34 protein-coding genes and 3 pseudogenes are annotated in these 47,931 nt (G+C 66.1%); 25 read left to right on the top strand and 12 right to left on the bottom strand.

Annotation, left to right across the window (positions count from 1 at the left end; translation table 11 throughout):
• Positions 1-70 precede the first annotated feature (70 nt).
• From sphst_RS14830 to sphst_RS14860, 7 genes are all read left to right on the top strand, one after another.
• Positions 71-1,861 (top strand): IlvD/Edd family dehydratase, encoded by a 1,791-nt coding sequence (locus tag sphst_RS14830; RefSeq protein ID WP_107045766.1) that lies wholly within the window; start codon positions 71-73, stop codon positions 1,859-1,861.
• Positions 1,862-1,974: 113 nt separating this feature from the next.
• A complete protein-coding gene (locus sphst_RS14835; protein WP_031396199.1) occupies positions 1,975-2,427 on the top strand; it encodes a MarR family winged helix-turn-helix transcriptional regulator in 453 nt (150 codons plus the stop codon).
• A complete protein-coding gene (locus sphst_RS14840; protein WP_107045767.1) occupies positions 2,424-4,478 on the top strand; it encodes an FUSC family protein in 2,055 nt (684 codons plus the stop codon). Before sphst_RS14835 ends, sphst_RS14840 begins: the two co-directional genes overlap by 4 nt.
• Positions 4,475-4,681 (top strand): DUF1656 domain-containing protein, encoded by a 207-nt coding sequence (locus tag sphst_RS14845; protein ID WP_031394920.1) that lies wholly within the window; start codon positions 4,475-4,477, stop codon positions 4,679-4,681. The genes sphst_RS14840 and sphst_RS14845 overlap by 4 nt, the downstream gene beginning before the upstream one ends.
• A complete protein-coding gene (locus sphst_RS14850) occupies positions 4,678-5,580 on the top strand; it encodes an efflux RND transporter periplasmic adaptor subunit (RefSeq protein WP_031394919.1) in 903 nt (300 codons plus the stop codon). Before sphst_RS14845 ends, sphst_RS14850 begins: the two co-directional genes overlap by 4 nt.
• Positions 5,577-7,046: an efflux transporter outer membrane subunit gene (locus sphst_RS14855; protein WP_234387683.1), complete on the top strand. Its 1,470-nt coding sequence runs from the start codon at positions 5,577-5,579 to the stop codon at positions 7,044-7,046. Before sphst_RS14850 ends, sphst_RS14855 begins: the two co-directional genes overlap by 4 nt.
• Entirely contained in the window at positions 7,043-8,575 is a 1,533-nt protein-coding gene (locus sphst_RS14860; RefSeq protein ID WP_199849001.1) for an MFS transporter, read from the top strand. Before sphst_RS14855 ends, sphst_RS14860 begins: the two co-directional genes overlap by 4 nt.
• Positions 8,576-8,601: 26 nt before the next feature.
• On the opposite strand, the gene sphst_RS14865 is transcribed toward sphst_RS14860, so the two are convergent.
• Complete coding sequence (locus tag sphst_RS14865) at positions 8,602-9,492, bottom strand: LysR family transcriptional regulator (RefSeq protein WP_107045769.1); 891 nt, start codon at positions 9,490-9,492, stop codon at positions 8,602-8,604.
• 119 nt (positions 9,493-9,611) lie between these two features.
• On the opposite strand from sphst_RS14865, the pseudogene sphst_RS14870 reads away from it, so the two are divergent.
• Positions 9,612-10,646: pseudogene (locus sphst_RS14870) on the top strand (aldo/keto reductase).
• Between the two features lie 27 nt (positions 10,647-10,673).
• Complete coding sequence (locus sphst_RS14875) at positions 10,674-11,882, top strand: MFS transporter (RefSeq protein WP_051916426.1); 1,209 nt, start codon at positions 10,674-10,676, stop codon at positions 11,880-11,882.
• Here the strand turns inward: sphst_RS14875 and sphst_RS14880 are convergent.
• The 4 genes from sphst_RS14880 to sphst_RS14895 form a co-directional block, all read right to left on the bottom strand.
• Positions 11,836-14,145: a glycoside hydrolase family 3 C-terminal domain-containing protein gene (locus sphst_RS14880; protein ID WP_199849002.1), complete on the bottom strand. Its 2,310-nt coding sequence runs from the start codon at positions 14,143-14,145 to the stop codon at positions 11,836-11,838. The two genes, sphst_RS14875 and sphst_RS14880, sit on opposite strands and share 47 nt — an antisense overlap.
• 165 nt (positions 14,146-14,310) lie before the next feature.
• Positions 14,311-17,199: a glycoside hydrolase family 31 protein gene (locus sphst_RS14885; RefSeq protein ID WP_107045771.1), complete on the bottom strand. Its 2,889-nt coding sequence runs from the start codon at positions 17,197-17,199 to the stop codon at positions 14,311-14,313.
• A 52-nt stretch (positions 17,200-17,251) separates the two neighbouring features.
• Positions 17,252-18,874 (bottom strand): DUF5597 domain-containing protein, encoded by a 1,623-nt coding sequence (locus sphst_RS14890; protein ID WP_051916427.1) that lies wholly within the window; start codon positions 18,872-18,874, stop codon positions 17,252-17,254.
• A 10-nt stretch (positions 18,875-18,884) separates the two neighbouring features.
• On the bottom strand, positions 18,885-21,095 hold the full coding sequence (locus sphst_RS14895) for a WD40/YVTN/BNR-like repeat-containing protein (RefSeq protein WP_107045778.1): 2,211 nt from the start codon (positions 21,093-21,095) through the stop codon (positions 18,885-18,887).
• Positions 21,096-21,301: 206 nt separating this feature from the next.
• Here sphst_RS14895 and sphst_RS14900 point away from each other — a divergent pair, with 206 nt between their 5' ends.
• The gene (locus tag sphst_RS14900; protein ID WP_234387686.1) at positions 21,302-22,072 is read left to right on the top strand and encodes an SGNH/GDSL hydrolase family protein; all 771 of its coding nucleotides are present in this window, start codon (positions 21,302-21,304) and stop codon (positions 22,070-22,072) included.
• 174 nt (positions 22,073-22,246) lie between these two features.
• Here sphst_RS14900 and sphst_RS14905 read toward each other — a convergent pair whose 3' ends face one another.
• Complete coding sequence (locus tag sphst_RS14905; protein WP_031394708.1) at positions 22,247-22,813, bottom strand: hypothetical protein; 567 nt, start codon at positions 22,811-22,813, stop codon at positions 22,247-22,249.
• Positions 22,814-23,435: 622 nt separating this feature from the next.
• Here sphst_RS14905 and sphst_RS14910 point away from each other — a divergent pair.
• Positions 23,436-23,816 carry a hypothetical protein gene (locus tag sphst_RS14910; protein ID WP_031394709.1) on the top strand — a complete coding sequence of 127 codons (381 nt, stop codon included), beginning with the start codon at positions 23,436-23,438 and terminating at the stop codon, positions 23,814-23,816.
• A 228-nt stretch (positions 23,817-24,044) separates the two neighbouring features.
• Here the strand turns inward: sphst_RS14910 and sphst_RS14915 are convergent, their stop codons facing one another.
• Complete coding sequence (locus tag sphst_RS14915; RefSeq protein WP_234387684.1) at positions 24,045-24,341, bottom strand: winged helix-turn-helix transcriptional regulator; 297 nt, start codon at positions 24,339-24,341, stop codon at positions 24,045-24,047.
• A gap of 181 nt (positions 24,342-24,522) precedes the next feature.
• Here sphst_RS14915 and sphst_RS20710 point away from each other — a divergent pair, with 181 nt between their 5' ends.
• Positions 24,523-24,849, top strand: coding sequence for a putative quinol monooxygenase (locus sphst_RS20710; protein WP_051916439.1), 327 nt, complete (start codon positions 24,523-24,525; stop codon positions 24,847-24,849).
• A 270-nt stretch (positions 24,850-25,119) separates the two neighbouring features.
• Here sphst_RS20710 and sphst_RS14925 read toward each other — a convergent pair whose 3' ends face one another.
• Positions 25,120-27,870 carry a TonB-dependent receptor gene (locus sphst_RS14925; RefSeq protein ID WP_031394712.1) on the bottom strand — a complete coding sequence of 917 codons (2,751 nt, stop codon included), beginning with the start codon at positions 27,868-27,870 and terminating at the stop codon, positions 25,120-25,122.
• An 832-nt stretch (positions 27,871-28,702) separates the two neighbouring features.
• Positions 28,703-30,415: a methyl-accepting chemotaxis protein gene (locus sphst_RS14935; RefSeq protein WP_031394714.1), complete on the bottom strand. Its 1,713-nt coding sequence runs from the start codon at positions 30,413-30,415 to the stop codon at positions 28,703-28,705.
• 76 nt (positions 30,416-30,491) lie between these two features.
• On the opposite strand from sphst_RS14935, the pseudogene sphst_RS21340 reads away from it, so the two are divergent.
• Positions 30,492-30,662 (top strand): annotated as a pseudogene (locus tag sphst_RS21340) (IS3 family transposase); the annotation flags it as partial.
• Here sphst_RS21340 and sphst_RS21515 read toward each other — a convergent pair.
• From sphst_RS21515 to sphst_RS14950, 3 genes and pseudogenes are all read right to left on the bottom strand, one after another.
• Complete coding sequence (locus sphst_RS21515; protein ID WP_159043664.1) at positions 30,644-30,958, bottom strand: IS3 family transposase; 315 nt, start codon at positions 30,956-30,958, stop codon at positions 30,644-30,646. The pseudogene sphst_RS21340 and the gene sphst_RS21515 overlap by 19 nt on opposite strands.
• The gene (locus sphst_RS14945; RefSeq protein WP_159043665.1) at positions 30,958-31,179 is read right to left on the bottom strand and encodes a transposase; all 222 of its coding nucleotides are present in this window, start codon (positions 31,177-31,179) and stop codon (positions 30,958-30,960) included. The genes sphst_RS21515 and sphst_RS14945 overlap by 1 nt, the downstream gene beginning before the upstream one ends.
• Before the next feature lie 174 nt (positions 31,180-31,353).
• Positions 31,354-31,845: pseudogene (locus tag sphst_RS14950) on the bottom strand (transposase); the annotation flags it as partial.
• A gap of 388 nt (positions 31,846-32,233) precedes the next feature.
• Here sphst_RS14950 and sphst_RS14955 point away from each other — a divergent pair.
• From sphst_RS14955 to sphst_RS15005, 12 genes are all read left to right on the top strand, one after another.
• Positions 32,234-32,824 carry an RNA polymerase sigma factor gene (locus tag sphst_RS14955; protein WP_234387685.1) on the top strand — a complete coding sequence of 197 codons (591 nt, stop codon included), beginning with the start codon at positions 32,234-32,236 and terminating at the stop codon, positions 32,822-32,824.
• A 9-nt stretch (positions 32,825-32,833) separates the two neighbouring features.
• Entirely contained in the window at positions 32,834-33,511 is a 678-nt protein-coding gene (locus sphst_RS14960) for a zf-HC2 domain-containing protein (RefSeq protein ID WP_051916612.1), read from the top strand.
• On the top strand, positions 33,508-34,752 hold the full coding sequence (locus tag sphst_RS14965; RefSeq protein WP_043158147.1) for a S8 family peptidase: 1,245 nt from the start codon (positions 33,508-33,510) through the stop codon (positions 34,750-34,752). Before sphst_RS14960 ends, sphst_RS14965 begins: the two co-directional genes overlap by 4 nt.
• A 67-nt stretch (positions 34,753-34,819) precedes the next feature.
• Positions 34,820-35,446: a TorF family putative porin gene (locus sphst_RS14970; RefSeq protein ID WP_031395882.1), complete on the top strand. Its 627-nt coding sequence runs from the start codon at positions 34,820-34,822 to the stop codon at positions 35,444-35,446.
• Positions 35,447-35,757: 311 nt separating this feature from the next.
• Entirely contained in the window at positions 35,758-37,197 is a 1,440-nt protein-coding gene (locus sphst_RS14975) for an efflux transporter outer membrane subunit (RefSeq protein WP_159043666.1), read from the top strand.
• 7 nt (positions 37,198-37,204) lie between these two features.
• Complete coding sequence (locus sphst_RS14980) at positions 37,205-38,353, top strand: HlyD family secretion protein (RefSeq protein WP_159043667.1); 1,149 nt, start codon at positions 37,205-37,207, stop codon at positions 38,351-38,353.
• Positions 38,350-40,956, top strand: a complete 2,607-nt coding sequence (locus tag sphst_RS14985; protein ID WP_107045776.1) for a cysteine peptidase family C39 domain-containing protein — start codon at positions 38,350-38,352, stop codon at positions 40,954-40,956. The genes sphst_RS14980 and sphst_RS14985 overlap by 4 nt, the downstream gene beginning before the upstream one ends.
• A complete protein-coding gene (locus tag sphst_RS14990) occupies positions 40,953-43,064 on the top strand; it encodes an ATP-binding cassette domain-containing protein (RefSeq protein WP_107045777.1) in 2,112 nt (703 codons plus the stop codon). Before sphst_RS14985 ends, sphst_RS14990 begins: the two co-directional genes overlap by 4 nt.
• Before the next feature lie 396 nt (positions 43,065-43,460).
• Positions 43,461-44,276, top strand: a complete 816-nt coding sequence (locus sphst_RS14995) for a universal stress protein (RefSeq protein ID WP_043156518.1) — start codon at positions 43,461-43,463, stop codon at positions 44,274-44,276.
• The gene (locus sphst_RS15000; RefSeq protein WP_031393423.1) at positions 44,277-46,862 is read left to right on the top strand and encodes a cation-translocating P-type ATPase; all 2,586 of its coding nucleotides are present in this window, start codon (positions 44,277-44,279) and stop codon (positions 46,860-46,862) included.
• Positions 46,863-47,551: 689 nt separating this feature from the next.
• Entirely contained in the window at positions 47,552-47,692 is a 141-nt protein-coding gene (locus sphst_RS20715) for a hypothetical protein (RefSeq protein WP_159043668.1), read from the top strand.
• Entirely contained in the window at positions 47,671-47,913 is a 243-nt protein-coding gene (locus sphst_RS15005; protein WP_031393424.1) for a hypothetical protein, read from the top strand. Before sphst_RS20715 ends, sphst_RS15005 begins: the two co-directional genes overlap by 22 nt.
• Positions 47,914-47,931: the final 18 nt, after the last annotated feature.

Raw genomic sequence — 47,931 nt, forward strand, 5'->3', positions numbered from 1 at the left:
CATCACGCCATGATCTACCGCGTCTCCGTCGCTCGCTGATATTCGACCTGCTTACCCCGGAAAGCCTCTCATGACCGACTTGCCCAAACTCCGCAGCCGCGCGTGGTTCGACAATCCCGAGAATATCGACATGACCGCGCTTTATCTGGAGCGCTATCTGAACTTCGGGTTGAGCCTTGAGGAACTGCGTTCGGGCAAGCCGATCATCGGCATCGCGCAGACCGGCAGCGACCTCAGCCCCTGCAACCGCCATCACCTCGTGCTCGCCGAACGGCTGCGCGAAGGCATTCGCGAGGCGGGCGGGATCGCGCTCGAATTCCCGGTCCATCCGATCCAGGAGACCGGCAAGCGACCGACCGCGGGGCTCGACCGCAACCTCGCCTATCTGGCGCTGGTCGAGGTGCTCTACGGCTATCCGCTCGACGGCGTCGTGCTGACGATCGGCTGCGACAAGACCACGCCCGCCTGCCTGATGGCGGCGGCGACGGTCAACATTCCCGCCATCGCGCTCTCCGTGGGCCCGATGCTCAACGGCTGGCACAAGGGCGAGCGGACCGGCTCGGGCACGATCGTGTGGAAAGCGCGCGAGCTGCTCGCGACCGGTGCGATCGACGATGAGGGCTTCATCAAGCTCGTTGCCTCGTCCGCGCCGTCGACCGGCTATTGCAACACGATGGGCACCGCGACGACGATGAACAGCCTGGCCGAGGCGCTCGGCATGCAGCTGCCCGGCTCGGCCGCGATCCCCGCGCCCTACCGCGACCGCCAGGAAGTCGCGTACAAGACCGGCAAGCGCATCGTCGACATGGTCGCCGAGGATCTGAAGCCCAGCGACATCCTGACCAAGGAGGCGTTCCACAACGCGATCGTCGTCAATTCGGCGATCGGCGGATCGACCAACGCGCCGATCCACCTCGCCGCGATCGCGCGCCACATCGGCGTCGATCTGCCGATCGACGACTGGCAGACGCACGGTCACAAGGTCCCGCTGATGGTCAACCTTCAGCCCGCCGGCGAGTATCTCGGTGAGGATTATTACCATGCCGGGGGCGTGCCCGCCGTCGTCGCCGAGCTGATGAAGCAGGGACTGATCCACGAAGACGCGATGACCGCCAACGGCAAGAGCATCGGCGACAATTGCCGCACCGCGACGATCGAGGACGAGCGCGTCATCCGCCCGTTCGCGACCCCGCTGCTGCAGGATGCCGGCTTCATCGTCCTGCGCGGCAATTTGTTCGACAGCGCGATCATGAAGACGAGCGTCATCTCGCCGGAATTCCGCGAACGCTATCTCAGCAATCCTGACGATCCCGAAGCGTTCGAAGGCCCCGCGGTCGTGTTCGACGGCCCCGAGGACTATCATCACCGGATTGACGATCCGTCGCTCGGCATCACCACCGATACGCTGCTCTTCATGCGCGGTGCCGGCCCGATCGGCTATCCCGGTGCCGCCGAAGTCGTCAACATGCGTCCGCCCGCCTATCTGATCCGCGAAGGCGTTCACGCGCTTCCCTGCATCGGCGACGGTCGCCAGTCGGGCACGTCGGGCTCGCCGTCGATTCTCAATGCCAGCCCCGAGGCGGCGGCAATGGGCGGCCTCGCGCTGATCCGCACCGGCGACCGCGTTCGCATCGATCTTGGCAAGGGCAGCGCCGATGTCCTGATCTCCAATGAGGAACTGGCCGAGCGGCGCCGCACGCTGACCGCGGCGGGCGGCTATGCCTTCCCGCGCTCGCAGACGCCGTGGCAGGAAATACAGCGCGCCACCGTCGGCCAGATGGAAACGGGTGCCATCCTCGAAGGTGCGGAGAAATACCAGCGCATCGCGCAGACGATGGGCCTGCCGCGCGACAATCACTAGGTCTGAGCCGCCGGGTCGCGCACGTCGCGCGGCCCGGCGGGCGCGAACAAATTCCTCGCATGGCTCGCTATTTTGCATTGCAGCATGGGCTGACATGATTACTTAGCACGCTAATGACCTCCCCCCGCGCCGTGCTCGAATCTTCCTATGCCCGAACCCTCCTGCCGCTCGCGCGCAGCTGGCGGCAGGCGGCCGACCATGCGCTCCGCGACATGGGGGTGTCGGCATCGACCGGCTGGGCGCTCGTTCAGGTCGGACGGCTGGGCGACGATGTGCGGCAGATCGATCTCGCCTGTGAACTCGACGTGACACAGGCATCGCTGGTGCGCTCGATCGACCAGATGACCGCCGCCGGACTTGTCGAGCGCCACCGCGATCCCGCCGATGCGCGGGTCAGCCGAATCCGCCTGACGCCGCACGGGCGAAAGCTCGTCACCACGATCGAGGCGAAGTTCGCGGCGCTGCGCCATGCGATGCTCGAGGGTGTGCCGGACGACGATCTCGCCACCGCGCTACGCGTCGCGGAACGGCTTGGTGCGCGGTTTGTGGCAGATCGCGGACGATGACGCTGTCCCGGTTCGGGGGGAAGGAGGCGCTCTTCTCGGTCAAATGCTTCGTCGCCGCGATCCTCGCTTACTACATCGCGCTGCGGATCGGTCTGACGCGGCCCTATTGGGCGGTGACGACGTCCTATATCGTCGCGCAGCCGCTGGCCGGCGCGGTGTTGTCCAAGGCGGTGTTCCGGGTCGCGGGGACGGTGCTCGGCGCGATTGCCGCGGTCGTGCTCGTGCCGAACCTCGTCAACGCGCCCGAACTCCTGTCGCTCGGCCTCGCGCTGTGGCTCGGCCTGTGCCTCTACATCTCGCTGCTCGACCGGACGCCGCGCGCCTATGTGTTCCTGCTCGCGGGCTATACCGCCAGCATCATCGGCTTTCCATCGGTCGCGGCGCCGGGCGCGGTCTTCACCATCGCTGCGCTGCGGGTGCAGGAGATCACGATCGGTATCCTGTGCGGCAGTCTGATCCACGGCCTCGTCTTCCCGCAGACCGTCACCGCCGTGCTGCTCGGCCGGATCGACGCGATCCTCGCCGATGCGGAACGCTGGTCGCGCGATTCGCTTGCGGGGGAAAGCGATGCCGCGCTCGATCGCGACCGGCGGCGGCTGGCGCTCGATATCAACGAGTTGCACCAGCTTTCCATTCACTTGCCATTCGACACCGCCCGGCTCCTGCCGCGTGTCCGGACGCTTCGCGCGCTCCAGGCGGAGCTGTCGATGCTGTTGCCGCTCGCGAGCGCGATCGACGACCGGATTGTCGAACTCAAGCGGGGCGCCGACGTGCCGCGCCCCGAGGCACTCGCGCTGATCGAGGACGTTCGCGAATGGCTGCGTGATCCCTCTTCGGCATTGGAGCGCGGCGCGCACGCCGATGAGCTGATCGCCCGGGCCCGCGCGCTCGAACCCGCGCCCGGCAGCGCCCTGATCTGGCGTGACGCGTTGCGGCTGAGCCTGGTGGCGCGGCTCGGGGAGCTGGTCGACGCGCATCGCAATGTACGCGACCTGCGCGATCAGATGCGATCGCCGTCGCGCGCGCCCGTCACCCCCGCCGTTGCGCGACTGCTCGCACGCTCCGCCCGCAGACCGCTCCACCGCGATCGCGGCATCGCACTGCGCGCGGCCGCGGGCACGGTGATGACGATCCTGCTGGGCTGCGCCTTCTGGATCGGAACCGCATGGACCGACGGTGCGGGCGCGGTGCTGATCGCGGGGGTGTGCTGCGCCCTGTTCGGCAACAGCGACAACCCGGCGCCGGCGATCAAGGCGTTCTTCTATGGCACGATTCTCGGCCTGGTCGTGTCGGCCGTCTATGCGTTTGCGATCCTGCCGCGCGTGACCGACTTCGTGACGCTGGCCGCGGTGCTCGCGCCACCGATGCTGATCGGGGGGATGTTCCTCGCGCGGCCGGCAACCTTGCTCGTCACGCTCGGTGCACTGCTTGGCGGACTCAACACGGTCGGGCTGAACGACCGGTTCGGCGGCGGCTTCGATCAGTTTATGAACGGCGCGATCGCGCAATTGATCGGGACCTTGTTCGCGGTCGTCACGGTCGGCCTGTTCCAGACGATCGGGGCGCAGACCAGCGCGCGGCGGTTGCTCCGTGCCGGCTGGCGCGAACTGGCGACGCGCGCGGATTCGACCGGCCGGCCCGATACGGCGGGCTGGATCGCGCGGATGCTCGACCGGATCGGCCTGCTCGCACCGCGGCTTGCGCTGCAGGGCGAGGATCCCGGCAAGCCGCTGCTCGATGCACTGACCGACTTGCGCGTCGGTGTGGCGGTCGGCGAACTCCGCCAGCTCCGAATCGACGGTCCGGTCGACGAGGCGGCGATGATCACGCCGGTGCTGCGCGGGGTCGGCACGCATTACCGCGCCCTACGCCCCAACCAGCCAGCGCCCCCCGAACCCGATCTGCTCGCGGGGATCGACCGGGCGCTGGCTGGCTTCGCGTCGAGCATGCCCGAGCGCCACCGCACCAGCGTGCTCGCGCTCACCTCGCTGCGCCGCAACCTCTTTCCCTCGGCCCCCGCCTATGCGGGCTCACCGGAGATGCCCGCATGACCGGCGAGATCTCGATCGGCGGTGTCTATCTGCCGACCCTCCTCCTGCTTGCGGTCGCCGCGGTCGTGCTCACGGGCGTCGCCACCCGCCTGCTCGCCTTTGCCGGGGTGTACCGCGCGGTGACCTACCGTCCGCTGGTCGACCTGGCGCTGTTCATCCTCATCCTCGGGCTGCTCGCCCTGCTCACCGGACCCTCCGCATGACCTCGCCCCGTCTCAAGTCCCTGCTGGCCCCGCTCGGCCGTTCCGCCGTCACCTTGGTCATCGTCGCGCTCGCGGTGGTCGTCGCGCTGTGGCTGTGGAAGCGCTATGAGAGCGATCCGTGGACGCGCGACGGGCATATCCGGGCCGACATCGTTCGCGTCACGCCGGATGTCGCGGGTCTTGTCACGCGCGTCGCGGTGCGGGACAACCAGAGGGTCAAGCCCGGCGACGTGCTGTTCGTGGTCGATCGGCCGCGTTTCGAACTGACGCTTGCGCAATCTGACGCCTCAATCGCGAGCGCGCGCGCGACGCTGCTGCAGGCGCGGCGCGAGGCCCAGCGTGACCTCGCACTGGGTGATCTGGTCGCCAAGGAAACCCACGAACAGAATGTCGCGCGCGTCGCCACCGCCTCGGCAACGCTCGCGCAGGCCCGGAGCGCGCGATCGACCGCGGCGCTGAACCTCGCGCGGACGACGGTGCGGGCGACCGTGCACGGCATCGTCACAAACCTCGACCTGCACCCCGGCGACTATATTGCCGCGGGCGCGCAGGCGATGGCGCTGATCGACACGGACTCGCTTCGGGTCGAGGGGTATTTTGAGGAAACCAAGCTCGGTAGCATACATCTCGGCGACCCGGTGACCGTGCATCTGATGGGCGAAGCGCAGGCGCTGCACGGCCGCGTCGACAGCATCGCCGCGGGCATCAACGACAGCGAACGGACGAACACGACCAACCTGCTGCCCAATGTGAACCCGACGTTCAACTGGGTCCGCCTCGCACAGCGCATCCCGGTGCGCGTGAAGCTGATGCAGGTGCCGAAGGGTGTCCCGCTGATCGTCGGGCGTACGGCGACGGTGACGGTGGAGCCCAAACTTCAGTCGGGAGCGCCGGCGTGATGCGCACGCGTCTCTCGCAGATCGCCCCTTCTCCTGGACGGGGCGGGATCGCCGCCTCCCCCACCCGCCGGGGTCTTGCCGCGAGTATCCTCGCGCTCGGCCTCGCCGCCTGCGCCACCGCCGGCCCGGACTATGCGCGTCCCGATCGCGCCGTCGCCGCGATGCCAGCCGCGCAAGGCGCGTTCGACAGCGGTCACGAGGCCGCGTTCGTCGATGCCCCCCTCCCCGATCGCTGGTGGCAGCTCTATGGCGATCCTCGGCTCGACGCGTTCGTCGCCGAGGCGCTGGCGGCGAACACCGATCTGCGCGCGGCCGATGCCAATCTCCGCCGCGCCGACGCGGTCGTTGCGGAGGTTGCCGCCGGGCGGACGCTGTCGACCACGATCGGCGGCGGTACGTCGATCGACCGGCCCTATGCGAGCCGCGGCAACCTGCCCGGAACGCTTGACGCCAATCTCGGCATCACCCTCGCCTACCCGCTCGACCTGTCGGGGCGCATTCGGCGCGCGATCGAAGCCGCGCAGGGCGATGCGCAGGCGGTTGCCGCCGCGCGCGACGACGTCCGCGTGACCGTCGCTGCCGAAACCGCGCGCAGCTATGCCGCGGTGTGCACGGCAAACATGGTGCTCGCCGCGAACAGTCGCGTCCTGGCCCTGCAACGCCAGACGCTCGACGTCACGCGCCGCTTGCAGCGCGGCGGGCGCGGCACGGCGTTCGACGTCACGCGCGCAAGGACTGCGGTCGATCAGAGCGAGGCGTTGATCCCGTCACAGGTCGCGACGCGCACCGCCGCGCTCTACCGGCTGGCGACGCTGATGGGGCGCGCCCCCGCCGCCTATCCCGCCGAGATCGCGACCTGCGCAAAGCCCCCCGCACTCACCCGGCCACTGCCGATCGGCGACGGCGCCGCGCTGATCCGCCGCCGGCCCGATATCCGTCAGGCCGAACGCGCACTGGCCGCAGCGACCGCGCGGATCGGCGTCGCCACCGCTGACCTGTATCCGCAGGTCAGCCTGGGGGGATCCGCCGGGTTCACAGGGCCGGTCTCGACGCTCGGATCCACTAGCGCGTTTCACCTGGGGCTCGGCCCGCTCATCAGCTGGAGCTTTCCGAACCGCCCGGTCGTCCGTGCACGGATAGCGCAGGCCGGCGCTGCGGCGGATCAGGCACTGGCGCAGTTCAACTCGACGACGCTGGAGGCCTTGCGCGAGACCGAGACCGCGCTGTCCGCCTATGCGCGTGAAGGCGACCGCAACGCCGCGCTGTCGCGGGCGCAGGCGAGCGCTGCGACCGCCGCCGGCCAGGCGGGCACGCTTTATCGCTTTGGCCGAACCGATTTCCTGTCGCTGCTGACCGCGCAGGCGGCCCTGACCACGGCCCAGGCCAACCTCGCCGCGTCCGACGCGTTGTTGATCGATCGTCAGGTCGACGTCTTCAGGGCCTTGGGCGGCGGGTGGCAGGCATGAGACTTCGCCGGCGCGGGCTCGCCGCGATCAACAGCGAAGTCCGCGACGGCATCGTCCCGGCCGCCGACACGATCGCCCGGGTCCCGCGCGACGCCGGCGAGCAACCGCACACGCCGAGCAACTACCGTGTCACCGCGCTGATCATCGCCTGTGCGCTGTTCATGGAGCAGATGGATTCCACCGTGCTCGCGACGGCGTTGCCGACCATGGCGCGCGATTTCGGCGTGCCCGCGACGAGCATGGGATCGGCACTTACCTCCTATCTGCTGGCGCTGGCGATCTTCATCCCGGCGAGCGGGCGGCTTGCCGACCGGTTCGGATCGCGCACCGTGTTCCGGGCCGCGATCCTGATCTTCGTCGGCGGTTCGATCCTGTGCGGTCAGGCGACCAGCCTGGGTTTCATGATGGGCGCGCGGTTCCTGCAGGGTCTGGGCGGTGCGATGATGATCCCGATCGGGCGTCTCGTCCTGCTTCGCAGCGTGGCCAAGGAAGACATGGTGCAGGCCATGTCGTGGCTGATCATGCCCGCGCTGATCGGTCCGATCCTCGGGCCGCCGGTCGGTGGCGCGATCGTCACCTATCTGGACTGGCGCTGGATCTTCTACCTCAACATCCCGATCGGCATGGTCGGCGTGGTGCTCGTCACCCGCTATATCGGTGATGTGCGCGAGGATCGGCCGGCACGGTTCGATGTCCCCGGCTTCATCCTGTCAGGCGTGTCGCTCGGCTGCCTGTTGTTCGGGTTCGAGATGACCAGCCGCACGGGCGAATTGACGCAGGCCATCGGGCTCATTGCAATCGGCCTGGTCGCAGGCGTCGCCTATATCCGCCACGCCAGACGCCGCAGCGATCCGATCCTCGACCTGTCGCTGATGCGGATCCCGACCTTCCGCCTGTCGGTGATCGGCGGATCGCTGACGCGGATCACGCAAGGCGCGCAACCGTTCCTGTTGCCGATGATGCTCCAGCTCGGGTTCGGCATGACCGCGGCGGCAAGCGGTGCGATCACGATTGCCGGGGCGATCGGTTCGCTGATGATGAAGAGCCTCGCCCCCCGCGTGCTGCGACGGTTCGGATTCCGCAACAGCCTGATCGTCGGCGGCCTGTGTTCGAGCGGCGGCTACGCGGTGTGCGGGCTGTTCCGCCCCGACTGGCCCATCCCCGTCATCTTTGGCGTCCTGATGCTCTCGGGCTTTTTCATGTCGTTCCAGTTCTCCGCCTACAACACGATCGCCTATGACGAGATTCCATCGTCACGGATGAGCAGCGCGACCAGTTTCTACGCAACGTTCCAGCAGCTCATGCTCTCGCTCGGCATCTGCGTCGGCGCGGCCGCGTTGCATGTCGGCATGCTCGGATCGGGCACGACACGCCCGGTGCTCGCCGATTTCACCCTCGCATTCCTCGTCGTGACGGCGGTGTCGGCGGCCGCCACGATCTGGAACCGCCGTTTTGCCGTCGATGCCGGATCCGATCTCAGCGGACACCGCCAAGTGCCTGCGCGACCCGGGATGGCCGCGGGTCGATAACCCCTCCCGGCACACCGGCGCGGCGATCAGCCCCGGAGGCGTTCCGCGAGAAAGTCGACGAACACCCGGACACGCGCCGGCGTGTTGCTACCGCCGACGAAGAGCGCGTGGATGTGTTCGACGTCGCCCGGATTATATGCCTCGAAGAGCGGGACGAGACGGCCCGCGGCGATATCGTCGACGACGCTGAACGCACCGACGCGCGCGATCCCGACGCCCGCGGCGGCCAGCTGCCCCAATGTTTCGCCGTTATTGGCTTCGATATTGCCGGTCACGACGAGCGCCATGTCTACTTCATCGACACGGAACGGCCAGACGGGTTCGACCCGACGAAAGTTGAAATTCAGGCAGTTGTGCCGGTGCAAGTCCTCGGGCTTGGTCGGGGTACCACGCCGCGCCAGATAGTCGGGTGCCGCGACGATCACCCGCCGGCTCTCGCCGAGCTTCCGGGCGGTCAACAGGCTGTCGACCAGCGGACCGAAGCGGATCGCGACGTCCGCCTGCCCCGCCGCGACGTCGACGATCGTGTCGGTCAATGCGATATCGACGAGGATATGCGGATAGGCCTCGGCAAAATCGCCGAGCAGCGGGACGACGCACAACCGCCCATGCGACAGCGCGGCACTGATCCGCAGCCGTCCCCGGGGCGCGCCCTGATCGGCGATCTGCTGCTCTGCATCGTCGAGGTCGGCGAGGATCCGGCGCGCCGTCTGAAGATAGGCCTGCCCCTCGGCCGTCGGGGTCAGCGCACGGGTCGACCGCAGGAGCAGCCGGACGCCGAGCCGGGCCTCGATCCGGTCGATCGCCCGCGCCACCGCGGACGGCGTCAGTCCGAGCACGCGTCCCGCCCCCGAGAAGCTTCCCTCGCGCATGACCACGGCGAAGACCTCAAGCGCGCGGGCCCGATCCGCCCCCATTCCCGTCTGTGCGTTCAAGTCAAAGGTCCTTCGTGGCGATACAGCTCAATCGGCCCGTGCACTTCGACCTATCTATGCGTCTAAATCGCAGCCGGGTACACCGCGATCGGGATCAAGATATGGACTATCGCCAATTGGGATCGTCGGGCCTGCGGGTGCCGGCATTGAGCTTCGGAACCGGCACCTTTGGCGGAACGGGTCCGCTGTTCGGCGCCTGGGGATGCAGCGACGCCGTCGAAGCCCGACGACTGGTCGACCTGTGCATCGATGCCGGGACCACCCTGTTCGACACCGCCGATGTCTATTCGCACGGCGCGTCCGAGACGGTGCTCGGCAGCGCCATCAAGGGGCGGCGTGATCAGGTGCTGATCTCGACCAAGACCGGCCTGCCGATGGGGGACGGGCCACAGGACTGAGGCACGTCGCGCGCCCGGCTGATCCGTGCGGTCGAGGAGTCGCTGCAACGTCTCGGCACCGACCATATCGACCTGTTGCAGCTTCACGCCTTCGACGCATCGACCCCGACCGAGGAAGTGATGGCGACGCTCGACCAGCTGATCGCGGCGGGCAAGGTTCGTTATGCCGGGATATCCAATTATCCCGGGTGGCAGGTGATGAAGGCGCAGAACTTGGCCGACCGCCATGGCTGGTCCCGGCTCGTCGCGCATCAGGTCTATTATTCGCTCGTCGGTCGTGCGTACGAAGCAGACCTCATGCCGGTCGGTGCCGACCAGGGCATCGGCGCGCTCGTCTGGAGCCCGCTCGGCTGGGGCAGGCTGACGGGCAAGATCGGCCGGGATCGACCGGTGCCCGCTGGCAGCCGGCTTCACGACACGGAGCAATTCGCGCCGCCCGTCGACGCCGAGCTGCTCTACCGCGTGGTCGATGCACTCGAGGTGATCGCGGCCGAAACGGGCAAGAGAGTGCCGCAGATCGCGATCAACTGGCTGCTCCGTCGGCCGACCGTCGCGTCGGTCATCATCGGCGCACGTACCGAGGCGCAGCTGCGCGACAATATCGGTGCGGTCGGCTGGGCCTTGTCGGTCGAACAGGTCGCCGCGCTCGATGCCGCCAGCGCGGTTCTGCCGCCCTATCCGCACACCCCCTATCGTCAGCAGGAGGGTTTCGCCCGGCTGAACCCGGCGATGGTCTGACCCGCCCACGTCATCAGGAATACAGCGATGAAATTGAACCCCGGGCTTCTGGCCCTGTCCGTCGGCGCGTTCGGCATCGGCGTGACCGAATTCGCCCCCATGGGCCTGCTCCCCGTCATCGCCGGCGATCTTGGCGTTTCGATCCCGACCGCGGGCCTGCTCATCAGTGCCTATGCGCTGGGCGTGGTCATCGGCGCACCGCTGATGACACTGACGACCGGGCGCGTGCCGCGCCGGACGCTGCTGATCAAGCTCGCGGGCATCTTCACGATCGGCAACCTGCTCGCCGCAATGTCGACGGGGTACGGCATGCTGATGGCCGCGCGGATCCTGACGTCGTTCAACCACGGCGCGTTCTTTGGGGTCGGGGCGATCGTCGCCGCCAGCCTTGTCCCGCCCGAACGCCGGGCCGGCGCGGTCGCGGCGATGTTCATGGGGCTGACCATCGCCAATGTCGTCGGCGTTCCGCTCGCGACATGGGCGGGCGATCACCTCGGCTGGCGCGCGTCGTTCTGGGGTATTTCGGTGCTGGGCTTAGCGACGATGGCGGCGCTGCGGCTGACGCTTCCCGTGCTGCCCGCGCCGACCGGCACGGACCCGAAGGCCGAACTGCGCGTCCTCACGCGCGGGCCCGTGCTGGGTGCGCTTGGCCTGACGGTCGTCGGCGCCAGCGCGATGTTCACCGTCTTCACCTATATCACGCCGATCCTGCGCGAGGTGACGCAGGCGTCGCTCGGCTATGTCACCGCGATGCTGGTGACCTACGGCGTCGGCCTGACGGTCGGCAACTGGCTCGGCGGGCGGTTCGCCGATCGCTCGGTCGACCGGACGCTGATCGTGACGCTTGCGCTGCTCACCGCGATCCTGGTCGGCTTCGCCGTGCTGATGCCGTTCAAGGTCCCGACCGCGATCCTCATCTTCCTGTGGGGCGTCGCCAGCTTCGCGCTCGTCCCCCCGCTTCAGGTCCGTGTCATGCACGCCGCCGCGGACGCGCCGAACCTCGCCTCGGCGATGAACATCGGTGCGTTCAACCTGGGCAACGCGATCGGCGCGGCGGTTGGCGGCGGCGTCATCGCGGCAGGCCTCGGCTATCCGATGGTCGCGCTTGCGGGTGCCGGGGCGTCAGCGCTGGGGCTGGTCGCGGTCCTGATCAGCGTCCGGCGCCGCGCGAGAGCCCCCGCGCCGTCGACTATTTCCCCCGGCTGTCGAGCGTCTGCGCCGGCAGATGCACGGTGACCGTCTGCGCGATGCTCGCCGCCGAGTCGGCCAGCATGACCTGATAGTCGCCCTCCGCGATCTTCCACGTCGCGGTCGCCGTGTCGAAGGTCGCGAGCAGGCGCGGGTCGATCATCGTCGCCACCGACTGGCTCGCCCCCGGTGACAGATCGACCTTCTGGAACGCGCCGAGCCGTTTGGGCGCTTCCCAGCCCGGCGCCGCGACATAGACCTGGGCGACGGTCTTGCCTGCGACAGACCCGGTATTGCGGACCGCGAACGTCGCGGCGATGCCCTTGCCCTTCGCTTCAGCCTTCAGACCGTCGAGCGCGAACCGGGTATAGGACAGGCCGTAGCCGAACGGGAACAACGGCTTGCGGCCGGTCTTATCGAACCACTTGTAACCGATGGCGGCGCCTTCGATGTCGTAATTGCCCATCGGATGCGCGTCGCGGTCGAGCTTCGGGTCGCCTTCCAGAACCGGGCGCGGCAGTTGCGACAGCGATGCGGGGAAGGTCGCAGGAAGGTGACCTGACGGATTGACCTCGCCGGTGAGGATGCGCGCAATCGCCTCGCCGCCTGCCGTGCCCGGATACCAGGCCTCGATCACCGCGCCGACCTTCGACAGCCACGGCATGACGACCGGCCCGCCCGTCTCGAGCACCACGACGGTCTTGCGGTTGGCGCGGGCGACCGCGTCGATCAGGGCATTCTGCGCATCGGGCAACGCCAGATCGGGGACGTCGATCGACTCACCGGTCCACTGTTCGCCAAAGACTATCACGATATCGGCCTTGCGCGCCGCCGCTGCGGCCGCGCGCGGATCCTTGCCGTCGAGATAGGTGACGCGGGCACCGGTGCGGGCCTGCAGCGCGGTCATGGGCGACGATGCGTGATAGGTCTTGGGGCCGGGAAAGCCCTTGTTGAACTCGTCCGGCACGATCAGGCCGCTGGTCGGCGCGTTGGGCGAATAGACCTGTGACGATCCGCCGCCCGACAAAACGCCGACATCGGCATGCGCACCAATGAGCAGGATCGACTTCGCCGTTTTCGCCAGGGGCAGCAGATTAGCGTCGTTCTTCAGCAGGACGATACCCTCCTCGGCATCGCTGCGCGTGACCGCCGCGTGTGCGGCATAGTCGATCGTCGCCGCGCGATCGCCGCGGACCGGCGTGTCGAATGCGCCCACCGAGAACATCCCCCACAGCACGCGCCGGGCCATGTCATCGGCACGCGCCGTGCTGACATGGCCGTTATTGACCGCCTCGCGCAGCGCTTCGGAGAAATAGGGCGACCGGTCGAACGCCCAGCCCGACTGCTGGTCGAGCCCGGCATTGGCGGCTTCCGTCGTCGAATGGGCGGCCCCCCAGTCCGACATCACATAGCCCTTGAAGCCCCAGTCCTTCTTCAGCACCGTGTTCAGCAGCCAGTCGTTCTCGCACGCATAGTGACCGTTGACGCGGTTGTACGAGCACATCACCGAACCCGGCTGGCCGATCTCGTTGGCGATCTGGAACGCCAGCAGATCCGACTGGCGCGCCGCCTGTTCGCCGATGCGGTGATCGATCGTGAAGCGGTTGGTTTCCTGCCCGTTGAACGCGTAATGCTTCATCGTCGAGACGACGTGCTCGGACTGGATTCCCTTGATAGCATGCCCCGTCATGACGCCCGCGAGCAGCGGATCCTCGCCGCCATATTCGAAATTGCGGCCGTTACGGGGTTCGCGCAGCAGATTCATGCCGCCCGCCAGCTGCACGTTGAAGCCCGACAGGAACGCCTCGTTGCCGATCATCGCGCCACCGGCTTCGGCGAGCGCCGGGTTCCACGTCGCCGCCGTCAATATTCCCGATGGCAGCGACGTCCGCAGCCGCGGGGTGGCGCTGCGCTGGCTGGCGACACCGACGCCCGCATCCGTCTGCCACTGGCTCGGGATACCCAGCCGCGCGATGCCCGGAACGATCCCCGCGGATCCCGGCAAGCCGTCCTTCGGGAACTCCCAGTTCTTGGTCGGCGTCTTGAGCCAGGCGGCATCGGTCGAGAAATAGCCGAAGGTCAGCTGCAGCTTCTCGTCGAGCGTCATCTCCTTGAGGATGAGATCGGCGCGGGCGGACGGATCGAGGCTCGCATCCATCCACGGCCGCGCGACCGGCGCATCGATCTTCGCCGCTGCAGCCGCGGGCGCGTTGTTCGTCGTTTGCGCCAGCGCGGGCGAAACCCCGATTACACCGACCAGCACCGCGCTGCGCAGCAAGACGTTCAGGAGCGATCGGGTACCGCGCGTCATCATCACATTTCTCTCTCTACATGCCGTCTCTAGACGGGCGGCGCATGCCGTCCCGCCTAGTCTCGTTTCGCCCGATCTAGCCCGGCATTCGTCGCGGCGTCCAGATGTCCGCCGCGACTGTTCAGCCCCGAAGGGATTTCGCGTCCGTGCCCCCTCGCGCGGCCATCAACGCGGGCGCTGCACCGTGATCGCCTTGCCCGCATAGGTCACCGTCGCATCGGCGGTATCGGCGTCGGTCACCGGCTTGCCGGGCGTGATCCAGCGCACATTGATCGTGCGGGACTCCGACATGCCCTTGAAGCCCTTGCCCTCGCGCGCACCGAGCGACAGCGTGCCGGTTGCATCGTCATACCGCATCGGAATGCGGGCAAACGCACCGCCGCGATATTGCTCGCTGCGACCGTCATCCTCGTACAGGCTGAACTGCCCGTTGGCGCCGGTATAGACCGTCACCGTCACGGGTGCGTCGGGCAGGTCATCGACATGCTGGCGGACAGGCCCCATCGGCACGATCGCCCCCGCCTTCACGAACAGCGGCATGCGTGTGTAGAGCGCAGGCGCGTCAATCGTCTGGCCCCCGCGATACGTCTGGCCGGATTGAAAATCATACCAGAGCGTCGCCGCGCCCGGCAGATACACCGATCGCGAGCGTGCCTTGTAGTCGGTGACCGGCGCGACCAGGAACGCATGGCCGAACATATACTGGTCGTTGATCCGGCGCGCCTGAACGTCCTCCGGATAATCCATCACCATGCCCCGCATGATGCTGCCGTCCTTGAACCACGTCTCCGCAGCGAGCGTGTAGATATAGGGCATCAGACGATAGCGCAGCTGATCATACCAGAGCATCGAGGCGCGCATCGGCGTGCCTTCGGGCGCGATCTCGTAAATCTCGCGATACGGGCTCTCGCCATGGCTGCGGAACAACGGGCTGAACGCGCCGAACTGGAACCAGCGCAGGTTGAGTTCGCGCCACTCGTCGAGATCGGCCGGCTTGGGCGTCTTGCTCGCATAGCGATCCTCGAGCGCGAAGCCGCCGATGTCGTGGGTCCAGTTCGGGATGCCGGACATCGACGCATTGACGCCGGCGGACACCTGCGCGCGCAGGTCATACCAGCGGCTGGCGACATCGCCCGACCAGATCGCGGCCCCCTCGCGCTGCAGTCCGCCAAAGCCCGAACGGGTCAGGATGAAAGGCCGGACATCGGGCTTGTACTGGCGCCAGCCGTCATAGACCGCGCCGACATGGACCAGCGGAAAGCTGTTGAAGAATTCCTCCGCCGGCCCGCGCGCGGTCGGCCCCATCGCCGCGATCCGCTCGGGGATCGACAGGTTCGAATGGATGTCCGGCTCCGACGCATCGAGCCACCAGGCGTCGACCCCGAACTTGGCGAGGCTGTCGCGCATCTGCCGCCAGAAGATCGTCCGCGCCTCGGGCGCATAGGGATCATAGTCGGTATTGGCATAGCCGGGCCCGACCCAGTCCTTGTTCGCCATCTTCAGATTGCCGTCATAGACGAAACCCTTGGCCGCCAGCTCCTTGTAGTTGTCGGTGGTCGGGTAGAATTTCGGCCAGACGGAGATCATGAAGTTCGCGTTCAGATCGTGGAGCTGGTCGACCATCTTCTGCGGCTCCGGAAAGCGCGTCTTGTCGAACTGGTGGCTGCCCCAGGCGTTTTCGGGCCAGTAGAACCAGTCCTGGACGATGTTGTCGAGCGGGATGCGGAGGTCGCGATACTTGCGGACCACGTCGACGACCTCGTCCTGCGTGTTGTAGCGCTGGCGCGACTGCCAGAAGCCATAGGCCCATTTGGGCATCATGACGGCCTTGCCGGTCAGCTTGCGATAGCCCGCAATCACATCGTCCATGTCGCTGCCGGGCACGTACCAGTAATTGACCGACCGTGCGACGTCGCTGGTGAACCATGCCGAGTGGCGGTCGGCCTGGGGCAGCGGATCATTGTGCAGCAGCGCGATGTATCCGGCGTTCGGATCCCATTCGATACGGATCTCCGCGGCCTTGCCCTTGGTCATCGGCAGGTCGAAATTGGCGTACCAGGGATTCCAGTTCTGCCGCCAGCGGTTGAGCACTTCGCGCCCGTCGACGAACACCTTGAAATAGCTCGAGCCATAGAGCTGGAATTTATGATCACCCGTCTGGTCGGGCGTCACGCGGCCGGTCCATACGACCCGCTGCGTCTGGGCCGCGTTGCCCGCCGTATTCTGGCCGCCGGTCGCCGCCACCGTGCGCGCCTTGGCCGCCTCGGGCCAGTTCGCTTGGTCCTTGATATACTGATAGTTGATCGTGGCTTCCTGGCGCGTGACCGCCAGCTTGCCGTCGAGATAATAGTTGGCGGTGAAGCCCGGCTTGCCGTTGCTCGTCACGCGCAGGCCCGTGTCGGTTCCCGCGCCGACCAGGTCATAGGGCTCGGGATTGCCGAACCGGGTGATCCCGTCATTGTCCCACAGGATGCCGTACTTGCCGGTCGAAACCAGGAAGGGGACGGCGATGTCCATGTTGTGCTGCGCGAGTTCGACGTCCTCGCCGTTATAATCCATCTGCGCATTCTGGTGCTGGCCAAGCCCGTAAAAGGCCTCGCTGGTGCCGCGGTTGAACTGCTGCGACGCCGTGACATATTGCCGTCCGTCGACCGTCTTCGGCAGGAAGCGGCGTGTATTGGCCTCGTCGAGCACCGTCTTGCCGGCAGCGTCGAGGAACCGGACATGCCCGGTCGCGAGGTCGACGTCCGCCGTATCCCGCGCCGTCTTGATGAGGACATGCCCTGCCCGCTCCGTCACCGTATACGCGCCCGCCTTTGGGGGGCTCGGCACCATCAGGCTCGTGGTGCGGGTCACGCCGATCGAACTCGTCGGGGCGGCGACGACGTGGATGATCCCGTCGCCGTGAACCGTGACCTCTACGCGCGCGGTCGCGCCACCTGCGGGGGTCACGGCGACGCCGCCGTCGATCTTCTCGTACCCGCCGGGTGCAGCGGCGTGCGCGGAGGCGATCGCGCTGCTCGCCAGCAACAGGGTCAGGAATGGCTTGGTCATCTTACTCTCCAACAGTGCCGACGCAGCCCGCGGCGCGTCGATCGGTAATGTTTCAGCGATATGCGCCCATCGTGACGCGAAGCAGCACGGGCTCGATCAGGTTAATCCCGTAATCGGTCTGATCGCCGTTCCAGATCCGGTCGCGCACCCAGACACCGTCCCGAAAATGCCCCTCCTCCACGCGCAGGATGAGGCCGTTTGCAGGCCCCCCCGATCGCGCGCCGAAGTTGAGACGGACATGGTCGCCCGCGACCAGGAAGACATTGGCGGACAGGTGCGCGATCGCCGCGCCGCCGACGGGCTCGTTGCCCCATGGCGCGGGCTCGGTCTTGATCCAGGTCCAGTCCTTCTGACCGAACTGCCATTCGCCCCAGGTCGCAGCGATCGTCCATTCGCCCATCACGGTCGACCGGGGCGTATTGTCGTCGGGTTTGAAGACGCCCCAGGTCGGACGCTCGAACGCGATCTTCGCCCACTCGCGCGCCATGCCGGCAAACAGGGCATAGGGCTTGGCGATCGCATCGAGCGTCGCCTCGTCGAGAGACCGCGCGCCGAGCGGATAGTTGACGTAGCCGGTATCATCCATCCCGAACGGCGCGTAGCCGATCGCGCCACGACCCAGCGCACCGTAGAAATAGCGCGCGAATTCACGCGCATTGCCGATTTCCGGGACCATCAGCGCATTGTCGGCCCGCGCATATTTATCGAGATATTGCGCGACGTTCTCGCTCGCACGGTCATAGATGTCTGGCGCGGCGAAATCGATCGACGGCGCTGCCGCCTTCCAGATATCGAGCACGTCCTGCTGCGGCCCGCCACTGGCAACGCCGGTCGGATCGGGCACGTTGGATGGTCCGGCCAGCGACGCGTTGACGTACATCGGGATCGGCTTGACCGCCTTGCCCGCGGCAGCGATCTCGTTGACATATCGTGCGGTGTGCCAGGTGTTGAACGCACGGTCGGCCTGCGCGCCGAACAGCGCGGTCCAGCTTCCGGCGGGCTTGCCGAGCTTGCGCGTCAGCGCCGCGGGCACGGGCTTCGCGAACAGCGCGTCCGCCGCCGGGCTATAGTCGCGCGGGACGCGGTAGCTGCCAACCTCGTTTTCGGGCTGGACGAGGATGACCGTGTTCTGCGGATCATGCTCCTTGAGATAACCGATCAGGCGTACAAAGGCGCGCTTGTCGGCCTCGAGCGTCGACCGGGCGAGCGGCGTATGGACGGAATGATCCTGCCCCGCCTTGTCCTTCATCCGGGGAAAGCGGCGATTGTCGAGCTTGACCCAGTCGGGCGTGTACCCCGGCGCGGTGTTCTTCCACGTTCCGAACCAGAGCAGGACGACGCGCCTGTCATGCGTGCGCGCCTCATCGAGCAGCGTCTGGACGAACGAGAAATCGAACTGCCCCTCGACCGGTTCGATCTGTTGCCAGGCAACGGGGACCTCGACGGTGTTCGCATGGATCCGCTCGAGCATCGGCCAGACCTTCGGCAACGCGGAGGCATAGTTGCTCGAGTTATTGACCTGCGCGCCGAGCATCAGGAAGGGCGCGCCGTCGACGATCAGCGCATGACGTCCGTCCTTCGTCTCGACGTGCGGCACCGGCGTCGCCGGTTGCGCGTGTGCGGCGGTCACCAGCGCGGACAGCGTCCACGCAAACAGCAGAGCTTGTCGTTTCATCGTCATCCCCTCAGCTCTTCTTGTTCCGGGCGACCGGATCGCCATAGACGACGCCGCGGCCGTCGGTGCCGATATAGACGCGGCCAAAGATCCGCGGATCGCCGCTGATCACGCGGAAGCGCAGTCCCCATTGATGCCGGTCGTCGTTGATCCGATGCCACGTCATCGCCCCATCAATCGATCGCCACACCGCATCCTGTCCGGCAATCCGGCCGATCGCATAGAGTGCCGGCCAGCCGGCGCCGGGCGCCGCCTTGCCCAGACCGAATTGCGCGACGCGCAACCCTGCCCCGACCCGCGCCCAATGCACGCCGCCATCGACCGAGCGATACAGGTCGCCGCCGAGATTGAGCCACAGCAGGCCCGCCGTGCCCGGCGTCGCGAGCAGCGGACTCTGCGCCTCCCGGTTGCGGCCCTGCGCCGTCGAAAGGTCAGCGGGGAGGCCCTGTGCAGCGACGGGCGTGAAATGCGCGCCGCCGTCCGTGCTGCGCAACACGCGGTTGTTCAGCGTGTCGACGACGTAGAACCGGGATGGGTCGACCTTGTCGGCGACCGGCCGCAGCCTCGCCGGAAGACCTTGGATCCGGACCCAGGTCTGCCCGCGATCGCGGGTCAGGACTGGCTGTTCGGTCTCGACGATAAACGCCGCACCGTCTGCCGAGACGATGATCGGCGCATCGCCGGTCCGTTCGGACGCGCCCCTGCCCGGCGTGACGAGCGGTTGCCAGCTCCGGGCCCCATCCTGCGACCAGGCCAGGCTCGCGCTCGCGACCTCGCGACTATGACTGCTGCCACTGCGGACGACCACCGCCGGCGCCAGTCCCGCATAATCGAGCGTGTTCGTGTTGGTCAGATAGGGGTTACGGTGGCTGTTGGGCGGTGAAACCGTCAGATCGTCGTGGCGAAATCCCGCAATATCGCCGAACCCCGAGATCAGCGGTGCGTCCCCCGTCGGGCTGATCAGCGTGATGATCGCGGTCTGCTCGATACCCCGTGTCCAGGGCTTCCACTGCATGGCACCAGGTCGGTTGAAAGCGCGTGTGTCGTACAGCGTCGCGCCGGTCACATAAGCGGCGTGGTCCGGGTCGAACGGATCGATCGCAAGCCCGGCGATCCAGTGCCCGAAATCCGCCGGGCCGTCGAACGCAAGGAACGGGGTCTGCGTGACGTCGCGGGTGCTGCGCTGGTAGAGCTGGTCCCAATGTGCGCCCGCGTCGCTCGATCGCCACACGGTGTCGACGGGGCGATAGCGATTGACGGTACTGACGGCGATGACGCGCGGATCCTGCGCCGACACCGCCACGCCCATATAGCCCCCCGGCGGTGCATCCGGGCGCCTGTCCGGCGTCACGTCCGTCCACGCATTGATCGCGGGATCATATCGCCAGACACCGCCTCGCGTGATCCCGTTCGGCCCGATCGCGTTGGAGACGGTCATCGTCAGGACGCCGTCCGCGCCGAGCACGGCCTTCACCGCGCGCATGCTGTCGTCCGGCCCTCCGGACACGCTGCGCCACGACGCACCACCGTCATCGGACCGGAACAGATGCGCGCCCGGGTCCGCCTGGCCAACGAAGATCCGCCCGCGATGCGCGCGATCGAACAGGACAAAGCTCAGCCCGCCATGCGTTGCACGGGGCTGTACCGGTTTGCCGAGCCCCCCAAACGGAAAGCTGTCGACCTTTCGCCAATGCGCAGCCGAATCGTCGCTTCGCCAAAGGCCGTCATGGCGTGACCCGAACATCAGCGTCGCCGGGTGATGCGGGTCGATCGCAAGCCGCTCGCCAAGGCCGCGGCCATCCTCGTTGCCGCCCATCGCAAACGGTACCGGCGTGATCCGCCACCGCGCGCCACGGTCGTCCGATCGCCAGATCCCCGCTTCGCCACGCGCCGACATGCCCGCCGCGAGATACACGATATCCGCATCGACCGGATCCGCGGCAATGCTTTCGATCCCCATATAGCTGCTGACGGCATTGCCGTCCTGCAACGGCAGCCAGGCACGCGCGGCCGCGTCCCAGCGATAGGCTCCGCCCATGTCGGTACGCAGATAGGCGAGCCCACGCTCGACGGTGCTGAAGATGATGCCGGGCGCGAAGCCGCCGCCACCGACCCGGACGTTGCGCCACGCATAGGGCGCGCGAGCCGGAGAAACCTCGGCGTGCGACGCTGCGGGACGGGGATGCGCCGACAGGGCGAGCAACGCGATCGCGCTCGTCAAGACCACCCTCTTCCCCACCAGTCCCGTCCCCTCTAGCCTCGCAACCGATAAGCTCCGGTCGCGTAGCGCCGCTGTATTGCCTGATCCGATAGCGGTAACAAGGTTTGTATGATAATTTGCGGTAATTATATAATTGCGCCGGTCGAGGGCGACGTAGGACACAGGAAAGGATCCACCGCATGGCGATGAAACACTGGCTCTTGCCAATGATACTTGGTGTGTTGCCAATCACCGTCGCCGCGCAGACGAGTGACGCAGACACGCCCTATGCCAGCGATCCGGTGGGTATCGTCGCCGACCCCTGCCCGCAGCATCCGGCACCGGCCGATGCAGCCGGCTGGGCAACATGGAAACGGCATATGTTGACCCGCGATTTTGGCCAGCTGTGCCGTTACGCGGCGGATAATCGCGCGCTCGCCGGCGAGACGGTCCGCGTCGTGTTCATGGGCGATTCGATCACCGACAACTGGATCCATGCCGACGCGGCATTGTTCTCGAACGGCGTGGTCGATCGCGGGATCAGCGGGCAGACGACCCCGCAGATGCTCGTCCGGTTTCGCAGCGATGTCATCGCGCTCAAACCGCGGGCAGTCCACATCATGGCCGGCACCAACGACATCGCCGGCAACACCGGCGCCGCAACGATCGAGACGGTCGAAGGCAATATCCGGAGCATGGCCGAACTCGCGCGCGCGCACGGGATCAAGGTGATCCTCGCCTCGGTTCCCCCCGCCGCCGCCTTTCCCTGGAGCCCCGACAAACGCCCGGTCCCGCAGATCGCCGCGCTCAACGACTGGCTGCGCGGCTTTGCCAAAGCCAATGGCTTCACCTATGTCGATTACCACGCCGCACTTTCGACGCCGGCGGGGGCGATGAAGCCCGGCTACGCAACCGACGGCGTCCACCCGACCCCGCAGGGCTATGCCGTCATGCGCCCCCTCGCGACCGCGGCGATCGCCAAAGCGCTCGGCAGGTGACATTCCGAATTTCCGGTCCCAGCGCACACAACCCGGCCTGAGGTTCACCGTGGCGAACCTCAGGCCGGCCAAGTGCGCGTGTCATGATCAAGCAATGATGCGTTGCAGAGGCTCTCCATCCTCAGCCTCACTCCAATGCTGGCACCAAATCAGGCGTCCGGGCTTTGGAACTGCTTACATCGGAATGACGCGCTGAGCCGTCGCGCTCGCGGTTTCGAGAAGCACTTCCACCGCTGCATCGCTGATACGCCTAGCCGTTTCGAGCGCGGCGGCTGGGGTAAGCACAAAGTCCACGTCTGCAGGGCCGCGTACATGGACCACAGACCCTTCTGGGCTAGCATCGCTCGGCTCGTTGCCTGACGTCATACTGAGGCTTTCTCCGGGCTTGTTCGTCACCCAATCCCTTGCCTGAACGATCGACGTAAAAATCCGTGTATTTGGGTCGGGAATGCGTCCGGCTTGCAAATCTGCAAATTTCAACGACGACACCACGGCGGTTCTATCCGCGTTGAGATGTCCAAGTCGCGCAACCATTGCGCGCAGCGCCTTGGTGACAAGCAGATCCCTGGGCACCGTGGCTCTGATTTCGATAATCAGCGATGTCGGCCGCCCCGAGACCAGAAGCCGTTTCAGCTCTTGCCGAAATGCCGGCTCAAACGTCGCCACCGTCGCGGCTGTCCAAACGCCTTTCTGGATGACCGTCAGAAGCGGTATCGCAGGCTCCAGATCGAAACGGAACATTGGTCACTCCCCCAGATAAGCGGGAGCACTCCAGCGTCTCTCAGCCAACGGGACGCCGTTGATGGTAGCTTTCGTAGACTTAAGTTAGGAAGTTCGCACCAACAATCTATATCCTTTGAGTCAGTTGCCCCCCAGCCGCCCCCGTTCCGCCTCATACGGCGGGAGAGCTTCCCGACTGGTCCGGTAATCCGAAGCGCACCCGGAAGGCCCGCAGCGGAAAGCCTGGATGCTCAGAGCCGCAATATTTCAAGGGAACAATGTCCACTTGGCTAGAATCTATCTCGCGTTTCTTGCGTCGGCAATGTCCGGTTTAAATGAGCTCGTCTGACGGCGGTAAAAGCAAGAATTGGTCACTTTGTATGCCTTCTGCTTTTCTGACTACCTTACGGACTAAGGACGCTAAACCGGGATATCGTTGATTGAAAAGCATCGGCCTATAGATACTTAACGAACTCGCAGCTTAGCCAACTCGCAAAAATATTTTATAGATCGGATTTAGCGCCTCGTTGATCAATTCCGATCAGGCGTGTCTGTTGTCGGGTCCATAAGCCGCGCCCTCGCTGGACCGGTACGCATCGGATGCATATATTCACCATGTGCCAGCATTTGATCGGATGAAGCCATGGTCTTGTTGACCCTATCTCATCTCGTGAATGTTATCGTTGTGACGGTCATTCCAGTGTTGATCGCGCGCGACGTGCCGGCGATGACGGCGTGCTACGGCGTCGACAGTGCTGCACGACGTATCCTTGCATGCCTTTACGCGACCATCGCAATGGCCAGCGCCGTCGCGCTGATCGGCCAGGCTTCGGGCAATACGACGTTGTCGATCGCCATCGCCGGCGTCTTGTTTCCGATGCAGATCGCCTACAAGCTGATGACCATACCGGCGGTCGGTTGGCGCAATCCGGTGGTAAAGAGCAACCTCGCCATCGCGCTGCTGCACACAGCAACCTTAGCTGCGATTTGGCACGAGGGCCTCTTGTACGCGCCAGGAGAATAGCATCTCAAACGACAGCTACCAGGATCGTCGCCGGGCGCCTGACCGCAAACGTTTCAGGCCATCAGCAGCGTCGCCTTTCTGCACGTTAGTCTGATGTTCGCCGAGGTAGGAAAGTGGAACGGCGGTTTTCGGGACGGCGGGCGGCAATAGCCGACATCGCGGCGCTGCCGCTTCAATAAAGATAAACATTGAGAAAGCCTTAGCAACGAGGCGCAATCTAGCGGCTCTCTAGCTTGCCCTCGAAGTCATGCTGGCCGAAGCGCGGGTGCGGTTCCTTACGCCCCACTCGCACAAGGGCAGCAGAGCCTCGATCAGCGTCATGCCGAATGGCGTGACGGTGTAATCGACCTTGGGCGGCACTTCGCCATAATCGTGACGAACCACTACGCCTGCCGAAGCGAGTTCACGCAATTGCTGGATCAGCACCTTTTCGCTGATGCCGGCAACCGCCCGCTTGAGATCGCCGAACCGCCTCGGACCCGAGCGGAGATGATACAGGATCAGCGGCTTCCATTTGCCGCCCATGACGGCCAGCGCGACATCGAGGCCACAGTCACTTGCAGGGTCAGATCGGGGAACGCTCATCGAGCCCCTTTGGCACTTACCTTTAGGTAGGTTCTACCCTCAGCACCAGTGCCAGTCCATATCCCGGAAACGTGCGCGACGGGATCGATCATCTTATCCGTCGCCACGATGGAGCTTGGACATGACTGACACCCCGACCATCCTGATCTATGCAACATATCGCATTCAGCTCAGCGACGTGGAGGCGTTCCGGGATATCGCTTCGCGCATGGGGAGCGCAGCCAGACTGCGGGACGGCTGTGTATTTCTCGACGTTACGGAGGAAGTAGGTTCGGCCGGCTCGTTCCGCCTGATTGAAGCCTGGCGAGATCAGGCGGCGTTGAACGCGCACCTCTCCACGCCCGATTTCAAAGCGGTATTCGAAGAAGCCGGGAAACTCGGCATCATCGACCGTCAGGCGGACGCCTATTCGATTTCGGGCAGAGCGGCGCTTGATATGCCGTCCTGACCGGAAAGAACGCGGCATCCGCGTGAACGTCGTCTCGTCCGGGAGGCACTGAAACACGTCTTATTCGGTACTATTTTGACGCAACGCCGGGAGCTGACGAAGAGCTGATCACAGGCGTTCCACTCCGGCGCCTGGGGCGGCTTGAACTTGTCGCGAGTGCCGTCCTGTTGCTGGCGTCGAGCGAGAGCGGCAAGGGCGCTACGCGAGACTTGGGGATTCTCCGCAAGATTACGCGGCAGGCCCCGCCCCCACGGCGAGGCCTGCCGAGGATCAGAACTGCCCGCGAACGCCTAGGCTGATGCGGCTGCCCGAGGATTCGTAGATCGCTGGGAAGGACTTATCCATCGTATAGCCGGTGGTCTTCGCATTGCCGACGTTGATGCCCTGCAGCTCGACACGGACGTTGCGCGTCACTTGATAGCTGGCGGCGACGTCGAACTGGCCATAGGCATCGCGGTAGACCGGATACATGTTTCGCTCGATCCGCTCCACATAGGCACCCTTGCGGTTGTACGAGACGCGCAGCGACAGCGGTCCCTTGTCGTAGAAGACCGTGGCATTGTAGGTCTTGTCGGCAAGGCCGATCGGCGAGGTATCGATGCCGAGGTCGGACTGCCCCGTCAGCGAACTGTCGAGGAAGGTGGCGTTGGCGTTGACGCCGAAGCCGTCCGCCCAGTCCGCGACCATGCCGAACGGGATCACTGCGTTCACCTCGACGCCGCTGACCTTGTACGCGCCCTTGGCGTTGACGGGCTGGTAGACGTCGAAGTCATAGACGCCGTTGACCGTGCCGTTGGCATTGTAGACCGTCACGCCGGGTACCTCACCGGTCAACTGGCTCTGCACCACACCCTTGATCTTCTTCCAGAAATAGGACGCTGCCAGAATACCGCCGCGCGGGAGATATTGCTCGAGGCCGACTTCCCACTGATCGGCAAGCGTAGGCTTCAGGCCAGGATTGCCGTCGGTGTACCGGAAATTGCCGATGCTCGCGATCCGCTTATACGCGAGATCGGTCAACGCCGGGCGGATCAGCGTCTTTGACGCAGCAGCGCGCAGGAACAGGCTGTCGGTCAGCTCGGCATGCGCGTTGAACGAGGGCAGGAATTTCTCATATTTGCCGTCGCTTGACACCGGCGCGGGGGTCAGGCCGATCGAGCCGCTCGGGTTCTGGACCTGCTGGAACCCTTCCGAATTGATCGTGGTGCGCAGATAGCGGCCACCCAGATTGACGAACAGCGGCACGGCCACGTCGAACTCGAAATCGACCATCGCATAGCCGGCGATCGTCTCTTCCTTGACCTTGTAATAGTTCGCATCGCTGAACGGCGTGACGAACCCGTCGGGCCGGAAGAAGTCGCGCGCATAGGCGTTCGAGACCTGCGCCCAGCTCAGGTCGCGTGCCTGGTAGTTTCTCCCGCCAACGATGTCGGTGACGGTCTCGAGCGGGCTGTCGCCCAGCTTGCGGGTGTTGACATAGGCGGTGCTGCCGCGGGTCGGACCCTGGATCTTCTCCTCGCCATATTGACGCTCGTTGGTCTTGTCGGTGTAGCGACCACCAAAATTGAAGCGCTTGAGCACCGACGATTCGAACTGGTAGCTCAGATCGATCTGAGCGGCGTATTTGTCGTCCTTGATCTGTTCGCGCGTGGTCTCATAGGCTTCGAACAGATACGAATTCGGCGCATCGTACATGTCGATCGTCTTCGGATTGCCGCTCGGGATCGTTTCGCCGCCATTCTCGGTATAGCGCGTGCGCGAGGGCGCATAGGCGACGTGCTTCAGATTGGCATAGTCGAGCGTCTTCCTGGCGCCGGAATAGCCACCCAGTGCATTGATCTTCCAGTTGCCCGTCGTCCAGTTCATCTCCCCGCCGAACTGCCGATAGTCGGTATCGTTGATATATTCCTTGCTCAGGAATTCATGCTGCGTGTTGGTGTAGGAGACGTCGCGCAGCACGACGATGCCGCTATCCGCGAGCGTCTTGGCATCAAATTCGTGGATCGTCTCGAGCGTCGAATTGCTCGATGCCGAATAGCCGGCAGCGTCATATTCGTCCTCGGTCGTGTCGTATGATCCGAGAAAGGCGTCGAACGCCAGGCTGAAATCATCGCTCGGCTTGTACTGCACCGAGCCCGACAGCCCGAGGCGGTCCTGATCGTTCTGATAGACGCGGTCGCCGACCTTATCGAGGAAGACGATTCTGTTCTTGTCAGCGTTCGTGAAAGCAATGCCGGCGTCGCGCTGCAGCACGGCGATCGCCTGGTTGCGGTAGACGGTGCCGGTACGATCGGTCCAGCGCGCGATAGGGCGGAAGTTGATACCCGAGTTGGAATCGGTGCGATTGGTGCGCTGCTGCTTGGCGACCGAAACCAGCACGCCGAAGTCGCCAAAGGTCTTGCTGGCGAGAAACGAGAAGTTGGGATCGATCTTTTCGGAGATCGAATTATACGCGCCATCAACGCTGCCGACCACGCGAAGCCCGGGGTTGTCGAACGGCCGCGCGGTTCGGATCAGCACGGAGCCGGCGATGCCGCCCTCCTCGTCCGCCGCCACCGGCGACTTCTGCACGGTGACCGACTGGATCAGTTCGGACGCGAAGATGTCGAACTCGACGTCGCGGCCGCCCGAGCCCGAGGCGGTCGCCAGCTTGTTGATGGACACGAAGGTGAATTCGCTCGGCAGGCCGCGGACGTTGACGCGCGTGCCGAGGCCGCGTTCGCGTTCGATCGTCACGCCGGGCACGCGCTGCAGCGCTTCGGAGAGATTCTGCTCGGGGAAGTCGGCGATATCGGTGGCGATGATCGAGTCCGAAAAGCCGATCGTGTTGCGCTTCATGTCGATCGCTTCTTCGAGGCTGCGGCGATACCCCGAGACGAGGATCTCGTCGCCCGTATCGGCCTCCTGACTGACGGGCGCCGCTACGGTTTGGGCAGCGGCCGGTGCCACGGACAGTGCTGCGGTCGCGGCTCCCAGGAGCAGGGACGCCATGCGGTCGACATGCTTCAAACTACGGATCATTGTTCGGTTTCCCCCGGTGCTGATATGCCAGTGACACCTCGCGAGGTGATCGCTGGACGTGCGACGTCGCGCCCCGAACGTGTTCCGTTCGAGATCATGACAGATTTCATTTAATGGAACGGCAGTCCGCCTGCGGTGATACGTTGGCTTTAGCGCACGCGACGACTATTGATCGGGCAGACCAGACAATTCTTCATGCCGTCGCGTTGCAGCAGCAAGCGTACGCGTCGCCCGAGTTTATCGCTTACATCGGCTTGTCAAAATGACGAACGCCAGCAATTAGCCAAGATCTAAAACATCGCGCCCCCAGTTACCGCATCTAGCTCCAGGCTGAATGCGGTAAACTTGTGACGTGCATGTTACGATGCGGCATGACTTGATCGTCACGACGATGGCTGTGGCATATATTCGGATCAGCACGGCCGATGGCTGGACGTGATTTTCGCGACAGGGCCCGAGGCTCCGGAAAGCATTTCCATACCACTAGGTGTTTGAAAACACCGCGCCTGTCATTCTGGTGCCATCAAACGCAGCTAGGGACAGCGCTTGCAGTAGAGGGTATTCCCGATGTCCAGCGCTACCTCGCTCGTTCCCCATCAAATCGTCGATTGCATGTCGACGGGCCGGTCCCCGACCGCAGCGGACCTGGACAATGTCGCTGCGCGGATGTGGCGCGAAGGCGCGCGTGACCGTTCGGCATTCTCTTGGGGCGAGCTTTCGCCCACAGCTGCCGATCGCATCGTAGCAATGCGGGCCGCGGTCCTCGCGTTGGAGGGCAGCGGTCTACGCTGAACCGCGCCCGTGCGATGCTCCGGATCGACGACGCGTAGCCTCACGTTGCGTGCAGCGTCTCGAAGAAGCGCAACAGGGCGGCATCGATTGACGATGCCCCGTTTTCGACCAACCGTGAGTCCATGCGGACCTTGGCTGCCATCCCCGTCGTGCTTTGCGTCGCGACGGATACATGCGTCACCAGACGCCCGATCAGGTCGAGGTCTGTAGCAGTTCCATCCACGTTCCGGCTGATGGCCTGGCCGCTCTGCGCCTGTTCGCCAATGCTCGACGCGAGATCATCGGTGCCGCGAGCCATATCCTCGACCATCGCGCGAATGTGCAACAGGCCGGCATAGGCTGCCCCGGTGCCGCGTTGCATGCCAGCTATCTGCTCCGCAATCTCACCCGTCGCTTCCGCGGTCTGCGCGGCCAGAGATTTCACGGCGTCGGCAACGACGGCAAACCCCTTTCCTGCCTCGCCGACACGGGCCGCCTCCATGGCGGCGTTCAACGCGAGGAGCTTGGTTCGTGCAGCAATGGTCCTGATGACTCCGACGATTGCACCAATTGCGCGGGCGTCATTCTGGACGTCCGTCATATCCTGTGCGAGCTGAGCCGCGCAGTCCGCAACCTCTGCGCTGAGATCGGCAGACAGACGTGTACTCTGGCTGGACTGACGGATCGCGCCCATAAACTGGGTCGTTGCCGCGGCAATATCCGTCGCGCCGTCGATCGCTCGCCTGACGGCTACGCCGACACTACCAAGCTCGCGGGTCGCGTCGGTCGAATGATCCTCGAGTTCGCCCGATGTCGTGGACAATTGTCCGGCTGCTCCGCGAAGCTCGGCAAGCACGTTCGCTATCTCGCCTTCCAACGTGGTTGCGGCCTGTCGGACGATGCGGTCACGTTCCGCCTCGGCTGTCTGTGCCGTGCGCCGCGCATCTTCGATCTGACGTTCGCGGTGAACCTCTGCCAACCGCTGCCGGCCATTATCGGCTTCCAACCGTCCGCGCTCCACGACCGAGGCCCGAAAGACTTCGATCGCGCGTGACATCCGACCGATCTCATCGGTTCGTTCTGCATGCGGCGTGCGACCTTCTGCATTCCCGCCGGCGATCACCGCCAATGCGTGTTCGATGTCCAGCAACGGGCGGACAATGGTCCGTTGGACGATCACCACCGTGCCGTATGCGGACAGTGCGAACAGGATGATGCCTGCCGCGACACTGATTGCGACCTCTTGCCGCTCCAGATCATGGGCGTTGCGGAACAGACGCTCGACTTCGTCTTCCTGGGACGCGATGAGGGTATCGGCGATCTTGGATGCCATCCGTTCGTTGGGACGGACGTCATTGCGAAAGACGGTCCAAGCCCGATCCTGGCGATTCCTCGTGGCGTTGTCAGCCATGATCGCCAACTGACGTAATACGATAATCTGACTGGCGATATATGGGCTCCGTGCACTCAACCCCGCGATGGGGTTTCGCACCAGCTGGGCAAGCTGCGTCCGCATCTGGATGGACCGTTTCGCAAATTTCCCATGGATAATCGCAAGTGCGCGGGGATCGCGTTCGAGCAGCAGGTTCAGCGCGTCACGCTGCAAAGAGCGGCTGATCGACCGCACCTCGATCAGGTTGATCCGAACGGTCTGGCCGGCATTCGCCGCATTGCGCGCCGTCTGAACACGCTCTCTGGTACCGTGCCCGATCAGGCCCAGTAGGCACACCAGCCCCAGCATGATGGCGACGGGTACCATCAGCCGTGCGACCATGCTCCGCGACCAGAGTCTTAACGTTCGATTTGTCATAGGCGGCCGCTACGGCGCGCATCTTAACTCTGTGTGACAGATGCTGAACAACGCAGGTCTGAAAGACCTGTTGTCAAAAAAAGCGATGACGCCTGCCGTGAAGCAGCAAGCAGTCGCGCATCTCCGGACGGTGCTGAGGATGAGCGAGCGGCGGGCGTATGCTGTCGTCGAAGCGGATCGCACGAGAATGCGCTATCGCTCGTGCCGGGGGATGAAGGCGACCGGCGGTCGCGTCCCAAGCGCGCGCTCGCGGCCGCTACGCTTGCGCACCGTCACCCGCTCCTCGCGATACAACCGATACACCTTTTTCAAGTTCATGCCTGTCCTCTCGCGCCTGAGCAGGATCGCCAGCCGCCGGTAGCCGAACCGACGACGCTCGTTCGCGATCTCGCGCATCCGGACGCGGGCAGCATCGTCCTGCCCGCGAAGCGGCTCATAATGCCATGCCGACCGATTGACCCCGATCAGCCCGCAGGCACGCCCCTCGGAGAAACCGTGGTCAGCCATCAGCTTCTCCACTGAAGCGTAGCGCTCCGCAGACCGGATCGGTTTTTTCCCAGCAGATCCTTCAGCCGGCGGTTCTTGTCCTCAAGCGCCCGCAACCGCGCCGTCTCCGACACGGTCATCCCGCCGTATTTCGCCTTCCAGTTGTAGAACGTCGCATCACTAATCCCGTGCTGCCGGCACAACTCGGCAGTTTTCACGCCGGCCTTATACTCGCGCAGCACGCCAATGATCTAATCCCCGGTAAATCGGCCTCGCCGCATCACTCGTCTCCATCTGACGAGCAAATTTACCAAGGGCATGATTCTGGGGAGCAGATCAGACCTCGTCGCATTTGCCAAAAAACGACGACAGCCGCGAAGCTTTCCCGCGGTGTCGAGCAGGCCGAGGTAGCGTTAGATGCTGGCATCGACCTGCTCTATCCGGCGCCGGATCGTGACCGGCGTGAAATTACGGTCGCGCGCATTCACCCCGCGAAAGCGGCTCCCGTTCACCGCGACCGTGCCGCCCGCAATGAGGCCGAGCTGCCGACACAGGCCGCCTGGATCGCAGCTCATGTTCGCGTCGAAAGTCGGCGACGGTCTTGATATCCGGTGCGAGCTTGCCCGTCACCCACATCAGCTCGACGTTGCGGCCCGCCTCGCGCTCCAGGCGTCGGCTCGACGGAATCTGATTTAGATAGCCGTAGACGTAGAGCTTGAGCAACGTCGCCGGATGATAGCCTGGCCGACCCGTCGCAGCGGCGCCGGCAAACCCCAGCGTCGCCAGATCCAGTTCGTCGACGAACACATCGACGATGCGCACGGTGCTGTCTTCCGTAACTAATCGTGCACGCAGGGCGGCAGAAAAAGCTGCTCCCGGCGGTCACACCCCTCGATGAAACGACCCATCCGACGTCTCCAGATGACGCAGCCAAGCATAGCCTAACAAGACGTTTTCACACTGCCTCGGTGGTAAGCGTGCGGTCGCTTTTGAGTGACTATCGTCGCAAGTGGACCTTCGTTCAGGCGGTCGGGTAAGGGGCCAACCGGCCGCTTTCTGGTCGGACGCGGACCGTCCTGTTCCGGCACGAAGAGCAACGTTTCTGCCGCGTGTTCATGCTCGCGAGGGTGAGCGGAATTGGCTTATCGTCTCGCGCTGAATTCTGGAAATGTGAACGGGGCGTCAGCCCGTGTGACCGCTGAGGACTGCTCATCCAGGACTGGATCGTAACATGCGAAGTTGCGATTGAACCATTTCCGGCCGGACAGACACTAAGGGGCGAACAGGAGGACCGGAGTGACAGGGGTCGGGTCTGCGGCGCCGCGCGCCAAGGACGGACACGGTATCGGCGAGGCCGCGCTGATCGATCGCATCCGTGCGCGCGATCGGCGGGCGTTCGAGATGCTCTATCGCGCGTGGGACGCCCGATTGTCACGCTTCCTCCTCAATTTAATACGCCGCCCGCATCTCGTGGAGGAGGTGCGGAACGATACCATGATGGTCGTGTGGAACCGGATCGGAGGCTTTAATGGTGAGAGCCGGCTGTCGACCTGGATGTTCGGAATTGCCTATCGCCAGGGCCTTGCGGCGCTGCGCAAGCTGGACGAACCGGTCGATGACAGCCGCTCGGAAGCACTCGCCAGCGACGCGGCGACACCCGAGGAGAACAGCCGGGCGGTCCGCGTGAAGCTGGCGCTTGCCGAAGCCATCGAAGGCTTGTCCGTGTCGCATCGTGCCGTCGTCAACCTGACCTATTACCAGGACTTCAGCTACCGCGAGATTGCCGAAATCATGGACTGCCCCATCGATACCGTGAAGACGCGGATGTTTCACGCCCGCCGCCACCTCAAGCAAAGCCTTCCCGGCGATCTGTCGGACTGGCTCTAGAACAGGACGATGACTCAGATCCTTCCCTTCCCTACCGACCGGCATGCCGAGGTGCACCTGCTGCTGCCCTGGTACGTCACCGGGCAGCTGGATGCCGTGGAGACCGCGTTCGTCGCTGAGCATCTCGCCGAGTGCGGCGCGTGCCGCGCGGATCTGGTGCAGGAGCGGCATCTGGCGGATGCGGTCGCGCGGGATACGGGTGAAACCGGCGATAGCTGGGCGGCGATGGCGGCGCGGCTCGACGCGACGAGCAGCGTGTCGGTCGCGACGGCCGCGCAGCGACGCCGCACACGCGATCCGTTGCGCGCGGCACGTCGCGCCGTCATGCGTCCCCGAACGCTACGCTGGGTGGTCGCAGCGCAATTCGTCGCCATGCTCGCGCTCGGCGCGCAGACGCTGACGCTGACGCAGCGGTCCGATGGGCGGCCGGGCGCGTATCATGTGCTGGGCGACGCGGGTGCAAGACGCAGCGGCAACGTGCTGGCGATGTTTCGGCCCGAGGCGAGCGAGGCGGCGTTCCGTCGGGCGCTCCAGGCAAGCGGCGCGAGACTGGTCGACGGGCCGACCGCGTCCGGCGCCTATGTCCTCGCGGTACCGGGCGGCGCGGGCGGCGCGGCGCTTGCACGGCTACGGCGCGACGCGGACGTGACGATGGCGGAACCGATCGAACAGGCGCCCGCGAAATGAACCGCGCGCTTCTAGTCATCGCGCTCGCGATTACGGCCACCCCGTCGATGGCAAGCGCGCAAAGCCCGGCAGGCGCGGCGGCCGCACCATCGGCGAGCCCCGATGCGATGGTGGATCGCCGCATCCTGGTTATGCTCCGGCTCGCCCCGGAGCACTATCGCCCGGGCACCGACTATGGCGGCGGCTACGGTGATCCGACGAGCGCACAGGCGCGACGCCGGCTGGCGGCGCGGATCGCGCGCAAGGAAGGGCTGCGGCTGGAGACCGGCTGGCCGATGCCGATCCTTGGGATCGACTGCATGGTAATGATCGTCCCCGAAGGCCGATCACTCGAGGGAACCGCCGAGCGGATTTCGCACCTTTCAGGCGTCGCCTGGTCACAGCCGCTCCACCGCTACGCGACGCAGGGCCAGGCGCCGGCCTTTTACAATGATCGCCTGTTCCGTGCCCAGCCCGCGACGCGCGGCTGGCAGCTCGCGGCGCTCCACCGGATGGCGACCGGCAACGGCATCACGGTGGCGATCATCGACAGCGGGATCGATGCCGGCCACCCCGATCTTCGCGGGCAGTTGATGATCAATCGCGATTTTGTCGCCGATGCCGCGACCGTGGGGGCAGAAACCCATGGGACCGGCGTCGCAGGGATCATCGGCGCGCGGGCGAACAACGCGGTCGGGATTGCGGGTATTGCGCCTGGTGCGCGCCTCATGGGGCTGCGCGCATGCTGGCAACCCGGCGGCACCGCAGGAACGATCTGCGACACGCTGAGCCTCGCCAAGGCGCTGACCTTCGCGATCGAGCGCAAGGCGCGCGTCGTCAATCTCAGCCTGACAGGGCCGTTCGATCAGCTGCTCGCCCGGCTCGTCCAGGTCGGCATCGCGCGCGGCGTCGCGTTCGTCGCGGCGGTTGATCCGGAGACGGGCTCGGGCTTCCCGGCGGCGCTGCCCGGCGTTGTCGCGGTCGCAGACGATGGAGTGGCGGGAACGCGAACCGGGGTTTACATTGCCCCCGGGCGGGACGTGCCGACCACGGAGCCGGGCGGTCGATGGTATCTGGTCAGTGGAAATTCCTATGCGGCAGCACATGTCAGCGGGCTGATGGCGCTCATGCAGGAATTGCGCCCCGGCAAGACGGGCCAGTCTTTTGTGTCCGCGCGCAGCGGCGGCGGCGTCATTGATGCGTGCGACACGCTCCAACATTTGGCGCGGTCCGGCAGCGCGCGCTGTTCCGTGCCGAATTAGGCGGCGGCGCGCGCGCGGTCTGCACGGTCTTGCAATATGCTCGATCGGCCTCGTCCCCGTGCCTGCGATGGCGCAAACCGGGTTCGAGATTTCCGTCGCATCGGATGACCGCTTTCGCGGACAAACGGTCAGCGGCGACCGACCGATCGGCACCGCGACGCTGGCCTATGACGATGTCCGTGGGCTTTATGCCGGTATTTCGGCGACGGTCGTTGCGACGCGAGACAGCGGCGTCCGGCCGCACCGTTCGGTACAGTATGTCGGTTACGCCAGACGTCTCAACGGCGCGCTGACCTTCGACATCGGCATCACCAATCGGGTCTATAGCCGGTTCTTTACCGGCGACTATGCACGCCGTTTGACCGAAGCCTATGTCGGACTGATCGGGCGGCGCGTGCAGTCGCATCTCTACCTGACGCCCGATTATGACGGCCGCGGCGGCGAAGCGGCCTATGTCGACGTCAACGCGACGCTGGTCGAGCACGGCCCCTGGTCCCTGGCGGGCCATGGCGGGGTCCTGACGCCACCGCGCGATCCCGGCAGGCCGCGGTTCATCGAGCTCGACTGGCGACTGGGTGTCGCGCGCCGGTTCGATAGGCTCGCCATCACCGTGCAATGGGCAGGCAATGGCCCAAACCATGACAGCGGACGCTGGCAGAGCGGTCTCATCCTTGGTGCGCGACGCAGTTTCTAAAAAAGTTCCAATGGTTTGAACCGTTTTTTGCGCGCGCGACACTAACGCATGTCACCGCCTGCAGCGGTGATGGGATGCGGTCGGAAAGACCTTCGAGCGACGCAAGAACGCACAATTTCGACAGGATCCGACACACCGAAACCCGCCGCGGAGTCTTGCTGCGCGGCATGCCAGGAGAAGAAGCATGAAGATCCAGACCGATCTACACGCCGGCAAACGCGGCGCCGATGATCCCGCCGGCCACATCCGTCGCGGTCGTGGCAGGGACGATCCCAAGCCGCACGCCTGACCCGCTGCGGTTGCGATCTCAGATGATCGTTTCCAGACGAGATGGCCGGACTTGTTCCGGCCATCTCCGCGTCCGGCACGCAATCCCCCTTCTCGTCGCCAGCGTGCTCGGCATCGCGGCGGCCGCTGACGCAACGGACGTGCCCCCGACCTATGCCGAGGCACAGCGCGTCGCGAGCCCGCTGCCCTGGCGCACGGACTGGTGGACGATCTTCGGCTCGCCAGAGCTCGACGCGCTTGTCACGCGGGGCAATACCGATAACGCGGACATCGCGATCATCGCGGCGCGGCTTTCGATCGCACGGGCCGCCGTCCGCACGGTGTCCGCCGAACGGCTGCCGCGGATTTTCGCGATCGCCGGCGTCGCCGACCAGTCAGGCAATCTTGCCACCGCCAGCGGCGAAAACGGCCGTCTGTTTGAGCTTGGCCTCCGCGCGGCGTGGGAGCCCGACCTATTTGGCGGCCTTGGCAAGGCCGCGCGCGCGGCGCGGCTGGATGCGCGCGCCGCAGAGGCGACGTTGGCCGGTGCGCGGCTCGCGGTGCAGGCGGAGATTGCGCAGACCTATTTCGCGTTGCGCGCGCTCGATGGCGAGCGCGACGTCCTGGCCAGCGCGATCGACCGGGCGGCGCGGGCGCTGGCGATCGTTGCGGCACAGGCCGCGCGCGGCAATGCCGCGGCGCGCGACGTCAATCGGCGACAGGTGGAACTTGCCATGCTGCGCGCCGACCTGCTCGCGCGCGACCGCGACCGCGCACTGACCCGGCATGCGCTGGCACTGCTGGTCGGTGCCGCAGCAATCCCCGACCGTCGCGCCGCGCCGGGACTTCTCGCGGTTCCCACGATCCCGGCTGGACTGCCGAGCGAGATGCTGCTGCGACGGCCGGACGTCGCGGCGGTTGCGGATGCGGTGGAGGCGGCGCGGTTGCGGCATCGGGCCGCGAAGACCGCATGGTTTCCGGGCTTTGCGCTCACGGCCAATGGCGGGCAGGCCTCGCCGACGCTCGGTGAGCTCCTGTCCCAGACCGCGCAGACGTTCGGCTTCAACCTGATCCTTTCGCTGCCGATCTTCGACGGTGGCCGTACCGCCGCGCGCGTTCGCAGGGCGGCGGCCGAGGAGGAGCTGGCCCAGGCGCAGGGGCGCAACACTATCCTGCGCGCGTTTCGCGACGTGGAGGACCAGCTCGCCGCCACGCGCCTGCTTGCGGCGGAGGAGGCGGTGGCGCGCGAAGCGGCAGATGCGAGCCTTCGCGGCGAACAGCTGGCTGCCCGACGCCTCGCCCGCGGCTCGATCAGCCTGCTCGAGTCGCTCGACACGGCACGCGCGGATCTTGGCGCGCAAACTCGGCTGGTCCGGCTTCATCATGCGCGGGCGATCGCCACCGTCGGCCTTGTCCGCGCGCTCGGCGGTGGATGGCGGACGACGTCTTCGCCGCCATCCCCCCTCACTCCGGCGGGGCAGTGATCGCGGCATGGCCACACCATTCGCCCGGACGCATAACGCGCTGGCTCGCGAGACGCCGCGCCTCGCACTGCTCGCGCTTGCCGTCGCAGCAGCCCTGCTCGCGGTCTGGCTGCTGTGGTTCACGCTGGCGTCGGTGACGCTGTACGAGGTGTCGACCAGTGCGCGGCTTGAGGTCGGCACTGCCCCGCGAGCCGTGTCGCCCGCGCAATCGGGGCGGATGATCGCAACGCGGCTCGCGATCGGGCGCAGCGTGACGGCCGGGGACGTGCTGGTCTCGCTCGATGCCGAACCTCAACGGCTCCGGCTCGCCGAGGCGGAGCGGCAATTGCGCGACTATCCGCGACGTCTCGCGTCGCTCGACCGTGAGATGGCGCTGCTCGGGAATGCCGACAGCGCGGATCGATCGAGCGCGGCGGCGGCAACACGCGCGGCGCGCGCGCGCGCGACCGAAGCCGATGCAGCTTCGCGCCTTGCCGCGGATATCGCGCGACGTCACGTCGAGGATAGCGAGGCGGGTGGCGTGTCGCAGGCCGACGCCATCCGCGCCCGCGCCGATGCGCGCCGTGCCGCTGCTGCGCGCGATGCACTCGCCGAGGACGCACGCCGCATCGCAACCGAAGCACAGTCCCGTGGCGGCCGGAACAGCGCGCACCGCGAGGAGCTCGAACGCATGCGCCTCGCCCTGGCCGACGACCGGGCATCGACCGCGGCGCTGGCCACGCAACTGCGTATCGAGATTGCTGGTCGCGTGGTTCGCGCGCCGGTGTCGGGGGTCGTCGCGGATGTCCAGGCGGTCGCCCCGGGCGCGATCGTTGTGGCAGGTCAGCGGCTCGCGACGATCCTCCCGGCCGGCGACCTGATCGTTGTCGCGGCGTTCGATCCGGCAAACGGACTGGGCCGGATCCGTCCAGGTCAGCGCGCGACGCTTCGCCTCGCGGGATATCCCTGGACCGAATATGGCGTCGTGCCGGCACGGGTCGAGCGTGTCGCCGGCGAACTGCGCGACGGCCGGATGCGGGTCGAGCTGTCCGCGGCACGCGGCGCCATCCGCGGCGTCGCGCTGGGGCACGGGCTTGCAGGGTCGGTCGAGGTCGCGGTCGAGCATGTCTCGCCCGCGCGGTTGCTGATGCGGACCGCAGGCGGGGCGCTGCGATGAGCGGTCCGCGGCGATGGCTCGCCCCCGAAGTCGTCCAGACATCGAGCATGGATTGCGGCCCGGCGGCACTCAAGTGCCTGCTCGAGGGGCATGGTATCCCGGTCAGCTACGGGCGGCTGCGCGAGGCGTGCCAGACCAGCGTCGACGGCACGTCGATCGACACTATCGAAGCCGTCGCTAACCATCTCGGCCTGGCGGCGGAGCAGGTGCTGGTTCCCGCCGACCATGTGATGCTCGCCAGCACAACGCTGCCCGCGATCGTCGTGGTTCGCCATGCCGATGAGGCGACGCATTTCGTCGTGCTGTGGCGGCGCGTTCGCGGCTGGGTGCAGGTGATGGACCCGGCAATCGGGCGGCGCTGGCTGCGCGAGGCGACGTTCCGCGCCGCGATCTACCGGCATGGCACGCGCGTCCCCGCGGCGGCCTGGCACGGATGGGCACGCTCGGCGGAGGCAGCGACGGCGTGGCGCGAACGCCTTGCCGCGATCGGCGTCGCGGGCGGACCGGCGGATCGGCTGCTCGCTACCGTCACCGCTGCGGACTGGCACCACGCCGCCGCGCTCGATGCAGCGATACGGCTGGTGACGGCGCTGGTCAACGCGCGCGCGCTGCCGCCTGGATCGGATGCCGCGCAACTGATCGCGACGCTCGCCGATCGCGCCGCAGCCGATCCGTTCACGACGATCCCCGAGTCCTATTGGAGCGCGGTCCCCGCCGGCGACGACGCGGTGGTGCGCGGGGCGGTGCTGGTGACCATCGCCGGCAGGCATACCGCCGCCGCACCCGCCGGCGATCTTCCGCCCGAACTTGCCGCCGCGCTCGCCGAGCCGCCCGCCACGCCGCTCCGGACGCTCGTTGCGATGCTGCGGGCCGACGGCCTGGTTGCGCCAGTAGCGCTGATGCTTGCCACGGCGCTCGCGGCGGGCGCGCTGATCCTCGAGGCGCTGCTGTTCCGCGGACTGATCGATGTCGCACAGCGGCTGCCGATGGGGCTGGACCGGCTGACCGCTGGAGTCGCGCTGCTCGTGTTCATCGCGGTGTTGATCACGATTGAACTGGCGACGGGATCGGCGGCGCTGCGGATGGGACGGACGCTGGAAGTGCGGCTGCGGATAGCGCTGCTCGCAAAGCTGCCGCGGCTGGCCGATCGCTATTTCCAAAGCCGCCCGATCAGCGACATGGCGGACCGGAGCCACAATATTCACGGGATCCGCAATGTTCCCGGCATCGGTCTGCGCTTCGTCGAGACCGTGTTCGAACTTGCCCTGACCGCGATCGCGATTGCGCTGATCGCCCCGGACAGCGGCCTTGCCGCAATGGGCGTCGCGCTGCTGACGATCGCGATGCCGCTCGCGATCCAGCCGGTGCTCAACGAACGCGACCTGCGCGTCCGCAATCATGCAGGCGCGCTCCACGGCTTTTATCTCGACGCAATCCTCGGCCTCACGCCGATCCGCGCGCACGGCGCGCAGCGCGCAGTGGCGCGCCAGCACGAGGGGCTGCTCGTCGAATGGGCGCATGCGATGCGCAGGCTCGCGCGCACCGCAGTGACGGCGGACGGCGCACAGGCTTTGATCGGCAATATGGCGGCGGCGGCGCTGGTCGTGAGCCATCTGTCGCGCGGGCGCGGTGTCGGCGGTGCGGACCTGTTGCTGGTGTTCTGGGCGCTGAAGCTTCCGGGCCTGGGATCGCGGCTTGCCGGGCTCGCGCAAAGCTACCCGGGCCAGCGCAACGTCCTGCTCCGCCTCGTCGAGCCGCTCGATGCCCGGGAAGAGCCGATCGCCGGCCCAGCGCCAACCGGCGAGGGTCCCGCCGCGATCGCGTTCGATGCGGTCGATGTCGTCGCGGGCGGGCATCCGATCCTGACCGGGCTCAGCGTCCGCATCGCGCCAGGCGAGCATGTCGCGATCGTCGGCACGTCAGGGGCGGGCAAGTCGACGCTGCTGGGCGTCCTGCTCGGCTGGCATCTGCCCGCGGCAGGAACGGTCACCGTCGATGGGCCACCGCTCTGCGCGGTGGCGTTGCGCGCGACGACGGCCTGGGTCGATCCGGCGATCCAGCTGTGGAACTGCTCGCTGCTCGACAACCTGCTCTACGCCGCGACCGACGACGCGATCGGTCAGGTCGGGCCCGTGATGGCGGCGGCGCGGCTGCGCGGGATCGCGCGCGTGCTGCCCGAAGGACTGCAGACGATACTCGGCGAGGGCGGCGGACTGTTGTCGGGCGGCGAGGGACAACGCGTCCGGTTCGGGCGAGCGCTGATGGTCGCCGATCCCCGGCTGGTGCTGCTCGACGAGCCATTTCGCGGGCTCGATCGTGGTCAGCGCGAGATCCTACTCGCTGAAGCGCGCGCATGGTGGCGCGAGACGACGCTGCTGTGCGTCACCCATGATCTCGCGGAAACGCGGGCGTTCGATCGCGTCCTTGTGATCGAGGACGGGCGGCTGGTCGAGGACGGTGCGCCGGCGGTGCTGGCCGCGGCCCCGTCGCGCTACCGCGCTCTGCTCGACGCGGAAGCAGCGGTGCAGGATGCGCTGCGCGCGGGCACGGCGTGGCGGCAACTGACGATGGTCGATGGGCTGGTCGTGGAGCGCTCACGGTGACCGATCTCGCCCCCAATTGGTGGCCGCTTGCCCGGCTCGGCGAAGCGATCGAGGCGCTGGCGCTGGATGCCGGGCTGATCCGCGACCCGCCGACCGATCCGCTGGTCGTTCCCGCCGCCTTCGCGCTCGAGGACGTGCCAAGGTGGACAGAATGGGCGGCGGCGCGGCTGGGAGTGGAGGTGGTCGACGTCGTGACACCGGCCTCCGCGATCGACGCTGTGCTGGCAAGCGGCGGGCCCGCGATCCTGCTGGATGACACGGCGGAAGGCCCGGGTTTCTTCGCGCTCGCCGGCCGACGACTCGGCGGCGTGCTGCTGCTCGATCGGCATGCGTACCGTCGCCGCGTACCCTTCGGGACGCTGCGCGATCGCCTCGTCGAGCCGGTCGCCGCAGAACACCGCGCGGCGGTCGATGAGCTGCTCGATCGCGCGATGATCCAGCCACGCCGTCGTCCTGCGCGTCCCGCCGCGCTGCTCCACGGACGGCTGCAAGCCGAACGGATCGGCGGGATCAGCCTGCTCCGTGTGCCGGCCTCCGCGCCGGTCTGGCGGCAGATGCGGCTGGACGGCGGCCTGCGTACGCTCGCGCTGATCGTTGCGGCATTCGTCGCACTTTACGTGCTGGAAATCGTAGGGTGGAAGGTGATCGGCGAAGGCGTTCTGGCGGGCAAGGTCGATTCCGGCTGGCTGCTCGGCTGGATGGTGATCCTGCTCACCGCCGTCGTTGCGCAGACCGAGAGCGCGTGGTGCGAGGCGAGCCTTGCGGTCGACCTCGGACGGATCATGAAGGCGCGGCTGCTCGCCGGCGCGCTCGCGTTGCGACCCGACGCGATCAAGCGCAGCGGTGTCGGCCAGATGATCGGTCGCGTGATCGAGGCGCAGGCGCTCGAAGCGCTCACCTTCAACGGCGGTATCGGGGTGCTGCTCGCGGGGATCGAACTCGTCTTCACCGCATGGGTCCTCGCCCATGGCGCAGCGCCGGCCGCGCATCTGACCCTGCTGGTCGGCTGGGTCGCGCTGACCGGGTTGCTTGGCTGGCGATATTTCGTGCGGATGCGACGGTGGTCGGGGGAGCGTCTGGACATGACCAACGCGCTTATCGAGGCGATGGTCGGACATCGGACCCGGTTGGCCCAGGACCGCGCTGCGCGGCGGGACGCGCAGGACGACGCGGTGGTGCAGCGCTATCTCACGACATCGGCGGCGATGGATGGCGCGAGCATTGTCGGCGTGACTGCGCTGCCATCGATCTGGCTGTTCGCGGGCATCGCCGCCCTCGTCCCGGCCTTTGCGGGACAGCCGGTGCCGTCGCCCGTGACGCTGGCGATAAGTCTGGGCGGGCTGCTTCTCGGCCAGCGCGCTTTTGGCGGGATCGCTGGCGGTTCGGCTGGACTTGCACGCGCCGCGATCGCCTGGGCGCGGGTGCGCGAGCTCTTTGCCGCGTCGCGCGGCGGGGCGGTCACCATGACCCGGCGAACCGACGGGATTGCGGACGAGGACCGGCCGGTGATCGAGGCCGAGGGGCTTATGTTTCGCTATCCCGGTGCCGACCGCCGGGTCGTCGATCGCGCGAACCTGACGATCAGGCACGGTGAAAAGATCCTGCTCGACGGCGCACCGGGCGGCGGAAAGTCCACGCTGGCAGCATTGCTGACCGGACTGGAGACGCCGACATCGGGGCTGCTGCTGCTCGACGGGCTCGACAAGGCGACGCGGGGCGACGCCTGGCAGCGTCTGGCCACCGCCGCGCCGCAGTTTCACGACAACCACATCCTGTCGGGATCGCTCGCCTTCAACCTGCTGATGGCGCGCAGCTGGCCGCCCACGTCCGCCGATCTCGCCGATGCGACAGAGTTATGCGAGGCGCTTGGTCTGGGGGATTTGCTGTCGCGGATGCCAGGCGGGATCGAGCAGCAGGTGGGCGAGACCGGCTGGCAGTTGTCGCATGGCGAGCGGAGCCGCATCTTCCTCGCGCGTGCGTTGCTGCAGCGCGCATCGCTCACGATCCTCGACGAGAGCTTTGCGTCGCTGGATCCACAGCGTCTTGGTCAATGCCTCGCCGCAGCGATCGGCCGGTCGCAGGCCCTGGTCGTCATCACGCATCGATGATCGCGCATATTCGACTATGCCAGCATCGCGCTCAGCGTGTCGATTGGAGCCGCAGGGTATCGTCAGATCTCGGACAGAATCCTGCGGAAGCCAAACTTTTACAAGCCGCTTGGGAGTGACCCGTCTGTGGTTTTAGGCACCTGGCGCCTTAGACGCCTTTCGAAAAATTAGTAACCGGGTCGTTGTGCGCATATCGGTCAATGCTCGCTTACTTCGTCCAGTAGACTGGCCAACGCGCGCGACCGCTGTTTTCCGACGAGAGCGGCCCCTACGCCGAAGCGCGTGAGGCGTGACTGGCCGAGAAGATCGCAAAGCGTCGCGGCTTGCCTCTGCGTAAACTACGTAAATCTAGCCCGTGATCCTTGACCTAAACTGGCCCGATCCAACGAGGTGGCCATGATCAAAACAATTCTCGCAATCGTGGAGGGCCCCGTCCGCGGTGGCAGCTTTATCGACGCGGTCCTTGGCTTAGCCGACCAGCGGCAGGCGCATATGATCTTCGATGTCCTGACCGCGGCTCCCATGCTGTCGCCTAATCTTGCCCCGTTCGGCACGGTGTACACATTGTCCAGCGAACTTCGGCAATTGGTCCGCGACCATGCCAGCAGCCTGCGCGCGCTGCTGCCGCCCGACAGCCAGGCGGAGATCGTGTCGCAATGCGACGATGTCGGGTGGATCCCGGGCGACGTCCGCGCCAGCGCGCCTCTCGCGGATCTCGTCATGATCGGTCCGCACGAGACCTGGTCGATCGATTGGCTCCGCCGCCGGACAATCGAGACCGTATTGATGGCCTCGGGCACGCCCTTGTTGCTGCTGCCGCCAGGCCGCTCGATCCGCAACGTCGGTCACGCCGTGCTCGGCTGGAAGCCCGGGCCGACTGCGATGCGCGCCTTGCAAAATCTCGTCCGGCTCGCCGCGCCCGGTGCGCGGATCGATGTCGTTGCGATCAAACACGGTCTGGCCGATCAGCCGGAAACCGCGCTCGAACCGGTCCTCGCGCTGTTGCACCGCCACGGTTTCGGCGTCGAGGGGCATGCGCTCGAACGGAGCGGGAAAGCGCAGGATCGGCTGACCAGCTTCGCGCTCGATCGCGGTGCCGACCTTCTGGTGGTGGGCGGCTTTGCGCATTCACGGATGCGCGAGATCGTGCTCGGCGGCGTCACGCGCAGTCTGATCGACGATCCGCGTTTGCCCGTTCTCATGGCGCACTGAATGCCCGGCACGGCCACGCTGTCCGTCGATGCCGATCGCAGCGGACTGTCCAGCGTGGTCGCCGCCGATCGGCTTCTACGCGACGGCCCCAATGAATTGCCGCGCGCCGACCGACGCTCGGTGTTGCGCCTCGCGCTGGACGTGCTGCGCGAGCCGATGCTGGCGCTGCTGCTCGCCGGCGGCGTCGCCTATATGCTGCTCGGCGATCTTACCGAAGCGCTGATCCTGCTCGCCTTCGCGACGTTTTCGATCGTTGTGACGGTGGTCCAGGAAAGCCGCACCGAGCATGTGCTCGATGCGCTACGCGATCTCTCCGCACCGCGTGCGCAGGTCATCCGCGATGGTGCGCGGCAGCTCATCGCCGCGCGCGAGGTGGTGTGTGGCGATATCCTCGTGCTCGAACAGGGGGACCGGATCGCCGCCGATGCGCTGCTGTTCGACGCCGACGATCTCCAGACCGACGAGTCGCTCCTCACCGGCGAATCGCTGCCCGTGGGCAAGCTCCCGGCCGCGGATGCCGCTATCGCGGAGCCCCGCCGCCCCGGTGGCGAAGGCCAACCCTTCGTCTATTCGGGCTCGCTCGTCACGCGCGGCAATGGGCTTGCACGCGTTCTCGCGATCGGGCCACGCACCGAGGTGGGACGGATCGGCCAGTCGCTGGCGAGGCTGGAGACCGAGGCACCGCGTTTGCGCCGCGAGACGACCCGGATCGTGACCTGGTGCGGGATCGGCGGCGGCGCGGTCGCGCTACTGGTCGTTTTGTTGTTCGGGCTGCTGCGCGGCGGCTGGATCGAGGCGCTGCTGGCCGGGATCGCGATCGGCATGGCGATGTTGCCGGAGGAGTTTCCCGTCGTCCTGACGGTGTTTCTGGCGATGGGAGCGTGGCGGATCGGCAAGGTCGGCGTGTTCACCCGCCGCGCGGCCGCGATCGAGACGCTGGGATCGGCCACGATCCTGTACACCGACAAGACGGGCACGCTGACTGAAAACCGCATGTCGGTCGGCGAGCTTTGGTTGCCCTCTTCCGCGACGCTCGTGCTCGCGGGGAATAGGCCGGTGACGCCTGGCTATCACGCGCTGCTCGCCACCGCCGCGCGCGCCAGTGCGATTGCTCCGAGTGACCCGATGGAAATCGCGCTGCACGACGCGTGGTCCGCGGTCGTGGCGCGGTCGCCATCCACCGGGACGCTCGTCCACACCTATGCGCTGCGTCCCGAATTGCTGGCGATGTCGAACGTGTGGGACGACGGCGACGCGCTGCGCATCGCGGCCAAGGGCGCGCCCGAGGCGATCGCCAGCCTGTGCGCGCTTGCCCCGGATCAACATGCAGCGATGACCGCCGCGGTCGACGCCATGGCGGTGCGCGGCATTCGCGTCCTCGCCGTCGCGAGCGCGGCACCGCCGGATCGCGACTGGGCGCAAACGCAGCACGGCTATCGCTATCAACTGGTCGGGCTGGTCGGACTGGCCGATCCGATCCGCGCCAGTGTTCCGGGTGCAGTCGCCGAGTGTCGTCGCGCAGGAATTCGTGTCGTGATGATCACCGGCGATTATGCCGCGACCGCGCGCTCGATCGCACGGCAGGCGGGGATCGCCGAGGGCGAGGTCCTGACCGGCGCGGACCTCACGACGCTCGACGATGCCCATCTCGCGGCACAGCTGCCATCTGTGACGGTGTTCGCGCGGATAATGCCCGAGCAGAAGCTGCGCATCGTCGACGCGTTCAGGGCCGCAGGCGAGATCGTCGCCATGACGGGTGACGGCGTCAACGACGCGCCCTCTCTCAAGGCCGCGCATATCGGTGTGGCGATGGGCAAGCGCGGGACGGACGTGGCGCGCGAAGCCGCCGCAATCATACTGATCGATGACGACTTCGGCGCGATCGTCCAATCGGTGCGGCTGGGCCGACGGATCTACGACAATATCCGCAAGGCGATGGCGTTCATCTTTGCGGTGCACGTGCCGATCGCCGGGCTCGCGCTGCTGCCGCTGTTCTTCGGCATGCCGATCCTGTTCGGGCCGATCCATATCGCCCTGCTCGAAATGGTGATCGATCCGGTCTGCACCCTCGTGTTCGAAGCCGAGCGGGACGAGGAAGACGTCATGCGCCGCCCGCCACGCGCGCCGTCCGAGGCGCTGTTCTCCGTGCCGATGATTGTCTGGAGCGTGTTCCAGGGCGGGCTTGCCTTCGCCATGCTGGCGGCAGTGTTTCTAATCGAGCAATTGGCCGGGATGCCGGAGCGCGAGCTTCGCGCGTTAATCTTCTTTGCGCTGATCGCCGAAATCCTCGCGCTGATCCTGGTCAACCGGTCGTTCAGCGCGTCGATGCGCGATGCGCTGGTCCGCCACAATGCAGCGCTCCGCTATGTCGTCGCAGCGATTGTCTGCGTAACCGGTCTGATCCTGTTTCTGCCCCGTGCGCAAATGCTGCTGAAGTTCGGGCTGATCGCCTGGAGCGATATGACGCTGGCGCTCGGCATGGGGATCGGGCTGCTCGCCATACTCGAAGCGTGCAAGCCGCTGATCCGCAAGGCGACGCCGCGCAGGCGGAGCGATCTGGGCAGCCGCGCCCTTGTCGTGCAATGATCGACGCTCTTTCAGGCACTAGCCCTCGCCGGCCTGCCCGTCCACCTTTGCTCTGTTGGGTAGACGAACCATCCGGGTTTTCTGGGCGATCGCTTTGCTTAGTGGCGCGCCTCTAATCTGCAATCGCTAGGAGTTCTTGAAGTCGACCATGCTTGGCTGCTCCGGCCGGCGGTCAAACGCCGTGCACGTAGTTGTGACCACGGGGCGTTTGGATGCGATCAGATGTAGCGATGGGAGGCAGGATTTGTCGGATGACGGCAGCAGATCATTTGCGTCTGCGCTAAACGAGAATGCCGGATGTCGTCGTTTCCTTCCCAGTCACCATACTCATGAGGACGTGGTGATCGGGGAGATGAGCGATTGTGCAAGGTCGGGTAGCGGGGGAGGATGCGCGAATGTCCGGGTTTGGGTCGTTCTCGCCGATGCATATTCTGGCACCACAGCTACGCGAAGAATGCGGCTACGTCGGTGGCACCGAAGGCCGTTGGTTAACGGATTGCGACGTGTTTGATCGAGGGAACAGAGGAAGATCAATCGGCATGGATCGTAATCCTGTGGGGAGGTTGGAGACGTGTTGACGGCGGTTACCAGTTGGGGGATGTCGTCCGAGCCGCCCTCTCCGCTGCAAGATCTCGCGCTGGAGCCTGCACGCCTGCCGGTACGCGATCTCGCGGAGCCCGCATAATGCCGTGCGCAAGGCAGTCGCGACCGCGACCGTGAAGGCGCTGGTGGCAGCGGTGGCGGCAAGCGGTATCGACATCGTCTATGCCGATACCTTTATCGCCAGAAGGTCGAACAGCTTACCGCAGTGTTCCCGGATGATGCGCTGAAGGCACAGGCGTTCGAGCGCATCCGTTCGCTGATCGACACCGTGGTGTTGAAACCGGAAAACGGCGTACTTGCGATCCATCTTCGCGGCAAGTTTGCGTCAATGCTCGAGCTATGCATGTGTCCAGAAACACAAAAAGCCTCCGCGGATGTGACCGAGGAGGCGTTGCAAATCAAGATGGTTGCGGGGACAGGATTTGAACCTGTGACCTTCAGGTTATGAGCCTGACGAGCTACCGGG

The sequence above is a fragment of the Sphingomonas sp. STIS6.2 genome (assembly GCF_000732685.2).
GTDB lineage: Bacteria > Pseudomonadota > Alphaproteobacteria > Sphingomonadales > Sphingomonadaceae > Sphingomonas > Sphingomonas aerolata.

Excerpts from the sequence above, each read along its gene's own strand:
- sphst_RS14830 (WP_107045766.1), top strand. The coding sequence starts at position 71 with ATGACCGACTTGCCCAAACTCCGCAGCCGCGCGTGGTTCGACAATCCC.
- sphst_RS14835 (WP_031396199.1), top strand. The coding sequence starts at position 1,975 with ATGACCTCCCCCCGCGCCGTGCTCGAATCTTCCTATGCCCGAACCCTC.
- sphst_RS14840 (WP_107045767.1), top strand. The coding sequence starts at position 2,424 with ATGACGCTGTCCCGGTTCGGGGGGAAGGAGGCGCTCTTCTCGGTCAAA.
- sphst_RS14845 (WP_031394920.1), top strand. The coding sequence starts at position 4,475 with ATGACCGGCGAGATCTCGATCGGCGGTGTCTATCTGCCGACCCTCCTC.
- sphst_RS14850 (WP_031394919.1), top strand. The coding sequence starts at position 4,678 with ATGACCTCGCCCCGTCTCAAGTCCCTGCTGGCCCCGCTCGGCCGTTCC.
- sphst_RS14860 (WP_199849001.1), top strand. The coding sequence starts at position 7,043 with ATGAGACTTCGCCGGCGCGGGCTCGCCGCGATCAACAGCGAAGTCCGC.
- sphst_RS14865 (WP_107045769.1), bottom strand. The coding sequence starts at position 9,492 with ATGGGGGCGGATCGGGCCCGCGCGCTTGAGGTCTTCGCCGTGGTCATG.
- sphst_RS14875 (WP_051916426.1), top strand. The coding sequence starts at position 10,674 with ATGAAATTGAACCCCGGGCTTCTGGCCCTGTCCGTCGGCGCGTTCGGC.
- sphst_RS14880 (WP_199849002.1), bottom strand. The coding sequence starts at position 14,145 with ATGACGCGCGGTACCCGATCGCTCCTGAACGTCTTGCTGCGCAGCGCG.
- sphst_RS14885 (WP_107045771.1), bottom strand. The coding sequence starts at position 17,199 with ATGACCAAGCCATTCCTGACCCTGTTGCTGGCGAGCAGCGCGATCGCC.
- sphst_RS14890 (WP_051916427.1), bottom strand. The coding sequence starts at position 18,874 with ATGAAACGACAAGCTCTGCTGTTTGCGTGGACGCTGTCCGCGCTGGTG.
- sphst_RS14900 (WP_234387686.1), top strand. The coding sequence starts at position 21,302 with ATGATACTTGGTGTGTTGCCAATCACCGTCGCCGCGCAGACGAGTGAC.
- sphst_RS14905 (WP_031394708.1), bottom strand. The coding sequence starts at position 22,813 with ATGTTCCGTTTCGATCTGGAGCCTGCGATACCGCTTCTGACGGTCATC.
- sphst_RS14910 (WP_031394709.1), top strand. The coding sequence starts at position 23,436 with ATGGTCTTGTTGACCCTATCTCATCTCGTGAATGTTATCGTTGTGACG.
- sphst_RS14915 (WP_234387684.1), bottom strand. The coding sequence starts at position 24,341 with ATGGGCGGCAAATGGAAGCCGCTGATCCTGTATCATCTCCGCTCGGGT.
- sphst_RS20710 (WP_051916439.1), top strand. The coding sequence starts at position 24,523 with ATGACTGACACCCCGACCATCCTGATCTATGCAACATATCGCATTCAG.
- sphst_RS14925 (WP_031394712.1), bottom strand. The coding sequence starts at position 27,870 with ATGATCCGTAGTTTGAAGCATGTCGACCGCATGGCGTCCCTGCTCCTG.
- sphst_RS14935 (WP_031394714.1), bottom strand. The coding sequence starts at position 30,415 with ATGGTCGCACGGCTGATGGTACCCGTCGCCATCATGCTGGGGCTGGTG.
- sphst_RS21515 (WP_159043664.1), bottom strand. The coding sequence starts at position 30,958 with ATGGCTGACCACGGTTTCTCCGAGGGGCGTGCCTGCGGGCTGATCGGG.
- sphst_RS14960 (WP_051916612.1), top strand. The coding sequence starts at position 32,834 with ATGACTCAGATCCTTCCCTTCCCTACCGACCGGCATGCCGAGGTGCAC.
- sphst_RS14965 (WP_043158147.1), top strand. The coding sequence starts at position 33,508 with ATGAACCGCGCGCTTCTAGTCATCGCGCTCGCGATTACGGCCACCCCG.
- sphst_RS14970 (WP_031395882.1), top strand. The coding sequence starts at position 34,820 with ATGGCGCAAACCGGGTTCGAGATTTCCGTCGCATCGGATGACCGCTTT.
- sphst_RS14975 (WP_159043666.1), top strand. The coding sequence starts at position 35,758 with ATGATCGTTTCCAGACGAGATGGCCGGACTTGTTCCGGCCATCTCCGC.
- sphst_RS14980 (WP_159043667.1), top strand. The coding sequence starts at position 37,205 with ATGGCCACACCATTCGCCCGGACGCATAACGCGCTGGCTCGCGAGACG.
- sphst_RS14985 (WP_107045776.1), top strand. The coding sequence starts at position 38,350 with ATGAGCGGTCCGCGGCGATGGCTCGCCCCCGAAGTCGTCCAGACATCG.
- sphst_RS14995 (WP_043156518.1), top strand. The coding sequence starts at position 43,461 with ATGATCAAAACAATTCTCGCAATCGTGGAGGGCCCCGTCCGCGGTGGC.
- sphst_RS15000 (WP_031393423.1), top strand. The coding sequence starts at position 44,277 with ATGCCCGGCACGGCCACGCTGTCCGTCGATGCCGATCGCAGCGGACTG.